Source organism: Mycobacteroides chelonae, assembly GCF_016767715.1.
Taxonomy (GTDB): domain Bacteria; phylum Actinomycetota; class Actinomycetes; order Mycobacteriales; family Mycobacteriaceae; genus Mycobacterium; species Mycobacterium gwanakae.
This window is the reverse complement of sequence record NZ_CP050145.1, coordinates 4,963,313-5,020,807: the sequence shown is the minus strand read 5'-3', so window position 1 is coordinate 5,020,807 and position 57,495 is coordinate 4,963,313. Positions and strand designations below refer to the sequence as shown.

General features: G+C 62.9%; 56 protein-coding genes (2 of these 56 only partly in view). 33 read left to right on the top strand and 23 right to left on the bottom strand.

The window, feature by feature from the left end; genetic code table 11:
• The 8 genes from HBA99_RS24490 to HBA99_RS24455 all read left to right on the top strand — a co-directional run.
• A protein-coding gene (locus HBA99_RS24490; RefSeq protein ID WP_198541588.1) for an alpha-ketoacid dehydrogenase subunit beta crosses the window boundary here: on the top strand, positions 1-738 show its 3' portion. 225 nt of this gene lie to the left of the window's left edge; 738 of the gene's 963 nt are visible here — the last part of the coding sequence; the start codon falls outside the window, past its left edge; its stop codon occupies positions 736-738.
• A gap of 16 nt (positions 739-754) precedes the next feature.
• On the top strand, positions 755-1,999 hold the full coding sequence (locus tag HBA99_RS24485; protein WP_070951773.1) for a dihydrolipoamide acetyltransferase family protein: 1,245 nt from the start codon (positions 755-757) through the stop codon (positions 1,997-1,999).
• A 51-nt stretch (positions 2,000-2,050) separates the two neighbouring features.
• Entirely contained in the window at positions 2,051-2,737 is a 687-nt protein-coding gene (locus HBA99_RS24480; protein WP_070951774.1) for a sensor domain-containing protein, read from the top strand.
• Entirely contained in the window at positions 2,737-3,417 is a 681-nt protein-coding gene (locus tag HBA99_RS24475; RefSeq protein ID WP_070951775.1) for a sensor domain-containing protein, read from the top strand. The genes HBA99_RS24480 and HBA99_RS24475 overlap by 1 nt, the downstream gene beginning before the upstream one ends.
• 77 nt (positions 3,418-3,494) lie before the next feature.
• A complete protein-coding gene (locus tag HBA99_RS24470; RefSeq protein WP_070951776.1) occupies positions 3,495-4,232 on the top strand; it encodes an SDR family NAD(P)-dependent oxidoreductase in 738 nt (245 codons plus the stop codon).
• Positions 4,229-4,894, top strand: coding sequence for a TetR/AcrR family transcriptional regulator (locus HBA99_RS24465; protein WP_070951777.1), 666 nt, complete (start codon positions 4,229-4,231; stop codon positions 4,892-4,894). The genes HBA99_RS24470 and HBA99_RS24465 overlap by 4 nt, the downstream gene beginning before the upstream one ends.
• A gap of 1 nt (position 4,895) precedes the next feature.
• A complete protein-coding gene (locus tag HBA99_RS24460; protein ID WP_046255361.1) occupies positions 4,896-6,185 on the top strand; it encodes an acyl-CoA dehydrogenase family protein in 1,290 nt (429 codons plus the stop codon).
• Complete coding sequence (locus tag HBA99_RS24455; RefSeq protein WP_070951778.1) at positions 6,185-7,234, top strand: phosphotransferase family protein; 1,050 nt, start codon at positions 6,185-6,187, stop codon at positions 7,232-7,234. The genes HBA99_RS24460 and HBA99_RS24455 overlap by 1 nt, the downstream gene beginning before the upstream one ends.
• On the opposite strand, the gene HBA99_RS24450 is transcribed toward HBA99_RS24455, so the two are convergent.
• Positions 7,224-8,609 (bottom strand): amino acid permease, encoded by a 1,386-nt coding sequence (locus HBA99_RS24450; RefSeq protein ID WP_081347659.1) that lies wholly within the window; start codon positions 8,607-8,609, stop codon positions 7,224-7,226. The two genes, HBA99_RS24455 and HBA99_RS24450, sit on opposite strands and share 11 nt — an antisense overlap.
• A 102-nt stretch (positions 8,610-8,711) precedes the next feature.
• Between HBA99_RS24450 and HBA99_RS24445 the strand changes: the two genes are divergently transcribed.
• Positions 8,712-9,542 carry an LLM class F420-dependent oxidoreductase gene (locus tag HBA99_RS24445; protein WP_070951779.1) on the top strand — a complete coding sequence of 277 codons (831 nt, stop codon included), beginning with the start codon at positions 8,712-8,714 and terminating at the stop codon, positions 9,540-9,542.
• A 54-nt stretch (positions 9,543-9,596) separates the two neighbouring features.
• On the opposite strand, the gene HBA99_RS24440 is transcribed toward HBA99_RS24445, so the two are convergent.
• The 5 genes from HBA99_RS24440 to HBA99_RS24420 all read right to left on the bottom strand — a co-directional run bounded on the left by HBA99_RS24440 (position 9,597) and on the right by HBA99_RS24420 (position 13,453).
• The gene (locus tag HBA99_RS24440) at positions 9,597-10,688 is read right to left on the bottom strand and encodes an inositol-3-phosphate synthase (protein WP_030097648.1); all 1,092 of its coding nucleotides are present in this window, start codon (positions 10,686-10,688) and stop codon (positions 9,597-9,599) included.
• 41 nt (positions 10,689-10,729) lie between these two features.
• The gene (locus tag HBA99_RS24435) at positions 10,730-11,275 is read right to left on the bottom strand and encodes a PadR family transcriptional regulator (RefSeq protein WP_030097647.1); all 546 of its coding nucleotides are present in this window, start codon (positions 11,273-11,275) and stop codon (positions 10,730-10,732) included.
• A 102-nt stretch (positions 11,276-11,377) separates the two neighbouring features.
• Positions 11,378-12,223, bottom strand: a complete 846-nt coding sequence (locus tag HBA99_RS24430) for a DUF1707 SHOCT-like domain-containing protein (protein WP_057963612.1) — start codon at positions 12,221-12,223, stop codon at positions 11,378-11,380.
• Between the two features lie 28 nt (positions 12,224-12,251).
• Entirely contained in the window at positions 12,252-13,037 is a 786-nt protein-coding gene (locus HBA99_RS24425; protein ID WP_070951780.1) for a DUF1707 SHOCT-like domain-containing protein, read from the bottom strand.
• A gap of 44 nt (positions 13,038-13,081) precedes the next feature.
• Positions 13,082-13,453 carry a hypothetical protein gene (locus HBA99_RS24420; protein WP_070915922.1) on the bottom strand — a complete coding sequence of 124 codons (372 nt, stop codon included), beginning with the start codon at positions 13,451-13,453 and terminating at the stop codon, positions 13,082-13,084.
• Positions 13,454-13,583: 130 nt separating this feature from the next.
• On the opposite strand from HBA99_RS24420, the gene HBA99_RS24415 reads away from it, so the two are divergent.
• From HBA99_RS24415 to dnaB, 8 genes are all read left to right on the top strand, one after another.
• Positions 13,584-14,006, top strand: a complete 423-nt coding sequence (locus tag HBA99_RS24415; protein ID WP_070952385.1) for a DUF5318 family protein — start codon at positions 13,584-13,586, stop codon at positions 14,004-14,006.
• Positions 14,007-14,025: 19 nt separating this feature from the next.
• Positions 14,026-16,395 (top strand): transglycosylase domain-containing protein, encoded by a 2,370-nt coding sequence (locus HBA99_RS24410; RefSeq protein ID WP_046255357.1) that lies wholly within the window; start codon positions 14,026-14,028, stop codon positions 16,393-16,395.
• Positions 16,396-16,423: 28 nt separating this feature from the next.
• Positions 16,424-18,016 carry a glycosyltransferase family 87 protein gene (locus HBA99_RS24405; RefSeq protein WP_070952386.1) on the top strand — a complete coding sequence of 531 codons (1,593 nt, stop codon included), beginning with the start codon at positions 16,424-16,426 and terminating at the stop codon, positions 18,014-18,016.
• A gap of 112 nt (positions 18,017-18,128) precedes the next feature.
• Positions 18,129-18,419 carry a 30S ribosomal protein S6 gene (gene rpsF / locus HBA99_RS24400; RefSeq protein ID WP_030097640.1) on the top strand — a complete coding sequence of 97 codons (291 nt, stop codon included), beginning with the start codon at positions 18,129-18,131 and terminating at the stop codon, positions 18,417-18,419.
• A gap of 72 nt (positions 18,420-18,491) precedes the next feature.
• Entirely contained in the window at positions 18,492-18,989 is a 498-nt protein-coding gene (locus HBA99_RS24395) for a single-stranded DNA-binding protein (protein ID WP_070951781.1), read from the top strand.
• A 44-nt stretch (positions 18,990-19,033) separates the two neighbouring features.
• Positions 19,034-19,288 (top strand): 30S ribosomal protein S18, encoded by a 255-nt coding sequence (gene rpsR / locus HBA99_RS24390; RefSeq protein ID WP_005064619.1) that lies wholly within the window; start codon positions 19,034-19,036, stop codon positions 19,286-19,288.
• 17 nt (positions 19,289-19,305) lie between these two features.
• A complete protein-coding gene (gene rplI, locus HBA99_RS24385) occupies positions 19,306-19,761 on the top strand; it encodes a 50S ribosomal protein L9 (protein WP_030097638.1) in 456 nt (151 codons plus the stop codon).
• Positions 19,762-20,212: 451 nt separating this feature from the next.
• Positions 20,213-21,589, top strand: a complete 1,377-nt coding sequence (gene dnaB / locus HBA99_RS24380) for a replicative DNA helicase (protein ID WP_030097637.1) — start codon at positions 20,213-20,215, stop codon at positions 21,587-21,589.
• A gap of 61 nt (positions 21,590-21,650) precedes the next feature.
• Here dnaB and HBA99_RS24375 read toward each other — a convergent pair whose 3' ends face one another.
• Positions 21,651-22,793 (bottom strand): serine/threonine-protein kinase, encoded by a 1,143-nt coding sequence (locus HBA99_RS24375; RefSeq protein WP_070951782.1) that lies wholly within the window; start codon positions 22,791-22,793, stop codon positions 21,651-21,653.
• A gap of 499 nt (positions 22,794-23,292) precedes the next feature.
• The gene (locus HBA99_RS24370; protein WP_165615238.1) at positions 23,293-23,445 is read right to left on the bottom strand and encodes a hypothetical protein; all 153 of its coding nucleotides are present in this window, start codon (positions 23,443-23,445) and stop codon (positions 23,293-23,295) included.
• Positions 23,446-23,525: 80 nt separating this feature from the next.
• On the opposite strand from HBA99_RS24370, the gene HBA99_RS24365 reads away from it, so the two are divergent.
• The gene (locus tag HBA99_RS24365) at positions 23,526-25,979 is read left to right on the top strand and encodes a helix-turn-helix domain-containing protein (protein ID WP_131822820.1); all 2,454 of its coding nucleotides are present in this window, start codon (positions 23,526-23,528) and stop codon (positions 25,977-25,979) included.
• Between the two features lie 452 nt (positions 25,980-26,431).
• Here HBA99_RS24365 and HBA99_RS24910 read toward each other — a convergent pair whose 3' ends face one another.
• Positions 26,432-26,689 (bottom strand): hypothetical protein, encoded by a 258-nt coding sequence (locus HBA99_RS24910; protein WP_234798064.1) that lies wholly within the window; start codon positions 26,687-26,689, stop codon positions 26,432-26,434.
• On the opposite strand from HBA99_RS24910, the gene HBA99_RS24905 reads away from it, so the two are divergent.
• From HBA99_RS24905 to HBA99_RS24350, 3 genes are all read left to right on the top strand, one after another.
• Positions 26,666-27,076, top strand: coding sequence for a hypothetical protein (locus HBA99_RS24905; RefSeq protein ID WP_234798065.1), 411 nt, complete (start codon positions 26,666-26,668; stop codon positions 27,074-27,076). The two genes, HBA99_RS24910 and HBA99_RS24905, sit on opposite strands and share 24 nt — an antisense overlap.
• Positions 27,077-27,307: 231 nt before the next feature.
• Positions 27,308-27,541: a DUF2188 domain-containing protein gene (locus HBA99_RS24355; protein ID WP_070951786.1), complete on the top strand. Its 234-nt coding sequence runs from the start codon at positions 27,308-27,310 to the stop codon at positions 27,539-27,541.
• Positions 27,542-27,905: 364 nt separating this feature from the next.
• Complete coding sequence (locus tag HBA99_RS24350; protein ID WP_070951788.1) at positions 27,906-30,374, top strand: tetratricopeptide repeat protein; 2,469 nt, start codon at positions 27,906-27,908, stop codon at positions 30,372-30,374.
• A 217-nt stretch (positions 30,375-30,591) separates the two neighbouring features.
• Here HBA99_RS24350 and HBA99_RS24345 read toward each other — a convergent pair whose 3' ends face one another.
• From HBA99_RS24345 to HBA99_RS24330, 4 genes are all read right to left on the bottom strand, one after another.
• On the bottom strand, positions 30,592-32,895 hold the full coding sequence (locus tag HBA99_RS24345; RefSeq protein WP_070951789.1) for a HEAT repeat domain-containing protein: 2,304 nt from the start codon (positions 32,893-32,895) through the stop codon (positions 30,592-30,594).
• The gene (locus tag HBA99_RS24340; RefSeq protein ID WP_131822821.1) at positions 32,892-34,331 is read right to left on the bottom strand and encodes an alpha/beta fold hydrolase; all 1,440 of its coding nucleotides are present in this window, start codon (positions 34,329-34,331) and stop codon (positions 32,892-32,894) included. The genes HBA99_RS24345 and HBA99_RS24340 overlap by 4 nt, the downstream gene beginning before the upstream one ends.
• A gap of 550 nt (positions 34,332-34,881) precedes the next feature.
• On the bottom strand, positions 34,882-36,024 hold the full coding sequence (locus tag HBA99_RS24335; protein ID WP_070951791.1) for a glycoside hydrolase 5 family protein: 1,143 nt from the start codon (positions 36,022-36,024) through the stop codon (positions 34,882-34,884).
• 235 nt (positions 36,025-36,259) lie between these two features.
• Complete coding sequence (locus HBA99_RS24330) at positions 36,260-36,688, bottom strand: hypothetical protein (RefSeq protein ID WP_131822822.1); 429 nt, start codon at positions 36,686-36,688, stop codon at positions 36,260-36,262.
• Positions 36,689-36,840: 152 nt separating this feature from the next.
• On the opposite strand from HBA99_RS24330, the gene HBA99_RS24325 reads away from it, so the two are divergent.
• Positions 36,841-37,395 (top strand): LGFP repeat-containing protein, encoded by a 555-nt coding sequence (locus tag HBA99_RS24325; protein WP_078353854.1) that lies wholly within the window; start codon positions 36,841-36,843, stop codon positions 37,393-37,395.
• Positions 37,396-37,545: 150 nt separating this feature from the next.
• Positions 37,546-37,758, top strand: coding sequence for a CsbD family protein (locus HBA99_RS24320; RefSeq protein ID WP_030097629.1), 213 nt, complete (start codon positions 37,546-37,548; stop codon positions 37,756-37,758).
• 259 nt (positions 37,759-38,017) lie between these two features.
• On the opposite strand, the gene HBA99_RS24315 is transcribed toward HBA99_RS24320, so the two are convergent.
• Positions 38,018-38,629 (bottom strand): carbonic anhydrase, encoded by a 612-nt coding sequence (locus HBA99_RS24315; RefSeq protein WP_070951793.1) that lies wholly within the window; start codon positions 38,627-38,629, stop codon positions 38,018-38,020.
• A gap of 681 nt (positions 38,630-39,310) precedes the next feature.
• On the opposite strand from HBA99_RS24315, the gene HBA99_RS24310 reads away from it, so the two are divergent.
• Both HBA99_RS24310 and mug read left to right on the top strand, forming a co-directional pair.
• Positions 39,311-40,399: an MlaD family protein gene (locus HBA99_RS24310; RefSeq protein WP_070951794.1), complete on the top strand. Its 1,089-nt coding sequence runs from the start codon at positions 39,311-39,313 to the stop codon at positions 40,397-40,399.
• A gap of 20 nt (positions 40,400-40,419) precedes the next feature.
• Positions 40,420-40,968, top strand: coding sequence for a G/U mismatch-specific DNA glycosylase (mug, locus tag HBA99_RS24305; protein ID WP_070952387.1), 549 nt, complete (start codon positions 40,420-40,422; stop codon positions 40,966-40,968).
• Here the strand turns inward: mug and HBA99_RS24300 are convergent.
• Complete coding sequence (locus HBA99_RS24300; protein WP_030097625.1) at positions 40,919-41,731, bottom strand: DUF1906 domain-containing protein; 813 nt, start codon at positions 41,729-41,731, stop codon at positions 40,919-40,921. The two genes, mug and HBA99_RS24300, sit on opposite strands and share 50 nt — an antisense overlap.
• A 128-nt stretch (positions 41,732-41,859) precedes the next feature.
• The gene (locus HBA99_RS24295; RefSeq protein WP_109494205.1) at positions 41,860-43,323 is read right to left on the bottom strand and encodes a serine hydrolase domain-containing protein; all 1,464 of its coding nucleotides are present in this window, start codon (positions 43,321-43,323) and stop codon (positions 41,860-41,862) included.
• Positions 43,324-43,453: 130 nt separating this feature from the next.
• Here HBA99_RS24295 and HBA99_RS24290 point away from each other — a divergent pair, with 130 nt between their 5' ends.
• Both HBA99_RS24290 and HBA99_RS24285 read left to right on the top strand, forming a co-directional pair.
• Complete coding sequence (locus HBA99_RS24290; protein ID WP_070915962.1) at positions 43,454-44,116, top strand: TetR/AcrR family transcriptional regulator; 663 nt, start codon at positions 43,454-43,456, stop codon at positions 44,114-44,116.
• A gap of 42 nt (positions 44,117-44,158) precedes the next feature.
• A complete protein-coding gene (locus HBA99_RS24285; protein WP_070915963.1) occupies positions 44,159-45,154 on the top strand; it encodes an oxygenase MpaB family protein in 996 nt (331 codons plus the stop codon).
• Positions 45,155-45,179: 25 nt separating this feature from the next.
• Here the strand turns inward: HBA99_RS24285 and HBA99_RS24280 are convergent, their stop codons facing one another.
• Complete coding sequence (locus tag HBA99_RS24280; RefSeq protein WP_064410039.1) at positions 45,180-46,208, bottom strand: amidohydrolase family protein; 1,029 nt, start codon at positions 46,206-46,208, stop codon at positions 45,180-45,182.
• 120 nt (positions 46,209-46,328) lie between these two features.
• Here HBA99_RS24280 and HBA99_RS24275 point away from each other — a divergent pair, with 120 nt between their 5' ends.
• Positions 46,329-47,588: an MFS transporter gene (locus HBA99_RS24275; protein WP_064410038.1), complete on the top strand. Its 1,260-nt coding sequence runs from the start codon at positions 46,329-46,331 to the stop codon at positions 47,586-47,588.
• A gap of 6 nt (positions 47,589-47,594) precedes the next feature.
• On the opposite strand, the gene HBA99_RS24270 is transcribed toward HBA99_RS24275, so the two are convergent.
• Positions 47,595-48,428: an SDR family NAD(P)-dependent oxidoreductase gene (locus HBA99_RS24270; protein ID WP_070951795.1), complete on the bottom strand. Its 834-nt coding sequence runs from the start codon at positions 48,426-48,428 to the stop codon at positions 47,595-47,597.
• Positions 48,429-48,592: 164 nt separating this feature from the next.
• Between HBA99_RS24270 and HBA99_RS24265 the strand changes: the two genes are divergently transcribed.
• The 3 genes from HBA99_RS24265 to HBA99_RS24255 are packed head-to-tail and all read left to right on the top strand — an operon-like array spanning position 48,593 to position 50,853.
• Positions 48,593-49,438, top strand: coding sequence for an alkylmercury lyase family protein (locus tag HBA99_RS24265; protein WP_070950941.1), 846 nt, complete (start codon positions 48,593-48,595; stop codon positions 49,436-49,438).
• 36 nt (positions 49,439-49,474) lie between these two features.
• A complete protein-coding gene (locus HBA99_RS24260) occupies positions 49,475-50,098 on the top strand; it encodes a maleylpyruvate isomerase family mycothiol-dependent enzyme (RefSeq protein ID WP_070951796.1) in 624 nt (207 codons plus the stop codon).
• Positions 50,099-50,124: 26 nt separating this feature from the next.
• Positions 50,125-50,853, top strand: a complete 729-nt coding sequence (locus tag HBA99_RS24255; protein ID WP_070951797.1) for a TetR/AcrR family transcriptional regulator — start codon at positions 50,125-50,127, stop codon at positions 50,851-50,853.
• On the opposite strand, the gene HBA99_RS24250 is transcribed toward HBA99_RS24255, so the two are convergent.
• The 4 genes from HBA99_RS24250 to HBA99_RS24235 all read right to left on the bottom strand — a co-directional run bounded on the left by HBA99_RS24250 (position 50,850) and on the right by HBA99_RS24235 (position 54,436).
• Positions 50,850-51,641 (bottom strand): DoxX family membrane protein, encoded by a 792-nt coding sequence (locus HBA99_RS24250; protein ID WP_057964589.1) that lies wholly within the window; start codon positions 51,639-51,641, stop codon positions 50,850-50,852. The two genes, HBA99_RS24255 and HBA99_RS24250, sit on opposite strands and share 4 nt — an antisense overlap.
• Positions 51,642-51,797: a hypothetical protein gene (locus tag HBA99_RS24245; RefSeq protein WP_044105576.1), complete on the bottom strand. Its 156-nt coding sequence runs from the start codon at positions 51,795-51,797 to the stop codon at positions 51,642-51,644.
• Positions 51,798-51,935: 138 nt separating this feature from the next.
• On the bottom strand, positions 51,936-53,447 hold the full coding sequence (locus HBA99_RS24240) for a PPE family protein (protein WP_070951798.1): 1,512 nt from the start codon (positions 53,445-53,447) through the stop codon (positions 51,936-51,938).
• A 224-nt stretch (positions 53,448-53,671) separates the two neighbouring features.
• Positions 53,672-54,436, bottom strand: coding sequence for a DUF1906 domain-containing protein (locus tag HBA99_RS24235; protein WP_070951799.1), 765 nt, complete (start codon positions 54,434-54,436; stop codon positions 53,672-53,674).
• A gap of 69 nt (positions 54,437-54,505) precedes the next feature.
• On the opposite strand from HBA99_RS24235, the gene HBA99_RS24230 reads away from it, so the two are divergent.
• Complete coding sequence (locus HBA99_RS24230) at positions 54,506-56,170, top strand: ABC-F family ATP-binding cassette domain-containing protein (protein ID WP_070951800.1); 1,665 nt, start codon at positions 54,506-54,508, stop codon at positions 56,168-56,170.
• Positions 56,171-56,180: 10 nt separating this feature from the next.
• Here HBA99_RS24230 and HBA99_RS24225 read toward each other — a convergent pair whose 3' ends face one another.
• Positions 56,181-57,206 carry a fused (3R)-hydroxyacyl-ACP dehydratase subunits HadA/HadB gene (locus HBA99_RS24225; RefSeq protein WP_070951801.1) on the bottom strand — a complete coding sequence of 342 codons (1,026 nt, stop codon included), beginning with the start codon at positions 57,204-57,206 and terminating at the stop codon, positions 56,181-56,183.
• A 213-nt stretch (positions 57,207-57,419) separates the two neighbouring features.
• On the opposite strand from HBA99_RS24225, the gene HBA99_RS24220 reads away from it, so the two are divergent.
• Positions 57,420-57,495, top strand: the start of a protein-coding gene (locus HBA99_RS24220; protein ID WP_227457801.1) for a hypothetical protein. It continues 182 nt past the right edge of the window; only the first 76 of its 258 coding nucleotides appear in the window; its start codon is at positions 57,420-57,422; its stop codon lies off the right edge, out of view.

Genomic DNA, 57,495 nt, shown 5'->3' with positions numbered 1-57,495 from the left:
ATCCAATTCGACGGCTTCGTGTATCCGGCTTTCGATCAGATCGTGAGTCAGGTGGCCAAGCTGCACTACCGCACTAAGGGTGCGGTGGGCATGCCGCTGACCATCCGCATCCCGTTCGGCGGTGGAATCGGTGCGGTGGAACACCATTCGGAATCGCCGGAGGCCTACTTCGCCCACACCGCGGGCCTACGGGTGGTGGCGTGTGGATCGCCGCAAGATGCCTACGACATGATCCGCCAGTCCGTGGCGTGCGACGACCCGGTCATCTTCTTCGAGCCCAAGCGGCGCTACTGGGAGAAGGGCGAGGTCAACACCGAAGCACGAGACCTGCTGCCGCTGTCGTCCGCCCGCATCGTCCGGTCTGGTACCGCGGCCACGGTGGCCGCATATGGCCCGATGGTCGCCGTCGCCACTGCGGCGGCGGAAATGGCCGCGGCCGAGGGGATGTCGATCGAGGTCGTCGATCTGCGCTCCCTTTCGCCGGTCGACTTCGAGACGCTGGAGGCCTCGGTACGCAAGACGGGCCGGCTGGTGGTGGTCCACGAAGCATCGGTGTTCATGGGATTGGGCGCCGAGATCGCGGCACGCATTACCGAGCGGTGCTTCTACCACCTGGAGGCGCCGGTGCTACGGGTCGGTGGTTTCGCCCTCCCGTACCCCGCCAACAAGGTGGAGCACCACTTCCTGCCCGATGCGGAGCGGGTGATGGACGCCGTCGACCGCGCTATCGCCGCATAGGAGAGGTGCGAAATCCATGGCAGTCAAACAGTTTCTGCTTCCGGACCTCGGTGAGGGACTCACCGAAGCCGACCTGATCGCCTGGAAGGTGAAGGTCGGCGATGAGGTGAAGCTCAACCAGGTGCTCGCCGATGTGGAGACCGCGAAGGCGATGGTCGAGCTGCCGTCGCCGTACGAGGGAACGGTGGTGGCCCTGGAGGCGGCGGAGAACTCGACCCTCGCGGTCGGGTCGCCGCTGATCTCGATCGAGGTCGCCGGTGCCGAACCCGACGAGCCCGCCAACCTGGTCGGCTACGGCCCGTCGGAGTCGACGGGCCAGACCCGCCGTCGGCGTCGCGCGGGCTCGGCCGCCCTCGCCCTCGTCGAACCCGAAGTGCCGGTTGCCCCACCGGAATCGGTGCGAGCCGCCGCGAAACCGTCGGTGCGCAAACTGGCCGCCGAACTGGGCGTGGCCCTCGACCTGATCAGCGGCACGGGGATCGGGGGCAGCATCACCCGGCAGGATGTGGAGGCCTACACGCGCAGTCTCACCGCGCGCGCTCCGCAGGCTGAGTCTGTGGCTCCGGTGGGCGGGGAGACGCGGATTCCCATCGCGGGCGTCCGCAAGCACACGGCGGCCGCCATGGTGCGCAGCGCCTTCACGGCGCCCCACGTCACCGAGTTCCTCACGGTCGATATGACCGCGACGATGGAGCTACTGGCCGAGTTGAAGGCGAAGTTCCCCGACCTCAAACTCACGCCCATGACGCTGGTCGCGCGGATGGTGCTGTTGACTCTGCGGTCGCACCCCTCGCTGAATTCCACCTGGGATGAGCAAGCCGGCGAGATCGTCATCAAGCATTACGTGAATCTCGGTGTGGCGGCAGCGACCGAGCGCGGACTGGTGGTCCCGAACGTGAAGAACGCCAGCGGGATGTCGCTGCGTGAACTGGCGATCGCATTCGCGCAGTTGGTGACTACCGCACGCGAGGGAAAGACAGCGCCCGCCGATATGTCCGGCGGAACGTTCACGTTGACCAATATCGGAGTGTTCGGCGTCGATGCGGGTACCCCGATCATCAATCCGGGCGAAGCGGCCATCCTGGCACTGGGCTCGATTGCCAAACGCCCCTGGGTGGTGCACGGCGAACTCGCCGTCCGCGACGTCACCACGCTCGCGCTGTCCTTCGACCACCGACTGGTGGACGGTGAGCAGGGGTCCAAGTTCCTCGCGGATCTGGGTGCGCTGCTTACCGACCCTCGCATGGCACTGGTGGTGTAGCTTCGCTTCTAGCAAACCTCGAGTGGGGATGCTGGGATAGGGGGTGCGGTAATGCGGGTGGCGGCGGTGTTGTTCTGCGTGATGGTTGCCTGTGGCGGCTGCTCCCGCGTAGCCGACGGACTCGCGACCCCGCCGCCCGAGCGTGCTGGCCTTTATCCAGAACTGCACGCCATCGGCGGCAAGCTTCCCGGCGGCACGCTGCTTACGGGGCCGCAGATTCGCGAGATATCGGAGTTGCCACGGCTAGAGCCGGGGCAGGCAGTGGACGCGATGTTCCGCTCGACTACCGACGCCACCGTATGCGCGGCTGGCTACTCACTGGCCGAGATCGCTTCCTATGAGAAGCACGAGGCGGCGCGCATCGAGTTGTATGTGGAGGAGAGCGATGTCGCGCGGCTGCATACGGTGGGAAATGCGGTGGTGACCTTCTCCGACGATGCCACGGCTCGACAACAGTTCCAGCGGTTCAACGGTCTGATGGCCAGGTGCGATGCGATCACGAGCGCCACGCATACACAGCGCGATCCCTCCTCATGGAAACTGAGCATCACCAGTGCCGACACCGCCGATGAGGTGGCGTGGACGCGCAGCGTGGTCGACTCGAGCTGGACCTGTTACATGGCTGCACGACAGCGGGCCAACTTTGTGGCATCGTCGATGTTCTGCACCCACGGTTCGGATAACAAGGCGGGCAATGTGCTGGACCGATTGACGCTGAAACTCTCGGGGGCACGGTAATGCGCTGGGCACCAGTCGTTTTACTGACGGCCGCCGCGCTGTTGGCCTCCTGTACGCACGCGGTTGAGGGCGACGCGGCGGCCCCCGCCAGGCCGGAGAAGTTGTATCCGGTGCTGCCGCCCAGGCAGGCCGACCTTGAAGACCGGCTTCTGTCGGCCTCGGATATCCGTGCGGCAGTGGGCCTTCCGGATATCAAGACCATTCCCGCCGTCGAAACTGTGCTCTCGACGGCCAACACGGTCTCCGACTGTGCATACGGATACTCGTTGGCCACGCGGCAGCAGTACCTGAGCTTCGGTGCGGCGCGCATCCAGGCGTATTCCGAGACGGTCGGAAGGGTTCGCCAGCACACCATAGGGTCAGCGCTGATTGTCTTCGAGACCGCTACCTCGGCAAGTCAGCAGTTCGAGCAATTCGCCCAGCGCATGTCCAGATGCGATGGAGTACATGGGGTTACCTCGGTGAACGGCATCGCGGAGAATTGGACGCTCAGCATCGGGCACAGCGGTCAAGACGAGGTGAACTGGACGCGAACCACTGACCGTTCACCGTGGTCCTGCCGTCTGGTGGCGCGCCAGCGCGCGAACTACGTCGCTTCGGTGATGTTCTGCCGACTCGACCCCCACGATGACAAGACCGAGGCGATGTTCACGCTGCTGCTGGACAAGCTCGCCCGCTGATCCACGGCTGCCGCCTCTTGCGCTATCGGCATCGCTTCTTTAATGTATCGATCGCCACATTAGTCAAGGAGGACTGGATGCTGCAGGACAAGGTCGTCGTCGTCACCGGTGGTAGCCGCGGGTTGGGCCGGGCGATGGTGCAGGCGTTCGCCGCGCATGGCGCCGATGTGGTGATTGCGAGCCGCAAGATCGACTCCTGTAACGAGCTGGCCGCCCAGGTGCAGGCCGAACACGGTCGCCGTGCGCTCCCGGTGGCCTGCAATGTCAGCTCCTGGGAGCAATGCGATGAGCTGGTCGACACCGTGTACCGGGAGTTCGGGCGGGTGGACGTGTTGGTCAACAACGCCGGACTGTCCCCGCTGTACCCCAGCCTGGACCAGGTCTCGGAAGCATTGTTCGACAAGGTCATGGGGGTCAATCTGAAGGGACCGTTCCGATTGTCGGCCCTGATCGCCACCAAGATGGCGGCAGGAGCCGGCGGTTCGATCATCAACATCAGCTCGATCGAAGCGGTGCGGCCCGACGCCACCGCGTTGCCGTACGCAGCGGCGAAGGCCGGTTTGAATGCCCTGACCCTTGGCCTCTCGCACAGCTTTGGGCCGACCGTGCGCACCAACACCATTCAATGCGGACTTTTCAACACAGATATCGCGGCGGCCTGGCCGGAAGGATTCGCCGAGGCGCTCATTCCCAGCATTCCGTTGCGCCGCGTGGGCGAACCGGAAGACATCGTCGGCGCGGCACTGTATCTCGCAAGTGATGCATCGGCCTACTGCACGGGAACGACGATTCGACTGGATGGCGGCATCCTGTGACCGAGGCCGGCGCCAAGCCGCGTCGAGGCCGTCCGCCCGCGGCCGATGGCGATGCCGCGGCGACCCGTCGGCGGATCATGGATGTGGCAACAGAACTCTTCGCCGAGAAGGGATTTCACGCGACCGGTGTTGCTGAGATCGGCGCTGCGGCCGGTGTACGGGGTGGCGCGCTGTACTACCACATCGGGTCCAAAGAGGAACTCCTCTGGGAGATCCTGCGCAGCTACATCGACGAAATGCTCACCGAGGCTGCGCACATCGCAGGCATGAACACCCCGCCCGCCAAGCGTCTGCGCACTCTCATCGGCTCCTACGTCATCCTTATTGTCAAGTACCGCAAGCAGGTTGCCATCCAGGTCCGCGATGGATCCGCGCTGACCGGCGGGCGGGCCGCGGAGTTGCAGGGAATGCGTGACGAGTTACAGCGCTGCTGGCAACGCGTTCTCGACGAGGGTTACGAAGCCGGGGTGTTTCGCACCAGCGATCACCTGATCACCAACGCGATTCTCGGGATGCTGAACATGGTGGCGGTCTGGTACCGCGCCGATGGCAAGAGCCCGGCGCAGATCGCCAAGCGCATCGCCGACATGGTGGTGGACGGCGTGCATACGGATCGTCCGCATGAACTTCCCATTGAACCCGAACCGACAGGAAGTAACTGACATGGCATGGGATTTCGAGACCGACCCCGAATACCAGGAGCTGCTGGACTGGGCCGAGGAATTCGTCCGCACCGAGGTGGAACCGCTCGATTACGTGTTCCCCAACCCGTACGACAAGTCCGATACCGAGGCCATGGACTACGTGCGACCGCTCAAGGAGGAGGTCAAGCGCCGTGGGCTGTGGGCCTGTCATCTCGGCCCCGAGCTGGGCGGTCCGGGCTTCGGGCAGCTCAAGCTCGCGTTGCTCAATGAGATTCTGGGCCGTTCGGTGTGGGCCCCCTCGATCTTCGGATGCCAGGCTCCCGACACCGGCAATGCCGAGATCCTCGCGCACTACGGCACCGAGGCGCAGAAGGCGAAGTATCTGCAGCCGCTGATGGACGGCGACATCGGGTCCTGTTACGTCATGACGGAGCCGCAGGGCGGGTCCGATCCGACGCTGTTCAAGACAACTGCCGTGCGTGACGGTGATGAGTGGATCCTCAACGGGGAGAAGTGGTTCAACTCCGAGGCGCGGCACGCCGCCTTCTGGATCGTCATGGCCGTCACCAACCCGGATGTCAGCCCGTATCAGGGAATGTCGATGTTCATCGTCGACCCGAACGCGCCGGGGGTGGAGATCGTCAGAAACATCACCGTGCATGGGTTCAGCGAGGACGAGGCCTACACCCGCTTCACCAATGCCCGGATTCCCGCCGAGAACATGCTGGGTGCCGAGGGTGCCGCGTTCGTGATCGCGCAAACCCGCCTCGGCGGGGGTCGCGTGCATCATGCGATGCGGACGGTGGCTCAGGTGCGTAAGGCATTCGACATGATGTGCGAGCGTGTCATCAGCCGGGAAGCACGCGGCGGCACCATCGCCAAGTTGCAGATGACGCAGGAGCGCATCGCCGACAGCTGGATCGAGATGGAGTCATTCCGTCTGCTGGTGCTTCGGACTGCCTGGCTGATCGACAAGCACCAGGACTACCTCAAGGTGCGCAAGGACATCGCGGCCATCAAGGCCGCCATGCCAAAGGTGATGCATGACGTCGCCCAGCGTGCGCTGCACCTGCACGGCTCGCTCGGCGTCTCCGAAGAGATGCCGTTGGCCAAGATGTTCCTGTACTCGGAGGTGATGGGTCTGGTCGACGGCCCCACCGAGGTGCACAAAGTCACCATCGCCAAGGAAGTCCTCAAGGACTACACCCCGTATGAGGGTCTGTTCCCGCCGAGTCACATCCCGGCGTTGACGGAGAAGGCCAGGGCACATGTGGCGGCCCGCCTCGAGCACCGGGTGGGCAACCTGTAATGGCGGCTCCGCAGCATGTCGACCCGAAAAGCGTTGATTTCGGTGTTGTTTCGCGCTGGATGGATGAGCAGGGACTTCCGGCGGGTGAGGTGGCGGACGTCTCGGCGATCACGGGCGGCACGCAGAACATCATGGTGCGCTTCACCCGGGGCGGCCGCGAGTATGTGTTGCGCCGGCCCCCGAAGCATCTACGTGAGGCCAGTAACAATGTGATCCGCCGGGAGTCGCGATTGCTGGGAGCGTTACGCGGACAGGGAGTTCCCGCTCCCGAGCTCATCGCGGCGTGCACCGACGAGACGGTGCTGGGCGGCGCGGTCTTCTATCTGATGGAGCCGGTCGACGGATTCAATGCCTCGGTCACCCTGCCGGAGCTGCATGCGAGCAGTCCGCAGATTCGGCACCAGATGGGGCTGGAGGCGGTCAGCGGTATCGCCGCCCTGGGGGCACTGGACTATCAGGCGCTGGGACTGGACGGGTACGGCAATCCCGACGGCTTCCTGGAGCGTCAGGTACCGCGTTGGCTCAAAGAGCTCGACTCGTTCAGCAAGCACGAGGGGTACCCGGGCCCGGACATCCCGGGTCTGCAATCCGTCGCCGATTGGCTTGAGCAGCATCGGCCGTCGCAGTGGAAGCCGGGGATCATGCATGGTGATTTCCACCTGGCGAACATGATGTTCCGCAATGACGGTCCTGAGCTCGCCGCCATCGTGGACTGGGAGATGTCGACGATCGGTGACCCGCTGCTGGACTTGGGCTGGCTGTTGGCGACGTGGCCTTCGGATGGCGACGATGCTTCACTGGGTGGAGCACTCGTGCAGGCCGGAGGTCTGCCCACGCCCGAGGAGCTCGTCGCGCACTACGCGGAACGCACGGACCGTGATCTCAGCGCGATCCACTGGTACACCGTGCTCGCCTGTTTCAAGTTGGGCATCATCTTGGAGGGCACGCACGCCCGCGCCTTCGCCGGGAAAGCGCCTGTGGCGGTGGGTGATTACCTGCACGGTCTCACGCTGCAGCTGTTCCGGCGGGCCGGGGCGATTACCGGGTAACCGGTTCGTCGGGCACCGGTGCGCGGAGCCGGGTCAGCCGGAGTGCCACGAAGGCGAGCAGGATCACCGCCCAGGACAGCAGGCTGGTCCACAGCTGCGAGCGGGTGCCGTCCTGAAAGCCCATCGCGACCAGAATCGCGACGATCGCACCGGCGGTGAGGATCGTCAACACCGGATAACCCCACATCTTGACGATCAGCTTCTCTGGGGGTGTGCGGGGCCTGAGTACCAGCTGCGATATCGCAATCATGAAGTACACAAACAGGATTACCGCGCCGGAGGAGTTGAGCAGGAATAGAAAGACGGTGTCTTCGGCGACGTATGCCAGCACCACGCAGACGAATCCGATGAATGAGGACGCCAAGATGGCGTGCACCGGAACACCGCGCGAGTTGACGCGCAGCCAGCTGCGCGGTGCCTCGCCCCGGCCTGCCAACACGAACAGCATGCGGGAGGCGGTGTACATCGCCGAGTTGAGACAGGACAACACGGCGGTGAGCACGACTATCCGCATGATGTTGTCGGCGTGCGGAATTCCCAAGGTCTTGAATGCGGTGACGAAGGGTGAGGTGCCCAAAGTCGGGCTATCCCACGGCACGATCACCGCGATCAGGAAGATGGAGCCCACGAAGAAGAGCCCGATTCGGTAGATGACCGAGTTGGTGGCCCTGCTGATGGCCCGCGCGGGGTCCTTGGATTCGGCGGCCGCGATGGTCGCGATTTCCGGGCCGACCATCGAAAACACCACGACCACGATGGCGGAGAAGATCGCACCGGTGCCATTGGGAGCGAACCCGCTCTTGGTGAGGTTGGAGAAGTCCATGTGCTTACCCGGCCACCAGCCCAGTACGAACATCGTGCCGAGGACGAGAAATGCAATGATGGCAAGTACTTTCACACTGGCGAACCAGTATTCGAACTCGCCGTAGGACCGCACCGAGAAGAGGTTGGTGGCGGTCATGGCCACCATGAGGACAAGAGCGATCAGCCACAACGGAAAGTGCGGCCACCAATCTTGGACGATCTTGCCGCCGGCGACTGCCTCGAACCCCACGACGATTACCCAGAAGTACCAGTAGAGCCAGCCGACAGAGAATCCTGCCCAGTCGCCGAGGGCGCGGCGGCTGTAGTCGGCGAAGGAGCCGGTCGACGGATTCGCCACGGCCATCTCGCCGAGCATGCGCATCACCAGCACGATGAGCACACCGGTGATGGCATAGGTGAGGAAGGCAGCCGGGCCAGCCGCCTTGATCGTCGCACCGGACCCCACGAACAGGCCGGCGCCGATGACGCCACCGATCGCGATCATCGTCAGGTGGCGCTTCTGCAACGAATGCTGCAGGCCGCCCTCGCTGGACGATTCCGTGGTCGCCATGGATTCTCCTTACAGCCGGGTAGGTCGATGTTGCACCCCGCAATCAGATCGTGCAGCGCGTTGCCAGGAATTTCGGTGGCATGCGGGTGGTTCCTGGAGGTCATGACCGGCTTCGGTATCTCTACCTCATCGGCCGACGGATACGTGGCCCCCGACGTGCTCGCCCGCGCTGTCGAGGAACGCGGCTTCGACTGGCTGCTCTTCGACGACCATTCCTACTTCCCGGTCGACACACCCGATGACATCGATCCGGAGTTCCGGGCGCGGCTTCCGTTGATACGAGACCTTCCGGTGGTGCTCGCCTATGCCGCGGCGGCCACCGAGCATTTGGTGATTGGGTCCGGGGTCGCACTGTTACCCCAGCGCGATGTGTTGCACACCGCCAAGGCCTGGGCGACGCTGTCCACACTGTCGGGCGGCCGAGCCGTGCTGGGAGTCGGCGTCGGGTGGAATCTGGGCGAGCTACGCAACCACGGCGCCGACCCGACGCTGCGCGGTGCGAAACTCGACGAACAGCTGGTCGCCCTCAAACAGCTGTGGACCGAGGACGTAGCGGAATTCCATGGCGAGCACCTCGATTTCGGGCCCGTCGCCGCGAGCCCGCGTCCACCGACGCCCATTCCGGTGTACGTGGGTGGTCCGAGCCGGGCCGCTCAGTCACGCGCGGTGCGGTTAGGTGATGGGTGGTTGCCATACGCGGCGACGTCTACCCCCGAGGATGTGCGGGTGGCGCGCCGCCGGTTCGCCGAGCAGGGACGCGCGGATCTGCCGGTCGGTGTGAGCGGCGTGTCCGGGGAGCGGGCTGCCGCTGCGTATCTGGATGCCGGCGTGGAGCAGGTGCTCCTTCATCTGGATCCGTTGCGCGAGGACGAGACCCTTGCCGTGCTTGACCAGCTAGCCGCAGTCGCGAATCGGTTGCGGGCCAACAAATAGCACCGAGGGCACACCTGACGGTGTGCCCTCGGTGGGTAGAACGAAGAAACAGGCTCAGCCTTCGATGAACTGCTCCAGCTGGGTGCGCGCGATGTCGTCGGCGAGTTGCTTCGGCGGGCTCTTCATCAGGTAGGCCGAGGCCGGAAGAATCGGGCCACCGAGCCCGCGGTCGAGTGCGATCTTCGCCGCACGTACCGCGTCGATGATGATGCCGGCCGAGTTGGGGGAGTCCCAGACCTCGAGCTTGTATTCGAGGTTCAGCGGCACATCGCCGAAGGCGCGGCCTTCCAGGCGCACATAAGCCCATTTGCGGTCATCGAGCCACGCGACGTAGTCGGACGGGCCGATGTGCACGTTCTTGTCGTACACCTTGTCGGCCAGTGATCCGTTGAGGTTCGACGTGACGGCCTGAGTCTTGGAGACCTTCTTGGACTCCAGACGCTCACGCTCGAGCATGTTCTTGAAGTCCATGTTGCCGCCGACGTTGAGCTGGTAGGTGCGGTCCAGGGTGACACCGCGGTCCTCGAACAGCTTGGCCATCACCCTGTGGGTGATGGTGGCGCCCACCTGGCTCTTGATGTCGTCGCCCACGATCGGCACACCGGCATCTTCGAACTTCTTGGCCCACACCGGATCCGAGGCGATGAACACCGGTAGCGCGTTGACGAACGCCACCTTGGCGTCGATGGCGCACTGGGCGTAGAACTTGTCGGCCTCTTCAGAACCCACCGGAAGGTAGGACACGAGGACGTCAACGTTGTTGTCTTTCAGCACCTTCACGACGTCGACCGGATCGGTGTCGGACACCTCGATGGTGTCGGCGTAGTACTTGCCGATGCCGTCCAGGGTCGGTCCGCGCTGCACGATGACATCGGTGGGCGGCACGTCGGCGATCTTGATGGTGTTGTTCTCCGACGCCGAGATCGCCTCGGAGAGGTCGAAGCCGACCTTCTTGGCGTCCACGTCGAACGCGGCGACGAACTTCACGTCGCGCACGTGGTACGGGCCGAACTTGACGTGCATCAGGCCCGGAACAGTGGAGTTCTCGTCCGCATCCTGGTAGTACTGCACGCCCTGAACCAGCGAGGATGCGCAGTTGCCGACGCCGACGATGGCGACTCGCACCTCAGATGATGTGTTGGACATGGACGGTTCTCCTTTACCGATGGTCGTGCGCTGTGTCACGTCTAACGCTCCTCGACTCGTGCCTGCGCGGTGCGCTCGGCGGCGATCAAATCGTTGAGCCACTTCACTTCTCGTTCACTGGATTCCAGGCCAAGCTGGTGCAGCTGCTTGGTGTACCGGTCGAACGAACTGCTTGCCCGGGTGATGGCCTCGCGCAGGCCCTCCCGGCGCTCTTCTACCTGACGGCGGCGGCCTTCGAGGATTCGCATCCGGGCCTCGGCCGGGGTGCGGTTGAAGAACGCCAGGTGCACACCGAAGCCGTCGTCGGTGTAATTCTGCGGACCGGTGTCCGCGACCAGCTCGCTGAAGCGTGCACGGCCGGCGGCGGTCATCTGATAGACCCGCTTGCCGCGAAGCAGCACTGTGGTGCCCGCGGGCGCGGAGTCTTCGGCGATCAGCCCATCGGCCTGCATGCGCCGCAGGGCCGGGTACAGCGAGCCGTAAGAGAACGCCCGGAATGCTCCGAGCAATCCGGTCAGGCGCTTGCGCAGCTCGTAGCCGTGCATGGGTGACTCAAGCAGCAAGCCGAGGATGGCCAGTTCCAACATGAAGTCACCTCCTCACACCGTGTATGACGCCGGAGCATCTCTCGTGCACCGATCGGGACATAGTATCGCCGCGATATATGCGGGCGCCACACGGGGGAAGATCTAACTGCCGGAGGGGTACGTGGTCCGGATGGGGGTGCCGTCCGGATTGACGTAGATCGACCCGTTCTGGAATTCACCGCTGATCGAGATGTCGATCTGAACGGTGTCCGGTGGTGCGGTCTTGTCCTCGCTCGGTTTGATGAACAGGTACGTGTTCTTGACCTCGCTCTGTTTGATGCCGAGGGTCTCGGGTGCGCCGCGCATGATGCCGATGATGGTTTTGACGTCGAACTTGGCGAGGTCAACCGTGCGGTCGGCGTGACTGCCCGACGAGTCGTCGGGATGGTCCCATCCGCCCTGATACGTGTAGCGCAGCGTGCGGCGAGGTTCGCGGGGATCGGGGCGCGTCAGAATCGCGTAGTCCCCGTAGATGTTCAGCTCGTACCCGGTGGTGTCACCGAATTTTTGGCGCATCTGCTCAAAGAGACCCGTCAGGCCGCCGAGCGACATCAGCTGGCGTGGGGGCGTCATCACAATAGGCGCCACACCGTCGGGCTTGGCACCGGGATCGGTGGTGAAGTCCATCGGCGAGCTGGTGTTTCCGTAGGCGCCCCAACCGATGAGCACACCGACCAGGACCAGGGCGGCGGCCACACCGGCGGGCGCGTACCACCGTCGCCACCAGGGGCGCTGCGGACCCTTCAGCACGGGCATGTGGGCGGCCGCTTTGGCGTTCTGCAGATCCGAGACCAGCGAGCTGAGCTGTCCCAGCGTCGAGGCGGTGGTGGCCGAGGCAACGCGTTCGCGGTGCTCTTCCATGGACAGCTGTCCGTCGCTCAGTGCGTCATCGAGCAGCTTGCAGGTGTCGTTGCGGTCGCTGTCCTTGGCCCGGGTGCCTGTCGCCATGCGAGGAATCGTAGAGCGATCTTGATGGTCAGGATGCGGGCACGACCTCTTTGGGCTCGCCGTTACCCGCGACGACCATTCGGCCGGTGCGGTCCCGCTCCGAGACGGTGATGGTGATGTCGACGCCCTCGTCGTTGGGCTTGATCACCATGACGGTTCCGCTCTCGCCGGCGGCGGGCACGTTCAGGGTTTCGGGTGCTCCGCGCAGGACCCCGATGATCTTGGCCGGATCGAATCGGCTCAGGTCTCCGATCCGAACGTTGCGCCAGGTACCGGGCATCGCTCCGCCGTCACGGAACCCGCCCTGATACGGGTAGGTGATGGGCAGGTTCGGATCGGTGGATTCGATGCGGACCAGCGCCGCGTTGTTGGAGCGGACGGTCAGTTCGATGCCGACGGTGTCGCCGAATTTTGCGCGCATCTGGTCCAGCAGGCCGGAAAGGCCCGGCACGGAGAACAACTTCGTCGGGGCGATCACGACGGGAGCGATGCCGTCGGCGGCCGCCCCCGGGTCCGGTGGCACCGGCCGTGTGACATAGGCACTCATCCCGGCTCCGAGGGCGGCAGCGACGACGGCGGTGACGACGATCGCCGGCCAGCGGCGCCGCGGCGGCCGGGGGATGGGTACCTGGGCCGGGAGGGCGGCGATCTGCAGATCGGAGACCACGCCGTTGAGCTCGCCGAGAGTCTGCGCACTGGTGGCGATGGCGATCCGCTGACGGTGCTCCTCCGAGGAGAGCTGGCCGTCGCCGAAGGCGGCGTCGAGCGCCGTGCACGTGACGTCTCGGTCGGAATCCTTGGCACGGGTCGCCATGCGAGGAATCGTAGAGCGGCGCGGTCCCTCAGGGCCCGGGCGCGTCAGCCCCAGTACGCGAACTCGCAGACTGGATTGGGCTCACTCTTGAACGACACCAGCATGTCGCCCATGGTGATCGTGCAGCCGGTGGCGCCGGCCCCGCTGGCCCGGACTTCGGAGTTCGCCTCTTCGACGACGTCGATGGTGTGCTCCCAGGGCAGCGCGACATCCTTCTCGATGTGGGCCGCGCCGTCGTTCTCTTTCCAGGTGACGGTCGCCGTCCCGCCGCCGATCACCTTTAGTACCGCCGTTCCTACGACCTTTCCGGTGCCAACCGGTGGGGACGCGGTCGCCGCGGGATTGATGGCCGCGGAGGCGATGACGGTCAAGGCCGCAAAGCCGCCGAGCACCGGTGATAGTCGACGGAATGTCATATGTCCCCCTCTTCCTGACAGTCGCCTCATCGTAACGAGCGGAACGCGGACGGAGATCGGCTTCGCAAAGTACGTGCTGTCTGTGTGGCCCGGGCTCGGCCAGCGCGTAATCGGACGTACTCTGGTTACCGTGCGATTGCAGAGACAGGTGGTGGATTACGCGCTCAAGCGGCGATCCCTGCTGGCTGAGGTCTATTCCGGGCGTACCGGCGTGGCCGAAGTCTGCGACGCGAACCCGTATCTGCTCCGTGCGGCCAAGTTCCACGGCAAATCGAGTGCGGTGGTGTGCCCGATCTGCCGCAAGGAGCAACTGACGCTGGTGTCGTGGGTTTTCGGCGAGCATCTGGGCGCGGTATCCGGTTCGGCCCGTACGGCAGAGGAACTGGTGTTGCTGGGCACTCGGTACTCGGAGTTCGCCGTGCACGTTGTCGAGGTATGCCGGACCTGCAGTTGGAATCATTTGGTGAAGTCGTATGTCATGGGCGCCCTCCCGGCGCCGAAGGGGACCACCCCACGTCAGCGAACAACTCGTGCCCGGACGGCCAGTGAATAGGCCACAGGGTGAGGGCGGCGTGGTTGGCGGACAGAATCCGGTAGCTTCCGGCGGCTCGGATTCACCGCGCACCCCCAGCATGGACGATCGGCCGACGTCGATCCTCGACCCTGTCGAGGATCTGCCGCTGTACCGGCGCGATGAGGATGCCGTGGCCGCGGCTCGCGCGGCGCTGGAACGTGATGACGAGGGCAACGGACATGAGCCGCCGCCCCCCTCCAGCCGGCCGGGTGGTTCGTCGCGTCCGCCGCAGCGTCGCCGCAGGCGAAAGAGCAACGGCTGGAAAATCTTCCGTCGCGTGATGATCGCCCTGGTGCTGTTGGCCATCGTCATCCCGCTGGCGACGTTCGCACTGGCGTATTCGGTGGTCGACATCCCGAAGCCGGGCGATATCCGTACCAGCCAGGTGTCCACCATCTTGGCCAGCGACGGCACCACCGAACTCGCCAAAGTCGTTCCACCGGACGGAAACCGGGTCGACATCAAGATCGACCAGGTGCCCCAGCATGTGCGCGCGGCCGTGATGGCCGCCGAGGACCGCGATTTCTACGGCAACCCGGGCTTCTCCTTCTCGGGTCTGCTGCGCGCGGTCAAGAACAACATGTTCGGCGGCGATACCCAGGGTGGTTCCACGATCACCCAGCAGTACGTGAAGAACGCGATGGTGGGTGCGCAGCGCGCCGGCCTCGGCGGTCTGACCCGTAAGGCCAAGGAGATCGTCATCTCCACGAAGATGTCGCAGTCCTGGTCCAAGGATCAGGTGCTGGAGGCCTACCTCAACATCATCTATTTCGGACGTGGCGCGTACGGCATCTCGGCGGCGTCGAAGGCCTACTTCGACAAGCCCGTGGAACAGCTCACGGTGTCCGAGGGCGCGTTGTTGGCCGCACTGATCCAGCGGCCGTCGCGCCTGGATCCCGCCGTTGATCTGCCCGAGTCGACGAACCGGTGGAACTGGGTGCTCGACGGCATGGTCACCATCGGTGCACTGTCCGCGCAGGATCGTGCCGGGCAGGTGTACCCGGCAACGGTGCCGCCTGAGCAGGCTGCTGCCCAGAACGCGACCACCGGTCCCAACGGGCTTATCAAGCGTCAGGTGATGGCCGAGCTCACCGATCTGTTCAACATCGACGAGCAGACGTTGAATACCGAGGGCCTGCAGATCACGACGACCATCGACACCAAGGCGCAGCAGGCCGCCGAGAACGCGGTCAACAGCACCTTGCAGGGCGAGAACGCAGACCTGCGAACGGCGGTGGTGTCCGTGGATCCGCGCACGGGTGCGGTCAAGGCGTACTACGGCGGCTCCAACGCCCAGGGTCTGGACTACGCGCAACAGGGTCTGCAGACCGGTTCGTCGTTCAAGGTGTTCGCCTTGGTGGCGGCGCTGCAGCAGGGAATCGGACTGGGCTACCAGCTGGATAGCTCGGAGCTGACCTATCAGGGCATCACCATCAAGAACAGCGAGGACGCTTCGTGCGGAACGTGTTCGGTGGCCGAGGCGCTGAAGCGCTCGCTGAACACCAGCTTCTACCGGCTCATGCTGAAGCTGAAGAACGGGCCCGACGATGTGGCTACCGCCGCGCATGCCGCCGGTATCGCCGAGAACTTCCCCGGTGTCTCGCACACGTTGTCCGAGGACGGTCAGGGCGGTCCGCCGAATAACGGTGTGGTGCTGGGCCAGTACCAGACCCGGGTGATCGACATGGCCTCGGCGTACGCGACCTTGGCGGCGTCCGGGACCTACCGCAAGCCACATTTCATCCAGAAGGTGGTGAACGCGGACGGCCAGGTGCTTTTCGACGCGGGTTCTTCCGACAACACGGGCGAGAAGCGTTTCTCTGATGATGTTGCGAACAACGCGATCTCGGCGATGAAACCGATCGCGGCCTACTCCCGCGGGCATGGCCTGGCGGGCGGACGAGAGTCGGCCGCCAAGACCGGTACCGCGCAGCTGGGCGACACCAAGGACAACAAGGACGCCTGGATGGTCGGTTTCACCCCGTCGCTCTCGACCGCGGTGTGGATAGGGACCGACGACGGCAAGCCGATCAGAAACAGTTGGGGTGGACCGATTTACGGTTCCGGTCTGCCGTCGGATATCTGGCAGAAGACCATGAATGGCGCGTTGGACGGCTCCACCAAGGAGACCTTCCCCAAGCCGGGCGCCATCGGCGGATACGCCGGTGTGCCGGTCTACGTGCCTCCGCCGCCGGCTCCGAACGGTCCTCCGGCGCCCGCGCCGGGCGGTGGCGGCGAGGTGACGGTCATCCAGCCGACCATCGAGATCGCACCGGGTATCACCATTCCGGTGGGACCCCCGACGACGATTCCGGTGGGCCCGGCGGCGCCACCGGCGGGTGACGCGCCGCCGCCTCCGGGGCAGTAGGCAGGTGCCGGCCGAATCCCGTGCGACGGTGTCTCCCGAGAAGCTCGCCGATGACCTGCGCAGTGCCGACGATCGCGACTTCCCCAGTCGCACCGATGCGATGGGTGCCGAGCTATCCGAGGTGATCGGTGGGTCGTTGGGCGGGCACGCCCTGGTCGGGCGCCAGCCGTTCTGGACACCATTGCGGGTGGTGTTCACCATCGCGCTGGGATTCCTCATCCTGGGGTGGACCAGTAAGGCCCCTTGCTTGCAGCAGAGTGGTTCCGGCAATGGTGCTCAGCGCGTGGCCAATTGGGACAACAACCGGGCCTACTACCAGTTGTGCTACTCAGACACCGTGCCGCTCTATGGCGCGGAGCTGTTGAATCAGGGGCGCTTCCCCTACAAGTCCAGCTGGCTGGAGACGGACTCGGGCGGTCATCAGAAGATTCAGTACGACGGCACTCCGGCGGTCCGGTACATGGAGTATCCGGTGGTGACTGGGGTGTATCAGTACACCGCGATGGCCCTGGCCAAGACGTACACCCAGGCCAGCGATCTACTGGGGCTGCCCATCGTCGCCGAAGTGGTGATGTTCTTCAACATCGTGGCTTTCGGATTGGCGCTCGCGTGGCTGGTAACCATCTGGGCCAGCGCGGGATTGAGCCCGCGCACCCGCCCGTGGGATGTGGTGATGATCGCGGCGTCCCCGATCGTGATCTTCCAGATCTTCACGAATTTCGATGCTCTTGCAACGGCTTTCAGCATGACGGCACTGTGGGCGTGGGCTCGCAGGAAACCGTGGCTGGCGGGTGTGCTGATAGGGCTGGGCGTGGCCGCCAAGCTCTATCCGGTGCTGCTGCTGTTTCCACTGCTGTTGGTGAGTCTGCGCAGCGGCAAGATGCATGAGTTCTCCAAGACCGCCGCGGCCGCACTGGCCAGTTGGGTTGTGGTGAATGCTCCGGTGGCGATGCTCTTCCCCCGCGGATGGGGGGAGTTCTTCCGGCTCAACACCCGCCGCGGCGACGACATGGACTCGCTGTACAACGTCTTCAAATCCTTCACCGGATGGCAGGGCTTCGACGGCCCGCTGGGTTTCTGGGAGCCCCCGGTCGTGCTCAACGCGATATCGGCCGTTCTGTTCGGGATCTGCTGTCTGGGCATCGGATACGTAGCGCTGACGGCTCCGCGGCGCCCGCGTGTGGCGCAGTTGGCCTTCCTGGTGGTGGCGGTATTCCTGCTCACCAACAAGGTGTGGAGCCCGCAGTTCTCGCTGTGGCTGGTGCCACTTGCCGTGGTGGCGTTGCCGCATCGCCGAATCCTGCTGGCGTGGATGACCGTCGACGCGTTGGTCTGGGTTCCGCGGATGTACTACCTGCTGGGTTTGGAGAACAAGGGGTTGCCCGAGCAATGGTTCACCGGCACGGTGCTGGTGCGCGATATCGCGGTGATCGGGTTGTGCGCCTTGGTGCTGCGCCAGGTCTATCACCCCAGCGAGGACCTGGTGCGCGGACACAGTGATGACGCGGACGATCCGGCGGGCGGGCCGTGCGATGGGGTTGCCGACAATCCTCCGGCCTGGCTGCCGTCGTGGCTGCGCGCGCGTAAGCCCACACCGCATATCGCCCGCGCGTCTGTCTGATTTCGCCGGTCAGGGGGCTGTGCGGTAGCCTTGGCCGGTTGCCGACGCAGGCGACTCTCCTGCCACGGATACGCCGTGGCCGCACTAGACCACAGGAGGTGATGAGTTTCTCATGCGTCAGTACGAAATCATGGTCATTCTCGACCCCACTCTTGACGAGCGCACCGTAGCTCCATCGCTGGATACGTTTCTGAACGTGATCCGCGGTGACGGTGGAACCGTCTCGAAGGTGGAGGTTTGGGGTAAGCGCCGTCTTGCCTACGAGATCGCCAAGCATGCCGAGGGCATCTACGCGGTGATCGACGTGGTCGCGGAGCCCGCCACCGTCTCGGAGCTGGATCGCCAGCTGGGCCTTAACGAGTCCGTGTTGCGGACCAAGGTCCTGCGTACCGGAGCCCGCTGAGGTCCTACGGAAGTCAGTTGACTTCCGTAGGCTGCCGTTAACCACGCCAGCTGACAGACACGAGGAGGAACCGTGGCAGGTGACACCACCATCACGGTCGTCGGAAACTTGACCGCCGATCCAGAACTGCGCTTCACACCGTCCGGGGCTGCCGTCGCCAACTTCACTGTGGCGTCGACTCCCCGCATCTTCGACCGACAGAGTTCGGAGTGGAAGGACGGAGAGGCGCTGTTCCTGCGGTGCAATATCTGGCGTGAGGCCGCCGAGAACGTGGCCGAGAGCCTGACCCGTGGGTCCCGTGTCATTGTCACTGGCCGGCTCAAGCAGCGCTCCTTTGAAACCCGCGAGGGCGAGAAGCGCACCGTCATGGAGGTTGAGGTCGACGAGATCGGCCCGTCTCTGCGGTACGCGACCGCCAAGGTCAACAAGGCCTCGCGCGGTGGTGGTGGCGGTGGAGGTTTCGGCGGTGGCGGCGGCGGGGGTTCCCGCTCCAGCGAGCCGGCCGACGATCCGTGGGGCAGTGCCCCGGCCTCCGGTTCCACCGCGGCCGACGATGAACCGCCCTTCTGATCTGGGCGATACAACTTATCTAGCTAGAAAGAAAGAGATTCACCATGGCCAAGACGACTAAGCGCCGTCCTGCCCCGGAAAAGCCGGTCAAGACACGTAAGTGTGCGTTCTGCACCAAGAAGGCGCTGAATATCGATTACAAGGACACCAACCTGCTGCGCACGTACATCAGTGAGCGCGGCAAGATTCGTGCCCGCCGGGTCACCGGAAACTGCGTTCAGCACCAGCGCGACATCGCGATCGCGGTGAAGAACGCTCGCGAGGTAGCTCTGCTGCCGTTCAGCTCGGCGACGCGGTAGGACCGGAGGGACATCTGATGAAGCTGATTCTGACGACCGAGGTCGAGCACCTCGGCACTGCCGGTGACACCGTCGAGGTTCGGGATGGTTACGGACGTAACTACCTGCTGCCGCGCGGACTGGCGATTGTTGCCACCCGTGGTGCGGAGCGCCAGGCGACCGACATCCGTCGTGCCCGTGAGGCCAAGGAGATCCGTGGTGTCGAGCACGCCCACGAGATCAAGCAGGCTATCGAGGGCCTGGGTGCCGTTCAGCTGACGGTGAAGACCGCCGGTGAAGGCAAGCTGTTCGGCTCGGTGACCGCCGCTGACGTGGTGGGCGCCATCAAGGCCGCCGGTGGACCCAACCTGGACAAGCGCACCGTCACCCTGCCGAAGGCGCACATCAAGCAGATTGGTTCGTACGCACTGGATGTGCACCTGCACGCCGGTGTGGCGACCAAGATAACCGTGGATGTAGTCGCCGCAGGCTGACCGATCCTAAGTACTGCCGGGTCAACGGCGTCGCGGGTTTCCGCGGCGCCGTTGCCGTATCTGTTGGCGAACGTATTGTACGCGTGTGCCACTCCAGCGAAGCTACCTCTAGTTAACCTAGAGGGTTGAGAGGGGTAACAGAACACGCCCGAGCCCGCAACCTGATGCGACACGCCGGGCGGATTCCCATCCACAGTCCTGTCAATTAGTTCACCGGCTGCCAACTGGGAAAAGTGCAGGAATGTAGGTAGCTATCCCCAGGTTGTCCCCAACCCCCTAACACCGGGTTGGACAGTAGTCCACACCCCATGCCCAGGCTCATCCACAGGGGCGTTTGGCAGGGCCGCCAGCAACATCTAACGTCTACCGCGGCGCGCGGGCTGAACTGTACTTGTCAGACCTCGCCGCGATCATGTGTTCGACTTGATGTGATTAGGAGGACCAGCGCGCCGTGGCGATAGTCGACGATCTGGGCCAGTCCGGCCCAGTTGCCCCTCCCGAGGAGGAGTTCGGCCGTCAACCACCCCAGGATGTGGCTGCCGAGCAGTCCGTGCTGGGCGGGATGCTGCTGTCCAAGGACGCCATCGCCGATGTGCTGGAGAAGCTGCGGCCGCACGACTTCTATCGGCCCAACCACCAGAGCGTGTACGAGGCCATCCTCGACCTGTACGGCAGGGGAGAGCCCGCTGACGCCGTGACAGTGGCCGCGGAGCTGGACCGGCGCGGGCAGCTGCGCCGGGTGGGCGGTGCGCCGTATCTGCACACGCTGATCTCCACCGTGCCGACCGCCGCCAACGCCGGGTTCTATGCCGGGATCGTGGCCGAGAAGGCGCTGTTGCGCCGTCTCGTGGAGGCCGGGACCCGCGTGGTGCAGTACGGGTACGCCGGGGCCGAGGGTGCCGATGTCGCCGAGGTGGTGGACCGCGCACAGGCCGAGGTCTACGACGTCACCGACCGGCGGATGTCGGAAGACTACGTGCCCCTCGAAGAGCTGCTGCAGCCCACGATGGATGAGATCGATGCGATCGCGTCGGCCGGCGGCATGTCCAAGGGTGTGCCGACGGGCTTCACCGATCTGGACGAGATCACCAATGGGCTGCATCCGGGTCAGATGATCATCGTGGCGGCCCGGCCGGGTGTGGGTAAATCGACCCTCGGACTGGATTTCATGCGGTCGTGCTCGATCAAGCACCAGCTGCCCAGCGTGATTTTTTCACTGGAAATGAGCAAGACCGAGATCGTCATGCGACTGCTCTCGGCCGAAGCGAAGATCAAACTGGGCGATATGCGCTCGGGCCGGATGAGCGATGACGACTGGACCCGGCTGGCACGGCGGATGAGTGAAATCAGTGAGGCGCCGCTCTACATTGACGACTCCCCGAACCTGACCATGATGGAGATCCGCGCCAAGGCACGACGGCTCAACCAGAAGGCCGGGCTCAAGCTGGTGGTGGTCGACTACCTGCAGCTGATGACCTCCGGTAAGAAGCACGAATCCCGTCAGCAGGAAGTCTCGGAGTTCTCCCGAAACCTGAAGCTATTAGCCAAGGAGCTTGAGGTTCCGGTCATCGCGATCAGTCAGCTGAACCGTGGTCCCGAGCAGCGCACCGACAAGCGTCCACAGGTCTCGGATCTTCGTGAATCCGGGTCGCTGGAACAGGATGCCGACATGGTGATCCTGTTGCACCGCCCGGATGCGTTCGAGCGTGACGATCCGCGCGGTGGCGAGGCCGACCTGATTCTCGGCAAGCACCGTAACGGTCCGACGGCCACCATCACCGTGGCGCACCAGCTGCACCTGTCGCGCTTCACCAACATGGCGCGGTAACTACGTTCGGTTTTTAGGGTCGCACTTTCGGCTTCGTTCTCTCGTCCGGCAGGGGCAACGCTTAGGCGGGCAATGCGGCGACGTGGGCGATGAGCTCGCTGACATTGGCGTAGCGCTGTGGCCGGTCGGGGTCTAGGCACCGTCTCACGATCGGAATGACTGTTTCGGGTGCCTTGAACGGGTCGGTACGCCCCGAGAAGATGAACCCAAGTAGATGTCCAACGGGGTACATCTCATAAGAGATGTCGTAGTCGCGGAACGATTCCAAGCTCGGATCCACGATCGTGCCTTTTACTGCCGACCGGGTCCGTGTCAGCTCCGAGTCCCTGGCCTTGGCCAGGCCGAAGTCGGCGACTTTGATGGTTACGGCAAGGTCGGCGTACTCCTGCACGAGTATGTTCCTGGCACTGAGGTCACGGTGCAGAACGCCGTGCTGGTGAATGTGCTTGAGCCCATGGAGAAATTGCAGTGCGATGTCGCGCCGCTGCGCGAAGGTGAACCTGCTGTTGTTGCGGCTGATGAAGTCGTGCAGTGTGCCCGTGCAGTGCTCCATCGTGTATTCGTGGAGCTGGTCGTCGTAGCCGTAGACGCGCAGAACGTTCGGTGAGTCCATCTGGCGCATCAAATCGTATTCACGACGGAACCGTTGCACCTCGGTGTCTCGACCGGCCCTGACCCGTTTGAGAGCGAACTTGATGCCGTAGTTCGGGTCGATGTACTCCCAAACCATTCCGTACGAGCCGCTCCCGATCACGCGTAGCGCTTGCCGGTCGATGATCAGGCGGCGCCCGGGTCGGTCGACCAGTGTGAAGATCGGCCGATAACGGCTGATAGAGATCATGGGCAGGTCCGCGGGGATAGAGCTGCCTTGTGTCTCCTGAAGAAACTGTTTGCAGCGCTTGAACACATCCGTGTACGCGTGGGCGATCTCGAACGGATGTCCGCAATCCCTCATAACCTGGTAGGCATCGAGCAGCTCGCGCATAAGTTGTAGTAAGTCGCGACTCTCGGTGGCGTTGTAGTGGCGCGCCGCGGTTCTGCTTTTTCGGTCAAGAAATTCGAGCAGCGAGTCCGCCTGGAAGTGGAATCGCGCGAACATCCGTCCGGTCGCATCGGCGGTATACATCGCGAAGTACGAGTCAGGAATCCCGCCATCCGGATAGCGCTCATCGAGTGCGGTCTGCATGATCTCAATCGGATTCACGGCAGCACCTGACTGGCGCACAGCCGTATTAGCTTGCGGCGGCGGGTCGGCGGTAGAGCCTTCAACTCGAAGGTGACGGCTAGCTTCCGTCTCGACCGCCGCCAGTATCGCCTCAGCCCCTTTGCCACGGCAGCATCGATCATTGAGCCGGCGCCGATGCGATTGATTCGTTCAGTCGGCGCCAGCGCCTGGTTGAGTAACGCGCCAGCGCCATGGCGTCTAGGTTCAATGGTTATGCTCACCACAGCACGGCCATCGAAATATGCACCATCCCAACGGATTCTGAAGTCATCAGCAGGATGCTTTGGCCGGTGCACACCCGAAAATCGGGCAGGTAGGAATGCCAAGAGCCGCCCGCGGCGCGGGCTGCCGACCTGATCGTCAAGCACATGCTGGCGGGCCGCATAACCGCGTAGCACGGCATCAGGAATCGTCCCTTAACGTGACCGGGCCGTTGCGCCTGACAACAGTGATGACTAAACTCATCGTTGCGAGTTCCTTACCGGGAGTCGTACACGAAAACCTCGGCATGCAGGGCCGAGGTTTTCATCAAAATTGCGGCGATCGCAGCGCCGTCGGTGAGGATGAGCGCCGAATGCAGCAGCGCCGAATGTCTTTGATTCCTACCGTGTGCCTCCAAGTTGACCGTCACCGACCCGGACCTCAAAATAATAAGTTGGTCGGGGTGTGCGCGTCAACATCTTGTTGTCGGGCCGCCAGGAGGCAGGGGAGATGAGTAAACGGTTTAGTGCTCAGCGGCTGGCGCAAGCACGGCTGGCTCGGGGGTTGTCCGTTGCAGAACTTGCCCAGCGCATGGGGGTTGACGCCGAGACAGTGCGTCACTGGGAAGCGGGCCAGGTTGTCCCGGGGCCTCGCAATCGCCCACGACTTGCTGCCGAGCTAGAGGTACCGATCGAGAGCCTCGATGAAGAAGCGCAGACCCCGTTGACACTGGTGGACCTGCGTCGCCGGGCCGGGCTTATCCAGGCAGAGCTCGCCAAGAAGATTGGCATCAGCGCCACCATGGTGTCGAACTGGGAGCGCGGCAAGATGATGGTGCCCAACGAACAGTTCTATCCCTTGTCCGTGGCGCTGAACGTGACACCGTTCGCGCTCTCCCGGGCCGTACGCACCACTTACGACCATTTCAACCCCGGGCAACGGATCCCGGGCGTAATGATGCGCACTGAACCGATCACCTCGGATAGCTTCACCGTTGATCCCGTGGAGTCGATCCACGCCATCAGCGAGTACGACGGCCCCCGCCAGAACAACGTGTGGGAATTGACATCGCCGCAAGTCGACTGGGTGCGTTTCCGCAGTAAAAATATCCCGACCACCGCTGAAGTGCATGTACTCAATCAACAACTTGGCGCAGACTACGTCCACCGTTACAACCATATTCAACGCCGCGTTGCTGGTGCTGCGGATGGCCATCCGGTATATCGGGTCCGCTGGCAACAAAGTGCACATGACGGGCTCAACCGCTACGAGATGGCCGAAACGGTGGTAAGAACCACATTCAAATGGAGAGACAAAACTCTATCGCCCCCGGATAACCGCTACCTTAATGGCGATGTTTTAATAATCATCGTTCACCAAGACGACTCCCTGGTGTGGGTGGAAAATCAGTTATCTGACGAACGCAGGGTCTCGCTGTGGTTCCACAATGTGAATCCAGACGGTAGAACCAATGTGATTACTCTCCACCGAGATGACGACGATCCCCGTCGCTTGGCGGAGTACTTACGCGATACTTATACGGCGTATGGGCTTACGGCAACAAACACCTGCGGCGAGCTGTATTCCGTCGCCAGTCAAAACAACTCCCCACTGACTGGGTCCGATATACAGGTCATTCGCAACGGCGACACGGATATCGAGTCAGTGAAAGATCTGGATCGTAAATTCACGTTGGCCCTGATGGGCGTTCAACAGCCGGAAATTCTGATAGCCAAGTCTGTCAATGAGCGACTTGACGACTCGATAGGACGTCTTTCCTGGCCTGCGAAATCTGACTCAAATACTTTCAAACGCGACATGCTCCAATGGATGAACACCCAAATCCTCAACGGCACCGTCATCCGGCTCATCCAGCAATTCTCGGAAGTTTTGGGCTCAATCGAGGCTGAGGATACGCCTATTGGAGTGCGCCGTTACCTGCTCAACTCCGTCACCATGGTCCGTGCGCTGATACGAGACAAGATCGAGTCATCACCCACCCTCATGGACGATATACGCGAGAACCTCGACTCATTGGAGAAGCGCTGGCAGTCGGCAGTCGAAAGTATCGCGCAACCCGATGTGCAAAGTTCTGAAAGTATCGAGCAGCAAGTACGTCAATGGGAAAATTTTCTCAAGAACGACGCTCATCGTCGCGCCATAGAGGACGCCCAGACTAACAGCCTCCTATCAACGTTTGTGGTAGATCCCCAGAGCTCGCTGCATTCCGTCAGCATTTTCGCTGATTTCGAGAACCCAATTTCCAGACTTATCGCGCCGGAGGTACCTGATTTCTCTTTCCAGTTCAGTGATACCTACAACCCTAGCGACGCCCTTGTCATAGATTACGTGCTCAAGGCCGATATGTCCCATCGCTATAACCATAACCAAAAACAGACAGTTATAGATGCTGAGGGAGTAAGTCGTATCTATAACATCAGATGGCAGAACTATTCTCATGACCATATCTATCGGTACGCCGATGCGCGACTTGTCAACGACACTTTCTTGCCGATATTTCATCAAGCACTAAATAAGAAGCAGGATGCTCGTACTGAGCTTTTGATAATTATTGTTGATGGTAATGATCGGCTGTCATGGATTGACAACCAACTTCACAAGAACGAATCGGCGATTCTCTGGCCGAACTTCCTACGCGACGGCATCCGTCCGATAATGAGCACACGGCAGAGAGAAGGTGACTCCCCGGTGCCGGGTTATGTATCGTACGAAACGCTTGGATTGACGGAGCGTAGTAGCTTTGGGGAATTTGTAGAGGCATACTATGCGTACTTCGTGGACCCGGTCAATGAAGTCCTCGGCGATGCGCTAATTGAAGAGATACGTCAAGTTACATCCGGTATCCACCCTGATAGGACGCTAGCGACTGCCGCACCAGTCGATGACAAGCTCACGGCAGATCTGACCATCGACTTCCGCAGATCAACAGTCCAAGGTCGCTAAGCAAGACATCAGGACATAAGTAAGAGCGAGCGCCTCGCTTCCGGCGGCACCGGGATTGGGCTATACGGCCGGTCTCGTCCACTGCGCCTGATTTCAGCAGGTCCAGCCCTGGCTATCTTAAAGACACCTGTGCTGCAATGCGCTCACTCAGGGTGGAATGCGGTACTCATCGATGTCCGGCACCCCGGTTGTGCAGCATCAGGGTCTTATCCGCGCTGGTCGCGTCCGCTGGCACTATCACGGTCTGGCCGCCGCCGCGCCGTGAGTTCTTCAGTGCCGGCCGCCGAGCGCCTCGCCGCCCCCGGATATGACCTGGAAAAGCTCCCCCTCTGGGCAGGTCAGCCCTACGATATCGACTCCATGTCCGGCAACCTCGCAGTCCGCGCGGCCCTGGTCAAACGGACCATCGACAAGCACCCTGAGCTGAGCACACACATCACCGCGCCGCACTTCTACGTGGCCGACGAGCGCACGGCGCGCCTCAACGTCGACCCCTTGCCGAACGAACCCGGATCGCCGTCGGTGAGGACAAGCCCACCCGTGCGGTCATCACCCTGGCGACCACCGCCATCAACCGCCTCGGCATTGATCTGGCCGCCGAATACGCAGGCGCAGACATCGAGATCCGGTTTTCCCCGCTCGGCGGCGACGATGAAGGTATCCGCAAGATCCGTACCGTCTTCGGGGTGCTCGAGCAGTTCCGCGAACACGGCATGACCGTCACCTTGGGCTTGTCGGGGAACATCGGCCGCGCCGCACTGGCCATGGGCCACGCCGATGCCTACTCGGTCGGCCTGGCGATGCTCGAAAAGGTCAACCACTCCCAGGCGATGTCTCGCTACCGCAAGGTCCCCGACCCTGAGAAAGACCAAGGCGGCGGCGCCGCTGCCGGGATCTATCTACCCGCACTCGGAGCCACCGTGTCAGCCAAGGCCGCCCGACAGTTGTTGAGCCACACCGATATCCGTACCCGCGTGGGATGCCGAATCGGATCATGCCGCAACAGCGTGACAGGACCCCTCGATAACCGTCGAGCGCACTACCTGCACTCCCGGTCCAACGAGGTAGCCGAGACGCTTCGCCGTCCCGCGCCCTAGCGCGGGGCCTTGGAAATCGACCGGCTCACCGAGGCCATCGGGCTTCGTGAACGTGTCAACGAGCACTACCTCAGTGAGGACGTACGCAAACTGAGCACACACGCCCTACGCAGTCTCATCGACTAGATCGAACATGAAAAGCAGCAAGCCTCGTGAGAAGACCGTCGATGTCGTACTGCGGGAGTAACTTGCTCAACGAAAGCAGTCGAGCGGATAAGGAGTAGTAGCAACGTGGCTGACTATGACGTGCAATACGACAGAGACTCAGGTGACTGGAGCGCAAAACGCGCAGGCGCAGAACGCGCTGCCGGCCGCTACGACACCCAAGCCGAAGCCCACGACGCCGCACGCGGTTTCGCCGAACGAAGCGGCGGCGGCGAGGTCCGCGACCACCGCAAAGACAACAACCAGATCCGCAACACCGACACAGTGGGGAAGAGGGACCCCTACCCCCCTAAAGGATAAGGAATCCACGGCTAGCGAAGGATCGAACGATGTGGGTGTCGGCTTCGGCGACGCTGGGTGTGATCTCGGCGGTGGCTCTGACTTTTGCGGGTACTTTCCTGACGAGCGGCGGCGCAGTCTGGTGGGAGTGGCTTCTCCTCGGGGTGGCAATTGTGGCGGGGATGGCGAGCGGCGTCCAGTTCAAGCGAGAGCGGGACTCGCGAGCTGCCAGACAGGCGGTACAGGGTGGCGTCGTGGGGCAACAGACAGCGTCCAATGCGGGGGCGAACATAACGATTAACGCCGACCACAGTTCGGCGGCCGCTTATCACATGGGTGAAGTGCATGTCGGGCAGACGCGCAGGCGCAGGAAGCGTAAAGAGTCTTGACCGAGGAGGCGGAGGGCCGTCGGGTCGACGACGGTGCTGCCCGGAACATCTATATCAACGCGACCGACGGTGGGGTGGCCGCCTATCGCATTGATCAGGTGATCATCGACGGCTTGGCCGAACTGCGCGCCGCCACAACTGTTCTCCCACTCGAGGCGTTGGTCGTCGAACCTACGCCGTTCGTCGGCCGCGAAGCCGAACTGACGCGGATCGCTGATCTGTTGTCTGGCTTAGGCGACAGTCTCAGCAGCGGTATCGTCCTGGTGAGCGGACCCCCAGGGGTGGGGAAGACGGCGCTCGTGCGGCAGGCCGCGACCGCGGCTGCGGCGGCCGGACGGTTCGACCACGTTCTCTTCGTCGATCTCCGCGGTTACGCGGATAGCCCCAACGCTCGAGTGCAGCCCGCGGTGGTGCTGTCGAAACTATCGATCCTGCTCGGTGTCGAGGACACCGAGATCGCTGCCGATCCCGCAGAGCAGGCAATCCAGTACCAGCAGCGACTCAACGAGCTCGCAGCAAAAGGAAAATCGGTATTGCTTTGGCTAGACAACGCCAGCGATCCATCACAGTTCGAACCACTACGGCCCGCCAGTCCCATTCATCGCGTCGCCGTTACGACGCGGGAAACCTTCGGCCACATACCGAAGCCACAAGTCGTCGACGTCGACGTGATGGGCCCCGACGAAGCGGTCGAACTGCTGACCAGCGCGATCCGTGCCCGCAATCCGGACGAGGGCCGACTGAGTCAGGCCCCGCAGGTCACCGAGCGGTTAGCCGAACTCTGTGATCGCTTGCCGCTTGCGCTGCAGATCGTGGCCGCACTCCTGGCCGATGAACCAGACAGGCCGATCGCCGAGCTGGTCGAGGAGCTAGCCAGCGAGGAGGACAGGCTCAACAGCCTCGACTACGGCACAGACCTCTCCGTGCGAGCCGCGTTTGCGTTGTCCTACAAGAGATTGCCCGCCACCCTGAAACGCCTGTTCCGTCTGCTGTCCGTCGTCCCCGGAGGCGACGTAGGCCTGGTAGCGGCCGGCTGGCTGATCTCCGCATCACACAATGCGATACGGCCGCAACTGATGGCTTTGGTCCGTAGCCACCTCATCCAGCAGCACGTCCGCAACCGCTGGAGCATGCACGACCTGATCCGCTTGTACTCGGCCGAATTGTCAGCGGAGCAACCCGAGGACGCCGAGCGGGCATTGAAGGTAATCGTCGTGAAATACCTCTTGGGCGTCGGAGCTGCGGTCGACTGGCTCACCGGAGTGCCGAACGACAACAACAGGAAATTCTTTCCCACAGCACAACACGCGGCTGCCTGGTTCGAGGAGGAGCGCACCACGGCGATTGCCATCGTTCTGGCGGTCGCGAAGCGCCCCGAGCACGAGTACCGGGAGTTGATGCTGGCATTAGCCGTGGGGCTCGGTGAGATCCTGGGATCGCAGCGGCACTGGCTCAAGGAATTCCACGACGTCGCCGTCGTTGGCGGCTCGCTTGTCGCTGAGGCGCAGAATCGACACTATGCGGCGTGCGTACTGAACCACTACGGTTCCGCTCTTCGGAAGATGCGCCAGTTCGATGACGCGCTCGAAGCGTTTCGGCGGGCTGCCGAGGTCGCCGAGGACGCCGGGGTTGACGGTGTAGCAGTCGCGGCGCGCACCAACATGGGAAACGTCTACGTCGATCAAGGCCGAGACGTCGACGAAGTCCTCGAAATCTACTGGGACGATGTACGAGCCTGTCGGGAGTCTGATCCGCCGGACCGTCGTGGCGAGGCGATTGCTTTGAGCAACATTGGCGGAGCGTTGGCGAAAGCGGAGCGGTACGCCGAGGCGGTTCCACCTATCCGGGAAGCCGTTTCCATCTGCCGCGATCTAGACGACAAACCCGGAATCGCCACCGCAGGCAAGAACCTCGGAGCCGTTCTCGGTCGCCTGGCGCGGATCGACAACAATCAGACCTACCTGCACGAAGCGATCGAACTGCTTGAAGAGGCGGCCGCGATCTATAAGGAGCGCGGCAACGTTTCGGGCTGGGCGGAAACTGTCAACAACCTCGGGCAGACACAGTGCCAGACCCGGCGATTCGCCGAAGGCATCCCAAACCTTGAGGCGGCCCTCGACTACTTCGAGCGATCTGGCCAAACCGAGCTGGGCGGTCAAGTTCGTGACGACCTGCAGTCCTACCGGCTGGACGCTGAAGCCGGGCGACCTTGGTCAGCAATCCCACTGGGTGCGAATCGGTATCGCTTCACCAATGCTTCGGGAGGGCGCCTCGCAATGATCGCACTGGTGCCATTCGGTGCCACCCACGTGGAGGTCGAGGACAGCCCCGAACCCCACACAGTTCCTGCGCCGGTTGATGCTGGCGCAAGTTTCGTTGCGGTGGTACGCGGGCAGGGCGTGCGCATCACCGCCACTGCGGTGCCGTCGATGGCGCACACCTACTCGGACTTCGTGCCGGCCTGACTCGCCCACTATCTTGACTCGCTCACTATCGTCGGCTGTAACGACAGGGATCGTCGCCTCCTCCGAGACCGTAGGTTGGGCACTTCCGGCCTATTCAGGTATCTGATGCGATTGTTTGAAGAGCTAGCCGATATGGGGCGGAAGCTCGCGCAGCTCGGAAATAAGCCTGACATGCTTGGCCTGATTGCTGCGTGGCGCAGAGCGGCGCCCTCCCCGGTCAGCGACCGTCAAGCAGCTGCGCAGCTCGTCGGCGAACACGCCAGGATTGGCTGTCGTTCCGCAACGCCCTGACCACGCGATCGATCTGCGGCGCGGTCAATGCTGCAGTCGTCAGTTGGTTGAGGGTTTGCAGCGGGACGAAAACACCTCCACTCCGAAGTAACTCAGTCAAGCGTTCGATCGCCATGCTGCCCACGACATCTCGGCGTCGGCAAATCTCGCCCAACGCGTGAGCGACTGCGACACGCACGGTCGGATCCGAATCCCCGCTGAGGGCGTACACCTTGGGCAACATCCAGTCACCTACTGAATTCATGGCGAGCAGCGACAGGGATCGTCCAGCATCGCGGCGAGTCTGCACGTCTGGACTGGACGCAAGCCTACCGAGACGGTCAGCTACTACCTCATCGGAGAGCATGCCATACGCGAAGACGAAGTTCAGTGCCGCGACAAACACCGGCGCACGGTGGGAATCGTCGAAAGCCCACGGGTCGGGTTGATCGATGAGTGCAGTTAGGGGATTGGCGTAGTGGGCTTTCAGTAGCGAATTCAGGTTCGGTCTTTCGCGCGTAAGGATTTCGAACGCACGCGACTTCTCGCTGCGTGCTACGCGAGGGTTGATAAGAAATTCGAGCAATCCGGCCCAGATGTCGTCGTCCGCGGACTGAGTAAGCAGAACCGCGGCAACCTCGGCGGACCTTATGCCCCTTTGCACGAACGTGCCGCCGGAAGCCTCCTTAGCCGTCTTCGCAAGGCTTGCAAGTACGACTCGCTTGGTCTCCGAGTACACGGGGTCGGGAATAGACTCGCTGTTCCGCAGGCAGTGGTTGATGCTCTCCGCGAGGTCGGTCAGAGAGGCCTGTTCACCTTCCGTGGGTTTATCCGGTCCTAGTTTCAGTACGTTCTGCAAAGCGGCTGCGGTGGGGCTTTGCGGGTGCTCGCGAACTTGCGTCGACAACAGGCTTTGCCAGCGTGCTCGCAGATCGTCGGCGATATCTAGCCAGTCAATGGTGTGGACAATCCGTGCGATGACGGTGTCGTAACTGATGTCGGCGAGGCGGTCTGGTGTTGCGTAGTCCAGGAGTTCTTGCGCAAGGATCCCCGCGGTTCCGGCTGCGCCAGCCAAGGCGCCGGCCGCGACCCACGCTTCTTCGTCCTTCGAGGACTCGGCGTGCCAGTGCAGCGGAGCGGTCGTCGGGCCTCCACGACGAATAACCGAAAGCACACGCGTCAGCGCCTGGAAGGCCTGCTTTGGTGGCATCGCCTCCGCGGCGGCGGCAAGGACAATCATCTCACCCGTCCGAAGTGACCGCTCGGAGGTGCGATGAGTTCCGATGCCCAAACCCTCGGCCAACAGGGGACCTACGGGGCCGGCGAAGGTCAGCTCGTCGACGAGCTGTCGGAGTTCGGAGTCTGCGCCAGCGAGACGAAAAAGCCGCAGGGCGTCTGCGGCGACTGGACTGGGCAAAGTCGGCATAAACCCGACGGTGCGCATCATCGCCAGTTCCTTGCGTGAACGGTAGACGTCGCGGTGACCGAGAACTTCGAGACGCAAATTTTCGAAGTAAAGGTCTTGCCCGTAGTCAGTACGCGCGTTGCGGGTCAGCGCGGACCTGTAGAGACCGTCCAACCAGCGTCGATACTGACCAAGCTGGTCGTCTTCAAGATCAGCCTCCACGTACCCCATGGCGGGGGCTCGGGCGAAAAGATCGAAACCGGCCGCCGACGATCTCAGCGCGTCGAGAATATTCTCGAGCGCAGCGGAAGAGGACGTTTCGGCGTTCTGCCAGAGAGCGAGCTCGGGAGGGGGGGCAAAAGCGATGTTATCTAGCAACCGCCGCACTTCATCTAAATCGGCCTCAGTTGGTTCGCCAATATCGTTGCTGCGCAGGGCGCGCTGCTGCAGAACCAGTGCCCTGCACAAATCTGCGGACGGGGACGCTGTGGTTAACAACGCCAGCGCGTCGCTGATGAGGCGTTGACAGGTGGCGACGTCGTCACGGTCGGCTAGAAGCGCGCAGGCCACCAGCGTGAGTGCAGTCATTTTGGCCAGGTCCTGACGGACTTGTTCTGTAGCTAGGCTTTCGACGAGCAGGTCCACGGCGTGCTCATCACCCATCAGCGTGTCGTGGACGGCGCGCACCGATGGGTCCGCAATCTCCTCGTCGAATGCTGAACGCAGGACGCGGCGTTGCATGGCCTTGGCCAATTCGACCGTCGGGCGTGCTGACTGTTCGCTAGAATTACCCCGTTCGCTGATGAGGTCGGGTTCGATTATTGCAACGAGCCACTCGATGTTCACGTGAGCTCCTCTCGGTCGATGAGGATTTGAACTGGTTGGCCAGCAACTGGATAGGCCTCCCGTTGTGACACGACCAGTTGTTGTCTGTTCACAATTTCGGCTATGACTGCACTCAGTCGCCGTTGGAACTGTTCGTCTTCAGCGAAGCAAAACTTCAACATGAACTGCTGGTTGTCCTGGTGCAGCATGTTGGTCATGTCGGTCAGCGCCTGAGATGATGGTTCGTGTTCTTTGAGAGGCCCGACCGAAATCGCTCTGGCATGGGCGCCGCCTTCGTCGTAGCGTCGTCGTAGTTCCCCCAGTTTCAGCCTGGTCATCTCGCGGCGGGCGATGAGGTCGTCGGATCGGTGCACCGAGATCAGCAGATTCGCCGGGTAGTCGGCGCTTGAGGTCAGCCGATCATGCACTTGCACGCGCGGGGAGCTCGAGGATCGCACCACCGACTCGTAAGTTGGTTGCCAGTCATCATTAGGATCGGCTTCCAGGAGGATTTCGACCAGCACAAGATCCTCGGGTGCCCGGAGTCGCCTCGCGTTGCGCGTAGTCTCCTCCGCTTCGCGAATTCGAACACGAAGCAAGGTGATCCCGTCAATTATGTTCCTCGCTTGGGTGACCACTTGGCTGTTGAGCCGGCGCGGCTTCGCAATTTTGCGGTGGCCCTTGTCGACCGTCCGGACCTGGCCTTCGTCGATGCCCAGAGTCGCACTTGTGCGCTCGACTATTCGGTCGCGGCTGCCCACAAACGCCCAAATCGGTAGCTTGTGAACATCTTTCGCGACTTTTTTTGTGTTGGCCGGATCGACCTTCGTGCGGAGGTAACTACGTATGTTCCGTTGATATGCGCTGTCTTCTTCAAGTAGTTCCCACTCATTAACCAACAGGCGGATCCGTGCTCTTGCGAATTTAGAGCCATTCCAGGGAGTTGAGATGTCGATCATTCCGGCCAGTACACGTAGAAGCCCGGGTTCTTCATCACGCTGCGTGACGTAGTTCCTCAGCGCGTCGGCGGAGATCAGTCCACCCATGCTGTGGGCAATAATGAAAATTTCGTCGTAGTCGCTCGACAAGTCCTGAAGGCGTTCGGTCAATATCAGCGCGACCTCGGGCACTGGTGGTCGTTTGCCGATTCGTCGCCTCAGTCCGCTGCAGTAGTCAAAAAGAGCAACGTCGACGGGGTCCTGAGTCGGGTCGTCAAACACGAAGCGAGGAAAGTTTCCCCAAGTGCGGTAACCACCGCCGTTTAGGCCATGGACGAAGACGACCAGGCGCATTGCATCTTGGTCGCGATGGCGGTGAAGATTCAGCCTCGATTCGTCGAACCGGAACCGTTTAAAACGCGGTTGATCACGCGTATTCACAGCGGCACTAGGGCGCGGCCGCGACGTACTGCCGGTGATAGCCGAGACGGATTCATCACCGAGCGTTTCGGGAATCACGATGATCACATGATAAGCAAGGACGTCTCTAAAGCGGGTCTTTCCCCGCGATGCCGCAACAGCGGACCCGCAAAGGCTGGCTTTACTGCTGCGCTGTCCTCGACGTATTCAGCCGCAGGATCGTGAGCTGGTCGGTGGAAGACGTTGATCGTCTTCGGGATCGACGAGAACAGATGTCCGTTCACGCCTCCCTGCGGGAAGCCTCTCTCCTTAATCTGTCACCGTGACGAAACCCGCGCGGTCTCAGCCCGTTGGTCGCTTTTCCGCGCCAACCTCTCGACAATCGACTTGAATGGCATTGTAGGAAATGCAACGGTTCGTGAGACAGATTGCCCGTGCGGGCGCTGTGAGACAAACCGTAAAGGCCACGTCAACAACATCGGCTAGTGCAGCCGAGCACGAGAACCTACATCGGTTTTTAGTGCCGCACTTTCGGCTTCATCCGGCCCGGCATTTCTCGATGCTCGAGCGTCGACTGGCCGCCACTGCTGATGGCGGGGCACCCCGATAGGTTGCCTACCGCCTCATGAACAAAGTTGGTCGGCGTGCTTTACACGCGCGTTGTCAGTTTTCGCAGCGTCTGATACTCGGCGTCGCGATACGGCCGCCCGTCTGGCTGTAGTAGATCGCTGAACCACACGTCCGGGATCTTGGTGTAAGGCTTGTCCCAGGAATCCCACGGGAAGTAGGTCTGGGTCTTGCCTGCCACCAACCCCCAGCTGTACGCACCGACGTTGTGCCGCTTCGCAACTGGGAGCACGCCCTCGACGGTGCTGCCCTGGTCGCGGGCCAGGTACTCGGTGCACAGGATCGGTCGGCCCAGCGGGGCGAGCTCGTTGATGCGGGCCTCGAACTCGGTGGGGCCCGCATACGAGTGGAACGAGATAACGTCGGAGTTGTCGAGTTGGAAACCGGCCATCTCACTACGGCTTCCGCGATCCCAGCTGCCTTGCCACACACCACTGGTCAACGGCTGCACTGGATTGACCGAACGTGCCCAGCTGAATACCTGCGGAAGCAGCCCACTGACGGCGTCGATCTTGTCTCTGCGCTCCACCTTGCGGTACTGCTTGGCCGGGTTGTCTGGCTCATTCCACATGTCCCAGCCCAGGATCCGGTTGTCATTGCGGAACTGGCTCATGACGCCCACCACGTAATCTTTCAGCGCCCCGCGGTAGCTCGGGTCGTCGATGCGGTGCGCCCCCGGGCTCTGTACCCAGCCCGAGTTGTGCACGCCCGGAGTCGGCGCCCGCTGGGCTCCTAGCTGAGGATTTGGATCCCAGCACGAGTCGAAGAAGACGAACAGTGGCTTAATGCTCTGGCGCGCGGCGATCCCGACGAATTGCGAGAGCCGATTTTGGAATCCGGCGCGGTCCTGGGCCCACAGCAGATCGTGCAAGAACACCCGTACGGTGTTGAACCCCAGTAGCCGGCATGCCCCCAGCTCGCTGTCGATGCGCCGCGCGTCGTAGGTGCCCGGTGCGAACATCTCGAGCTGGTTGATCGCGTTCGAGGTGATGAAGTTGGTGCCGACCAGCCAACCCTGGGCCTGGTACCACGCGTTGGCGCGTTCAACCGGCCATTGGCCTGGCGCGGCCGTCGCCCGCGGGATCACCGAAAGAGGAGCCAGTATCTGGGGGAGAGTCGCTGCTGCCAGCACCAGCGGAATCTTCAGGGCCGTTCGACGGTGCACCCAGTGAACATAGTGGCGCCCAGCAGGTACTCAGGGCTCACGTATCGCATTGCAACCACTGAGGTTTCATATCGTTATCAACTTGAAGCGCCCGGGTTTGGTGGCTACTGCATGAGTCAGTACCGACGCTGGCCATCATGAAGCAGCGCGATAGATATTGCGTCGCGTTTAGCTGGCTGATTGTGGTCGCCTTTGCACTGTCGTCACCGGGGGTGCGACAACCCTGACGAAATCACTAGGTGCCGGGACCGCCGCCGACGGTGCCGTTCATGTCGGCGGGGCCGATGGGGACCCCACCCGCGGCACCGTTCACGCCCGCGGGACCGTTGGAGGAACCGCCTGCGGAACCGCCGCCGGGACCACCGATGGGGGGGACGTTCGAGTTGGCGGAATTGCCAGCGGGACCGCTAGGTGAACCACCGATCGGGCCCGTCACGTCGGAACGGTCAGAGTTTCCGATGGGACCGGTCACGTCCGAACCCCCGGAAGAATCGCTGTCGGGATCGGCCACCTCGGAATTGCCGGGGAGTGCCATCACCGTGGAAAGGACGCCAGCGTGGCTGTCGTGATTGGTGGCGACGGCGCCGCCGAACAAAGCCACGACCCCGCACACCACCAGCGCTCGTCCCAACATCCGGTGGCGATTTGAAGGCTTACCCGTCATAGCCATAACCCTAGTTTATTCTGTAAACAATTGCTAGCATCGTCGGACATCCGAGGTTGGTTCATAGATGTCTCTTGTCGGCGCACGATCGGCAGGGGTGCAGTACGCGTTTTTTCGCGGAAGATCGATCACACACCAAGGGAGAGAAGTAGATGCGCATCAAGAATCTGCATGTCACCGCGTTGCCCGTCGCAGTAGGCGTCATTGCCTCAGTTGCGGTGGGCTGCTCACACAAGACTGGTGACGCGCCTTCGCTCAGTTCGGCTAGCTCGGCCGCTTCGTCGGCGATCTCGTCCATCACCGCTTCGCCCTCCGAAAAACCCAGCACCACACAGATTCCGGGTAAAAACGGCACGCCTTACACCGTGGAGGGGCCGATCCTGGCCAAGTGGAACACCCTGAACGATGTTCAGAAGAAGGACCTGGGCGCACCGTATGACAATCAGAAGGAGACCCTGGACCGCAGCGGCGTCTATCAGCAGTTTGACGGCGGCGTGCTGATCTATCGCAATGGAGAGCCGGTCTATTTCGTGTGGGGCAAGATCCGAGACACCTGGAACGAAAACCAAGCCTCACAAGGCAAACTCGGCTATCCCACGGCCGATGAGGTGACCGAGTCCGACGGCTCGTTCAAGTCCACCTTCGAGCACGGAACGATCACTTTCAAAGTCGGCGATGCCGATGCGAAAGTCTCACTGACAAACTGAGCAACCAGTAGAAACGTCAGCACGGGCACGGGTCGTCGGTGGCCCTCAAAACGCCGCAGACGACCCGTGCTGCTGACAACAGCGGAGTTGGCCATTCTAAAAACGAGACGCTTGTCTCGCTGCACGACATCATGAGAAAGGATGGGAAACATGGGAATTACTGATGACGCCCAGAACAAGTTCGATGATCTTAAGGGCCGCGCTAAGGAAGCCGCCGGGTCCGTCACCAACGACGACGATCTGAAAGCTGAAGGACAGGCCGAGCAGGGGATCGCCTCTGCCAAGCAGAAGATCGCTGACGCTGCCGATAAGGTCAAAGAGGGTGTTGAGGCCGTCAAGGATAAGCTAACCGGAAACGACTAGCCAAGCCGCGCTCAACAACCGGCGCCCGACGTGGGTCAGTACCGCCTGCGCCACAGAGCGGTCACCGACCGACGGACTGTACCAACGCTTTAATCCGTTGTGCAGCTGACGATTTGACTTCCATCGAGGACAGTAGTGCTGTCGTACTGGAATGCCGGATCGTAGGGGTAACGGGCGGTCGATGACGTGCATTTCATCGACCGCCCCGTTGGCATCGAGATGCGCCCCGTTGCTCGGATAGGCAGCGCCAGGCTGCTGCCTACTCGATGTCGCCGACGTGGCCGTGCAGGACGATGCGTCCGTCAGCGAGTTTGTAGGTCAGGTACACGATGGCGAGCTTGTTGGCCTCAACGGCATCGGCGACCACCTGGGAGCGCTGCAATAACTTGGTGCCGGTCTCTTCGACGTGGCGGGCCTCGAACTCATCGATGCGCGACAGCCCATCCTTACGGCCACCCAGGATCGAGGGCATCACCCGCACCACCAAGTCGCGGATGTACCCGCCGGGCACCTCTCCGGTGTCCAGGGCGGCCACCGTGGCCCCGACCGCGCCACACGAGTCGTGGCCCAGGATCGCGATCAACGGCACACCCAGCACCGCCACCGCGTACTCGATCGAGCCCAGGACGGCGGAGTCGATCACCTGACCGGCGGTACGCACGATGAACATGTCGCCAAGGCCCTGATCGAAAATGATCTCCGCGGCCACCCGGCTGTCCGAGCAGCCGAACAGCAGCACATTGGGGTTCTGACCATTGGCCAGCTCGGCCCGACGCGTAATGCTCTGGCTCGGGTGCTGCGGAAAACCACCCACAAAACGCTGGTTGCCCTCTTTGAGTGCCTTCCAGGCGGACCTCGGATCAGCTGTCATATGCGCATTGTGCATTACGGGGGTATCGTATGCAGCGCATGTGAGCGTGGACACATTCTTCACGAACAATCGGTCGCCCTAGCGGCGCTTATGTGTTGCCCCGCACATCGATTCACGGCCGGGACCGGGCGGCCAAACTCTCCTGGATCCACCTTCGGTTCACGGTGTCGATCCAGCTTGCCGAAGGCGCACTAATCACCACCCACGGACCTTCTCTAAGCGATGGCAAATTCATTGCCCAAACAATCAGCATTGCTTGGGTGGGATGCACGAAACCGGGCGATCAATGTGGTGAAGAGAGTTTGGTGCCTCACGGAACCGGTGAATGCATCTATGTAGCAAACTCCTGACCGCTCTTCGCGGCCTGTACGCCCGCGCGCCCCTGCCCTCAGCGACCGCCCGGTCTCGATTCGTTCGTTGAACGCGTCGAGTCGAAATCCGTCACCCGACGCAGGCCCGTGACGAGGCTCATCTGAGGCACCGTCATGTAGTGGAAATCACTGGCTTTCACGAGATAGCGAGGGTGTTTGACCCAATTCCGCTTGATACGGTTGCGCGATGGCATGGGACGCGCATTCCCAGGTAAATTCTGGTACGGTTGTGCCCATCCGCTCAACGGCAGCAGGGGTGTCGCGTCGCGCTCGTCCGGTCGTTCAAGCCGCCGCAGCAGCTCTATTGGCAATGACAGTATCCGCCTGTGATCCGCCGACATTGGAGAGTCTTGACCTGCCGGCGCCGAGCATCGGTTCCGACGCCTATGCGGTGACCGCAAAATTTGCTAATGCCCTGAATCTGCCGGATATGGCAAAGGTACGCCTCAAGGGTGCCGATATCGGCGAGGTCGAATCCATCGAGGCGATCGACGATGTGGCCGTCGTCAAACTTCGGATACTCAGGGGTGTGCGCCTGCCGGTCGGATCCACCGCCCAGCTGCGCAGTGCGACTCCGTTGGGTGACGTGTTCGTAGCCCTCGAACCCCCCATTCAGCCATCTGCGGAACTCCTCAAAGACGGCGACGTTCTCGATTTACAAACCACGTCATCGGCTGCCTCCGTGGAAGGTGTGCTCAGTTCAGCCGCGGTATTGGTCAACGGTGGTGTGGTCCGCAACTTAACCCACCTGGTCAACGGGCTCGGCAAGGCTTCGGCTGACCATGGTCAAACCCTGGGCGACATTGTGGGGCAATCGAATCAGCTGCTGGACACCCTCAATAAGCGTTCGGCACAGATTCAAAACTCATTGGACAAGACGTCCCAACTGGCCGCCTCGATTTCGTCGCGGGAGAAGACGATCAATGATCTGATCGCGGCATCGGGTCCGGGCGTGCAAGCTATCGATGCTAACCAGATCGGCGACCTGGCCAACAAGAGCGGGCAGATCAGCGACCAACTTGCGAAATTCCCGTCGATTCAGGGCACTGACGGCCGCAGCACACTCGCCGATCTCAACTCGATCTCGCGCGGCTTCAACGACATCGCGGTGAGTCCCGACACCAGCCTGGTCGCACTCAACCGGCTGATACCAATGCTCATTAAGGCGAACGCCGGTAGTGCGCAAGCGCATGACGTCAACATCGCCAAGCTGGCATTGGGCAACATCGACGACGCGGGCTACAAGGGGTCCAGCGATTACCACGGACCCAAGCAGGCGGACTGGGCCTACTTTGTCGGTAGCTTCAAGTACACCTTGTATCGGCTTCAGGAGCGCATCGTTGGGCAAGGCCCGAACCCTCCAGCCCCCCAAGATAGTTTGGTACCGCCAGGCCGGTGAGCCATGAGAACCTACATGTTGTGGGTCAGTACTCTCCCGATATTCTCGCGCATGGGCTCGATGTAATTTTCTGTGGAATCAATCCTGCCGCCACGGCAGTGGCCGATGGACACAACTTCTCCAACCGGAGCAACCGTTTCTGGGAAGTGCTCTACCGGGCCGGCTTCACCGACATTCGCCTGCGCCCAGAGGACGAGCGTCAACTGCTGACGTACGGGTGCGGCATCACTGCTGCTGTCCGCCGCGCAACACCGCGGGCCGACGACATCACGGCTAGCGAATTCCGTGCGGCGCGACCAGATTTCGAGGAGAAGATGCGTCGCTTGAACCCCGGGGCGCTGGCATTTCTCGGAAAGCGTGCAGTGGTGTCCATGCTCGAATCCCCGCGCATCGCATTCGGACTACAGCCATTCCGCTTCGCGGAGGTGACGACGTGGGTGCTGCCGAATCCCAGCGGTCTCAACCGGCGATTCGCGCTCGATGCACTCGTCGACGCCTACGCCGAGCTTCGGGTGTCTCTCACTGGTGGAAGTTCCACTGGCCCACATCCTGGGCCAGGGCATCGCTGACGTCGACCTCGAGCCCACCGACCACCGGGCCAGGATTCGATGCGGTGCTCACAATGCGCTGGTAGAGGACCGCACCGGGGAAGACCTGGCCGCGTGACCATGACCGGGTCTGCCAGGCCCACACGTGGCCGGGTGAGCGCGAATTGCCGATCACGCCATCGGCGGCGGCCCACTGACACGGATTGACTCCGCCGTAGATGCCGGTGCGCTGTACGCCGAGCACCGAGTTGATGCCCTTAAACCATTGCAGTGCAACGTTGTTCCAGGTATCGCGGTTGATGTCGTCGTCGACGGAGAAGAAGACCGGCGCGCTCTGGCCGCCGCCGGCGGCGGTGTGCAGCTGCCAGGCGGTGCGAGCGTCCTCGACGCCACCGGCGAATCCTCGTGTGAAGTCCGATGGCGCTGTCCCGCCGGGCTTTCCGTATTGGAAATTGCTGACGATCACCAGGCCGGCCGCGGTGAGCGCCTGGGCATACGGCCGGGTGATCGGCTTGGCGCCCATGGACGAACCGGGGCGTGAGGTGGAGACGTAGTTGATCACTCCCGAGTGTCCCGCGGCCTTGATGTCCTCTGCCGGAATCTGGCGCATGGCGAAGTCGATCAACGTGGGCGCGGCGGCGGACGCCGTCGGTGCGCCGGCAGCGGCCGATGCCGCACCGAGCCCGGCCAATGCGGACAGGGCTGTGGCGTAGCGCAGTGCGTCACGTCGCGTCACCGATCGTGAAGAGCGCAGAGGGTCGTTGGTCCCCGACGAATCGTGCATCGCAGGAAGTTAACAATGTGACTGTTGTTAAAGAAGTTGCCTCGCCGAGACGTCCGATAACGTTCTCGCATCAGGGTGAAGAATCTCGTGATCGGCAGGGGCGCAGTGGTTCTCGGCCGCCGGGTCGGTTAATTGCTGTAGAGATGCAGAACCCGGGCTGCCGTGGTGGCGATATCGCCGCTCAGCCCCACAATGGGTGGACCGCCGCGCTGATGGATAACGTTCGCCAGGACCACTACATACGTGTCCGACGCTGCGTCGATCCACACCGTCACCCCGGTGAAGCCTGAGTGGCCGACGCTGCCGATGGGAAAGAACATTCCACGCGGCTTGGATAGTTCCGTATCGATATCCCAGCCGAAACCGCGCAGGCTCTGTCCCGCTATCGCCGGATAGTGCGGTGCAAGTAGGGGATCGGTGGTGTTCGGACTCTTCTGGATCGCCCGGCGGCTGGCGTTGTTGGCCGCTTGGAGTTGTGCGGTGGTGTGGCCTGGCTGCTGCGGTGTCGTCATCAGTTCCAGGGTGGATCGCTTCAGCGGGAACAGGCTCGGCCGTCCGGCAAGCCGATCGAGAAGTGCCTGGGAGTACCGACCGACGTCATCGGCCGTCGAGAACACACCCGCACTCCCCACCGCGCCGCCCATCCGGCGCGCGGTGGGGTCGTGCACGGTCCCGCGAAGCAGATTGCCGTAGTTGGGATTGATAGCCGGGGCGTCCTCGTCGCGTGCCGTCGGTGCGATGCGTGTCAACAGATCGGTGTTCCAGGTGCCCACCGGACAGGGAACGTTCGCGGTCGGCAGTTTGTCGAAAGAAACTGCTGTACCGATGATTTGGTGCGGTCCACATGCCTTGGCCGGGGGTAGGTAACGCGTGTCGGACATGCCCAGCGGCGCAAAAACGTTGTCCTGCACGTAGACATCCAGAGACTCGCCGGTGATCTTCTCGATGAGCACGCCGAGGATGATGAAGTTGATGTCGGAGTAGTGGAATGTCTTACCGGGGTCCAATGCCAACGGGGCGGTGAGTGCCCGATGTACACCGTCTGCCTTGTCCGCCTCCGTCACTCCCCAAGGCCCCTGATGACTCAGGTCGCCTCCGATGCCCGAGGTATGCGTCAACAGCATGCGAAGTGTCACCTGTGCGCGTCGCGGGTCGTTGTCGGGGTTGAAATCCGGCAGATATGTCTGCACGGGTTCGTCGATCCGAACCAGGCTCTTTTCGTACAGCTGAAGAAGGGCCACACTCGTCGCGAGCGGTTTGGTCAGCGACGCCAGGTCGAAAATCGTGTCGTCGGTCATCGGTTCGGCCGGTGCGGGCGACCCGTCCAGTCCCGGTTCATCGGGGAGTTTGCGCCACCCGAAGGCCTGCCGGAACACGACCGTGCCTGCGTGCCCGATCTGCACCACCGCGCCCGGTAGCCGAGGCTCCGCAACCGCATCGTTCATGAGGCGGATGACGGGCGCGAAAGGACCTTGGGGCTCCACGCTTGGCGCGGGGGCGGTCGGGTTTGTCGCGTGCCGGCAAGAAGGCACGCCCGCGAGGGCAAGGAGTACTGCGGCGACGGCACAGACCCGAGCACCCGGCAGCTTCACCGGATCAACGGTAGAGGCTCGGATATGGGTTGGTGCATCCCGTGGGCTGCGCCGCTTGGCTTCCTGGCCCGCAGTGGGTATGGTGACCATCGGTCGTTCAGCGACCGACGGTCGCTGAACGGAGGGGCTCATGGCAGTCGAGTTGGCACCGAAGCTGTCGCGCCGACAGGTCAGCGCCGAGGGAACGCGGCGTGCGCTGCTGGACAGCGCCAAAGAGTGCTTCGCGACGGTCGGATACGACGCGACCAGTGTCGCGACGTTGACCGCGCATGCTGGAGTGAGTAAGGGCGGCTTCTATCGGCATTTCCCGGACAAGAAGGCCGTGTTTGAGGCGGTGTTCAGCGAACGGCTGGTCGTCGCGGCAGCAGGAATCGAAGCAGCGAATACCCGGATGCGGGATCGGCCAGTGGGAGCCGGATTGCCTATCGCGGGCCGCGCTGCGACGGAGTTCGTGGGCCTCTCACTCAGCGATCCGATACATCGCGAGCTGCTGCGTCAGGCACCCCAGGCGCTGGGCCCGGACCGTTACCAGCAGATCGATGACCAGTACGTGTTGCCGCCGCTCGTCGCGCTGTTGACGCACATGGTCCAGCGGGGCGAGCTGATCTCCGCCATGCCCGTGGTCACGACCGCGCAATTGCTTTTACGGGTGCTGTGTTCGGGCAACACGCTGATCTGCCAAGCGGAGGACCCTCACGACGTGTTCGGCGAGGTCCTCACGGTGCTTGGCGTCTTTTTCAACGGGATGACAACACCGGGCCTGCCGGTACCCCAACCTCGCACATCGCGCTGAAATCGCTCTGCCCGTAAGGGAATACAGGAAAGAGGCCCAGGGATGGATCTTCTCGTCGACGCATTAGGCAAATCGGGCCGCCGTGCCTTGCAGATCGCCAACGGGCCGCGTCGCAACGCGGGCTACTTTGGCCCGGAATCGGTGAGCTGGAAAGTGTGGGGACATCCCGTCATCTCGCTCGCGGGCATCCGGGGCTCCATCGTTGCCGTGTTCGATCCGGCCGGCGCCGCCGGAGTCGATCAACACTCCACCTATGCCGCGGATCCTCTTGGCCGAGTCCGGCGCTCCAACATGTTCTTCACCCAAGCGGTCTTCGGCGACACCGAGGCCGCGGAGAAGATTGGCCAGTGGCTGTTCAAACGGCACAGTGCGGTCAATGGTGTGGTGCCCGATACCCAACAGCCCTATGTCGCGAATGTCCCTGAGACGCTGCTGTTCGTCTATGTGACCGGTTGGCATGGGCTGCTCGAGTGCTACCAGCGCTTCTGCCCGCCCGGGCAACAGCTGACCGACGAGGAGATCCGCCGGTTCTACCGAGAAAGCCTCATCACCGCCGACCTGCTGGGCATCCCGCCGCGCTACGTGCCCGCCACCCCGGAAGACGTCGCCGACTACCTCGCCGTCGACGCCAAGAAGATCATCAGGCCCACCGCTGAAATGCACAAGCTCGTTTCGTTCTTCCTGAAACCCCCAGCCGCACCAGCATTTCCGCTGCTACCCATCAACCCGTTCCTGCGGATGGCCGCCCACGCGGCGGTTTCGACCCTGCCGGACGAATGGTTGGAACTTATTGGGGTGCAACGTCATCAGCGTTTATGGGCTGCCAACAATGCGGTCGTGCACCGGGCACTCACCATGGCCCATCGGCACCAGGTCATCGATGACTTCCTCCCGATAGCCGGACCAGAAGCATGGGGCTACCGGCATAACGCCCGCAGACACCCTTCCTTGACGCGACCCGTGGCCTATCCCTTCAAGCAAGGTGACAGCATGCAGATGCGCAGCACACCGGCGATGTCGCAGACAACGTCCGGATGACCTCGTTGGTGCTACACGGCCAAGTTCACCGCGAAGCCATCAAATGCGCGACGCCACGCATCACGGTGCGACGCGCCAAGTTCCGTGCGTTGTCCGCGAGCGACCGCGTCGGGGGAGTGGGTGCCGTGCCGAGACGGGGAAAGAGCCTCAGGGCATTGGCATGGTCGATCGCGGCGCGAGCCGAATTGTCCAGAGGGTAGTTCTCCAGACCGGCGGCGAACAGCTGTGAGGCTGCGAGCGGCGCGAACGGCCAGTCCGATCCGAACAGGACGTGACCGGGTTCGGCGAATGCCAGCAACGAGGGCAGTGCGGCGGGGCTGGAGGACAGTGCGGTATCGAAGTAGAAGCTTGCGAAGTCATCCAGATTGTCCGCGGGGCTGGCCCCCGTGTCGCTGGTGATGGCGACGGCCATGCGGTGGCTGGCGTACGGCACGAAGCCACCCGCGTGGCTGAGGATGAACTTGATGTTCGGGTATTTGCGGCGGATTCCGTTGCGGACCAAAAGGTATGCAGCACGGGTGGTATCGAGAAGGAAGTCGGCGGCAAAGGGCAACACCCCGGTTACGGCCGGTCCGGGCAGATCGGCGGGATGGATGAAAACCACCGCTGAGCGGGCGTCCAGAGCGGCGAACAGATCGTCCTGTCCGTCCTGGCCGAGGTAGACGCCGTCGTTGTTGGCCAGCAGGACCACGCCATCTGCGCGTAAGACATCCAGTGCACGAACGGTTTCGGCGATAGACGCATCGATATGGGGCATCGGGACGGTGGCGAAGAAGCCGAACCGCTTCGGATGTCCGTCGACGACGGACGCGGTGTAGTCGTTCAGGTCGCGGGCCAGCGCCGCGGCATCAGAGGCGGAGGACAAGAAGGTAGTGCCCGGTGTCGACACCGACAGGATTGCGGTGGCGATGTCCAGGGCATCCATGGTTTCCAGCGATGCCTCGGGGCTCCAGTCCGGTAGCGCCCGCCCGCCGGCCTCATCGATTCCGGCGGTTTGTAGGACCTTGCGATACAGGGCCGGGATGCAGTGATGGTGGGTGTCGATGCGTGCCATGAGTATCCGCCTCAGTTGTCGGTTTCAGGGTGCCGCAATGATTGTGCCCCGATCTCGTGCCCAGCGGCCCTAGCGCGTGAGCACCTACAGTGGTTGTTCGAAGAAAATCGAGAGGACCGTATGTCTACGGAAACGCCTGCTACACGCCTTGAGGCGGATGTCCGGGTTGTGCAGCCGCGCGCCTTCCTGCCGGTCTTTCTGCTGGCGTACTTCGCCTCCGCGGTCGCGCTGCTCGCCGCCGGTGCGGTGAGCATCCCGCTGCGGCTGGCCGAGCTTGACCCGGCGCACAAGACGCAGGTGCTGTCGCTGACGATGGCTCTCGGTGGCATTGCGATCATCCTGGTGACGCCTCCCTTGGGCCATCTGAGTGACACCTCGATCTCGCGGTTCGGTATTCGCAGGCCGTTTCTGGTGGGCGGCACCCTTGTCGGCGCGGTGGGTCTGACGACATTGGCCACGGCACCGACGGTCGGTGGAGTAGTCGCGGGTTGGTGCATCACCCAGATTGGTTTCGCCGCAACTCTGGTGGTCTTCAACGCGCTGTTGGCAGATCAGATATCGGTCGCGATCCGGGCACGTGTGGCGGCGGTGTTTGGCATCTCGACCAGCCTTGCGCCTGTGGTCGGCAGCGTGTTCATCAACGTCCTACCGAACGATCCGCGATGGTGGTTCGGCCTCCCGGCGGTACTGGCGCTGATGTTCAATGGCGCCGCCGCACTTATTCTGCGTGACACCGTCCGCACGCAGCGCGTCCCTCGAAGTTGGCAAGCGATCCTCGCGAGCTATTGGATAAATCCAAGGAAACACCAGGATTTCGCGTGGGCATGGATCTGCCGCCTCTTCGTCACGATGTCGGTGCTGTTGGTGACGGTCTACATGCTGTACATCGTGGCGGGCACCTTGGGATTGTCGGAGCATGAGGCAGCCGCCAAGTACGGCATCATCATCGGTGCCTTCCTGATCACCAATACGATCACCGCAGCGATATCGGCGTGGTGGTCAGATCGCACCGGGCGGCGCAAGGGCATCGTCTGGACCTCATGCCTGATCACTGCGGTCGGCCTGGTGATCTTGCTGCTGTTCAAAGACTTTCATTCGCTGTTGCTCGGCGCGGCTGTGATCGGAGCAGGGCAGGGCGCCTACGCCGCCGTGGATCTGGCACTGATGACGGAGGTGCTCCCCGAGACGGAGTCGTCGGGGAAAGACCTTGGCGTGGTGGCTATGGCGTACCTGTTGCCGCAGTTGCTTGTGCCCATGTTGGCAACAGCGCTATTCGGGCTACATCACACTCAAGGGGACTTCAGCATCCTGTATCTGGCGTCCATGGTGCTGTCGGTCCTCGGCGCGCTGGCAGTGCTTCCGATCAAATCCGTACGGTAACCGGACCTATGTGATCGACGCGATGGTGGTGTCCGCTGCTGCCGGTGAGAACAAGTCGATCGCCGGTAGCAATGCGCGCAGCACGGCGGCGTTGACCTCCACCGGCTGGTGAGTCACGGCGCGCATGATCCAGCGACCGGCTTCCGGTGCGGATAGCGCTACGGCGGCCTCGTATTCGGCTGTGGGTGCGATCATTTCGGTGCGCACCAGTGGGAAGTACACATTGGTCGCGCGGACACCGGGGTGTGGCTGTTCGGCGTTCAGGGTGCGGCCGAAGATCGCCAGTGCGCTCTTGGACGCCGCATAGGCGGAGAAGCGCGGAAAAGTATTGGCGTGCAGCGCCCACGTGCAGACATTGACGATTTGGCCGCGGCCCCGCTCGATCATTCCGGGCAGTAAACCCAGGGTCAGCTGCACGGGCGCGAAGTAGTTCAGCGCCATGGTCCGCTGGTAGTCGTGCAGCCGGTCGGTCGCGTCGATGATGCGACGGCGGATGGAGCGACCGGCGTTGTTCACCAACACATCCACGCGCTGATCGTAGAGGTCCTCCAGCAGCCGGGCGATCTCCGCCTCGCCGTTCAGATCGCAGGTGCGCCACTCGCAACCGGTTTCCTCCGCGAGGGCCTTCAGCTCATCGGCCCGCCGGGCCACACCGATCACGCGAGCTCCCCGGGCGCGTAGTTGGATGACGGCCTGTCGGCCGATTCCGGCCGACGCACCCGTAACGACCACCGTCAGCTGGCTGACGTCACGTCCCGGGCCTGCCAGCAGTGAATCGATCGGCGCAGGCAGCAGGGTGCGGCGCTGAGCAAGGTTTTGGACGGTGCGGCGTACGGACACGGAATCCCCTTCACATCGGTGGTGGCCATTACTGATATGACCACACGGTCATATTACTGAGCCCCGCACGTGCCGCCTGGACGGGGGTCGTTGCGCATTGAGGACGCCCAACGGTATGTGTACAGTGATCGAAAAGTGAGCAGTGATCACTAAAGGAGGCGTCGATGGCGATACTGACCAATGAGGCGCGTGCGCTCCGAGGGCGCATCATGGCGCAGGTGCTGACCGACGGAACCGCGCCGACGGTTGCGCAACTACGCAGCGAATTCGCGCTGTCGGACGGGGAGGTCGCTCTGCTCCTGCGTGCCCTGGAGGGCGCGATCTGTGTTGCCCGTCAGGACCAGGAGCATGCGGACAGCGAGACTTTCCAGGACGAAGTGCTCAGTGCCCCGCAGCCTTCGCTGGGCGAGCTGGTCTACGCGCGCCCGTTTGCGACCTTCACAAACCACTACGCGATTACCGTTGATGGTCAGCAGAAGTGGTTCGCGGAATGTGCTGTCGAGGCGTGCGCGATATCCGGGCAGTTCCCCGGTGCGGAGGTGATCGTGGACTCTGTGTGCCGGCAGACCAAGCAGCCGGTGCGCCTCGTCGGGCGGGACGGCCTGCTGGTCGACTACTCACCCAAGACACTGCGGGTACACCTCGGATATCCGGTTCGTGAGATGCCCCATCGGGTCGTCGGCTGGTGCGATTACAACAGCTTCTTTGCATCGGAAGACGCCGTGAACCAGTGGAGAGCAGAGCATCCCGGGGTCGCCGGAGTTACTCGATCGCCCGCCGAGATGGCGCGCCTGATTTCGGGTTCGATCGCGCGAGGGCGACACGACTACTCCTACCAACCCAGTCTGCCGCTGCTGACGATGGCACGACAAATGCGGCAGATGGGCCTCACCCGGGCCACGCGGCTCGGATTCCATGTGCCCGATCCATTTTGGCTGCCGACGCCAAAGATGCTGTCGAGCTGGCGAAGGAACGGCCTGGGCAACTTCATCCGGCTGCGATTTCACTGAATGCGCCGAGGGAACACCGAGCCAAGGGAGCTAAAGATGTCTCGAGCCGATGTGTACGCGATGGTTCAACAGGAGAAGCGCGACCTCGCCGCACTGCTGCACGCGCTCACTCCGCAGGAATGGGGCGCGCCGTCACTGTGTGCGGGGTGGAGGGTGCGTGATGTGGTGGCCCACGTGCTGTATGACGGAACTTCGTTCCCCAGGTACCTCTACGAGGTCGTCCGGGTGCGCGGATCGGCCGATAAATTGAACCAGCTCTATATCGACCGAGCAGAAGGATGGTCGACCGACGAGCTGCTCGCGGCCTTCGAATCCACCATCGACAGAAGCTATTCGGCGAAGATCCAGCCGAAGCTGGTTCTCGCTGATCTGCTCATTCATCACCAGGACATCCGGCGCCCGCTAAAGCGGCTCCGGAAGGTGCCCGCTGACACGCTGCGAACCGTACTGGAGAATCCTGACCCTTTTATTCACTCGAAACGCAGACTCAAGGGGTTGCGTTGGACGGCAACCGATGTGGACTGGACCTACGGTGACGGCCCGGAGATTCGAGGCCCAGGAGAGGCAATCGTGATGGCGGTCGGTGCCCGTCCCAGCGCGCTGTCCGAGCTCACCGGCCCGGGTGTGGATCTACTTCGGCCCAGGCTCGGCAACAGCTGAGCACACGGCATTCATAGACTGGCCACGTGCCCACCCCGACGAATGCCGCGGATGTCCCCGCCACGAGGCGGGCAAGACAGCGTGCGCAGACAACGGATGAGATCAAGTCCCACGCCAGAAGGCAGCTCGCCGACGGCGGTACCGGTGCCCTGTCTCTACGAGCGATCTCCCGAGAAATGGGTATGGCACCTGCGGCACTGTTCCGCTACTTCGATACGCAGGCAGCGCTGATTACCGCATTGTGCGTTGACGCCAATGTCGCCCTTGCCGAAGCGATGAGCGAGGGGCAAGAAGCCGCGGAGCAGGGCAGTGCGAGGGGGCGGGTACGCGCCGCGTTCGTCGCCGCCCGTCGCTGGGCGCTCGCGAATCCGGGAGATTTCGCCTTGCTTAGCGGTACGCCCATCCCGGGATATCGTGCGCAGCCCTCCGAGACCGGTCCTGCTGCAGTGCAAGTCATCGTCTCCTTCATGGGCGCGTATCTCAGCGCCGTCGCGGCGGGTGAGGCGGTGCCGCAACGCACTGCATTCCGCCCGTTGGCTCCGGGGCCACTACTTGCTGCGCTGCTGGGAACGACTACGGACGCACCGGCTGACACCGCGATCATCGGGATCGGTATCTCGGCGTGGACATCCATCACCGGGTATCTCGCCGGCGAGATCTTCGGGAGTCTTCGGGATCTCGTGACAGACAGCGATGCGCTCTACGACGATCACGTGGACACCGTCATGCGTGGAATGGGCTTCGCCGTATCTTAGTGGCGGCCGAAGGTGCGGGCGAACCTGCGGAGTCTCGGTGGCGGATCGGCGGCAAGTGCCTCGATCTGTTTCCGGCCTTTATCTGCCGCGCTGGCCAGTTCGGCGCTGTGCTCTGAGATGCGTTCTGCGAGTTCACTTCCCCGCCGTGACGCGATATCCGCCAGCTGGCCGCCCCGGCGTTGCGCGGCCTCGGCGATCTCCGCACCCCGTTCGCGGGCGTGTTCGGCGATCACGGGAACCTTCTCGCGCGCCGCTTCTCCCAGCTCTACCGTCTTAGCGCGGAGCGACTGCGAAGTGTCCTCGGCCCCGGGGAGTGCCGAGGTAACTACGGCGACAGCGTCGCTAGCTGCCCTGCGCGCACGCCACGATAAGCCGGGCCGTCCCTCAGTGTCGATGCCGGCGATGATCAGACCGCCCAAGATGGAGACGTTCTTCCAGAAGTCGGTCTTCTGCTGCAATTTGAGGGCTGGATCGGCCTCGCGCCAGAATGCCTTGCTGCCCAGGGTCACCGGGACCAGGGTGCCTGCCAGTACCCAGGCCGATATCCGGGGGAGCCGTCCACTGGCCAAGGCCAATCCAGCGGCAAGCTGTGCGGCCCCGTGTATTTGGACGTAGGTCGTCGGGTCTCGTGGCAGGTATCGGGTGGCTGAGCTGGGTGCGTTCTCCAAAAGATCGTTGACCAGGGGTTCGGCGACGGCGGCCGATGCCTCCGGATGGCGGAGGCCATCGGTGCCCGCAGCGATGAATATGGACCCGAGCATGGGACGGGCAATGCGGCGCACCAACACTCAGAACCACACCTTGCGACCCGCGACGGGCCTACCCACCGCCCCTAAGATCCACAGGACCGCACCGGCTACTACCAGGATTATCCCCACCGTCTGGAGAATCGGGACGGCCAAGACGTACCCCAGGACTGCTAGCAGAACACCCAAGATAATCATGATGCGGCTCTCCTTGCTCAAGGTTCGTAGCGGCCACTTCGGCCTCACGACCGGGATATACCCGCTCGATGCGATTCCCAAACACGAACAATGGCAAATGTTTCGAACGGCACGTATGTGCGGCAGCTGGTGCCCAGATCAGCGAGTTTCGCCGCCGTCTTCCGCGGTGTTCCACGTTCCCGGGAGCATGGGGGTAACCCGGCTTTCGGGGGAGTCGCCGGCGAGGGTGGTGAGTCCGGCGGCCTCGGTGGGTGCCGATGTGGTGCGCACACCGGCGAAGCCGAGCTTCCCCGCGCCGGTACGTGAGGCACTCACCGTCAGCGGATCGTCGGCGGCGGTGTCGGCAGAGATGTCGTTGTCCAGGGTGGCGTATTCGTGACGGTACGCGCGGTCCTCGGCGGTTCCGCGACGGCGCCTGCGGCTCTTAGACTTTCCAGGGTTGCAGGCCAGTGCGGCCGCGGCCGCACTGGCACTGCTTGGGGCATGAGCCGCGGCGCCAGTGCTCTGGCCCATGGTTGGCCCGAACCCGAATCCGGGCCCGTCCCCCCGAACGGCGTATCCGAGTCCTTCTGCGCCCGCGGGTGGCGGGGTGGTGGGAGCCGGGGCAGAGGTAGGGGTCACCGTGGAGGTAGACGGTGGGGGAGGTGCGACCGAGCTCGCCGTGGTCACCGTGCCACCGCTCATCGCGACCGCATTCGGCTGGTCGGCACGAGGATGGACAACCTCCGTGGCGACGTCGGCAGGTGGCGCCGCGGGCATCTGAGAGAGGCTGCCCAAGGTGATGGCGAGCGGCAGTGAGATACCCGCCGCGGGGCCCAAGATTGCGGCGTAGATCGGCGTTCCCATCACACCAAACGTTGCGGCATAGGCGAATACGAAGAACAGCGGCTGCCAGGTAACCAGGGCTGCGGCCGGATTGGTGGAGAAGTCGATGATGATCTGGATGATGGTGCCGACCGGGTCGGTAATCAGTCCCTTCAGCGCGCGATACATACCCAGGAAGTGTTGAGAGTTCGCCAGCAACATCTCGATGGGATCGTTCGGATCAGGCACGATGGGGGGTGGCTTGGTGGCGTCTTGAGCCGCGGCCCGCGCGGTGCGACCACTTTCTGGCGACAGCACCACCGGTGACGGTAGGGTCGGCGGTGCTGTGGCCACCGAAGTTTCGGAGACAGCCTGGTAGGTGCTCATCACGGTCGCGGCCTGTATCCACATCCGGATGTAGTCGGCCTCATTGAGGGCGATCGGAATGGTGTTGATACCAAAGAAATTAGTGGCGGTCAGCGCCCCATGCGCCGCATGATTCGCGGCGAGCTCGGCGAGCGTCGGCATGGTGGCCAGCGCCTCGGAATAGGCCGTGGCTGCCGTCTCGGTCTGGGCAGCCACTCCGGCGCTGACAGTACTGGTCTGCTGCAACCAGCTGAGGTAGGGCACATGTGCCGCCTGGTACTGATCGGCGCTGGGCCCGTTCCAGGGACCGCTTTGTACCGTGCCCAACGTCGTGGTGAGTTCGGTTGCCGCCTCAGAATATTCAGTGCTCAACGAGCGCCAGGCATATGCCGCGGCGAGTAGAGACCCCGGGCCGGGGCCGCTGCTGAGTAGGGCCGAATGCACTTCGGGAGGTGCCGCCATCCATACCGGAGCCGTCATGACCTGTTGCCTGCGCCGTCGACCGGACCGACTGTGGGGGAATCAGTTTCACAACGCATCATCTGACCGATTTCCAGGGCCACACGCGGGCAGCCTGGCGTCTCCTCTCCAGTGCTGCTGACCGCCTGCGAGATCGGGCCAGCCAATGAAGGTTAGCGTAACCTTCCTTCGATGTGGGGGGCTTCCCTCCGCGGCAAATCTGGTTCGGCCGCGGTGCGAGATCGCTAGCGGCTCAAGTCCCACTGGCCGAAATCGGTTGCCAGTACATCGTCGACATCCACGTGGACGTCACCGATCAGTGGGCCGGGGTTCGACGCCGTGTTCACTGCGCTCTGGTACAGCACGGCGGCTGGCTCACGTGCCCCGCCTGACCACGCTCGTGTCTGCCAGGCCCAGCGGTAACCGCCGGTCGTGGAATGCCCGATGACGCCGTCGCCGATCGCCCACCCGCACGCCCGGGCGTGACCATAGATGCCGGTACGGCGAACTCCGAGTACCGAATTGATGCCCCGGAACCATTGGACTGCAAGCGTTTTCCAGGTGTTCTGGTCGATGTCCTCGTCGACGCTGAAGAAGATCGGCGCGGTATCGGGCCCATCCGCGGCCCCGTGTAGTCGCAAGGCGGTCTGGGCGTCGGCAACGCCGCCGTCGTAGCCGCGGGTGAAGTCGGACGGAGTGGGCCAGCCGGGCTTGCCGTACTGGTAGCAGCTGACGATGTGCAGTCCGGCGGCGCGTAACCCGGCGGTGTAGTCACGCGTGACGGGTTTGAAGTCAAAGGTAGCTCCCGGCCGCAACTCGGATACATAGACGAGGGCACCCGCGTAGCCGGCGGATTTGATCGGTTCGGGGGTCACCAGCCGCTCGGTGAAGTCGATCAGCTTTAGCCCGTCCGCGGAGGCACTCGGTGCAAGGACCATCGGAAGACCCGCGAGGATCGGTGCGGCCAAGGTGTATCGAAGGGCATCGCGTCTCGAAACCGGCCGGTGCATGGCGCGATGGTATCGGTCCGGTACGGGCGCGGGGGTTCTCTTGCGCCGTGATGATGCGACGATGAAGCCATGACGGCAACGCTTGTCGCGAAAAATGTGGCCGGCGGATTCGCTCACCGCACCCTCTTCGAGGGGCTCGATGTAACCGTTGCGCCGGGGGACGTGATCGGAGTCGTGGGCGCCAACGGCGCCGGCAAGAGCACCCTTCTGCGAATCCTCGCCGGGGATCTGGAACCACTCGAGGGTGTGGTCAGTGTTGCCCCGGCCGACGCATTCATCGGCTGGTTACCGCAGGAGCATGAGCGCCTCCCCGGGGAAACCGTCGCGGCCTACATTGCCCGCCGCACGGGGTGTACCGATGCCACCCAGGCCATGGAGGCTGCGGCCACGGCGCTGGCCGACCCGGGGCAGGGGCTAGCGGAGGCCGATCTGGCCGAGGCCTACTCTGCGGCGTTTGATCGTTGGCTCGCCTCCGGGGCGGCGGACCTTGACGAGCGGCTGCCGGCGGCGCTGGCTGATCTGGGCCTCGGTCTGGATGCGGTGCGACCGGAGTCGACCTTGATGACGTCCTTGTCGGGTGGGCAGGCGGCACGTGTTGGACTGGCGGCCCTGGTGCTATCTCGGTTCGACATCGTCTTGCTCGATGAGCCGACAAACGATCTTGACCTGGACGGACTGGCCCGGCTCGAGGACTTCGTCCGCGATCTTCGTGGTGGCGTGGTGTTGGTGAGTCACGACCGCGAGTTTCTGGCCCGCAGCGTCACCCACGTCCTCGAACTGGACCTGGCCCAGAACACCACCACCGTGTTCGGTGGTGGTTACGAAAGCTATCTGGAAGAGCGTGAGGTTGGCAGGCGCCACCGGCGCGAACAATACGAAGAGTTCGCCGAAAAGAAGGCAGACCTGGTGGCGCGCGCTCGCACTCAGCGGGAATGGTCGAGCCAGGGTGTGCGTAACGCCATGCGCAAGGCTCCCGACAACGACAAGATCCGGCGCCGCGCGGCCTCCGAATCCAGCGAGAAGCAGGCGCAGAAGGTTCGCCAGATGGAGAGCCGGATCGCGCGCCTGGAAGAGGTGGCCGAGCCCCGCAAGGAATGGGTGCTCGAGTTCACCATCGGCGCCGCACCGCGTTCGAGTTCGGTTGTTGCGACTCTGGCCAATGCTGTTGTGCGGCAAGGCGACTTTGTTCTTGGGCCGGTCTCCTTGCAGGTTGATGCCGGTGAACGCATTGGGATTACGGGGCCTAACGGGGCCGGAAAGTCCACACTGCTGCGGGTGCTGTTGGGGCGTCTGCAACCCGATGAGGGACGTGCGAGCCTGGGAGTAAATGTCTCGATCGGCGAAATCGACCAGGCGCGTGGCGATTTCACCGGCCCGGACCGGCTCGTGGACCGCTTCGAGCAGCGGTTACCGTCATGGTCGACAGCCGATATACGCACCCTGCTCGCCAAGTTCGGGCTGCGCGCCGACCACGTCGAGCGCCCGGTTGACGAGCTCTCACCTGGTGAGCGCACCCGTGCGGGTCTGGCATTGCTGCAGGCATGCGGCACCAATGTGTTGGTTCTGGACGAGCCGACCAATCACCTCGACCTCGCCGCCATCGAGCAGCTCGAGCAGGCGCTCGAGGCCTATGACGGTGCGCTGCTGCTCGTGACACATGATCGCCGGATGCTGCAGAACGTTCGGCTGGATCGATCCTGGAGGGTCGACAACGGACGCGTGACAGAGCTCTAGCGCTGTCAGATCAGCTGAAGCGGACGTTCAGCGTCGCCAGGCCAAAGATCTTCTTACCGCTGGACTTCGCGGTGACGACGATGACGCCGGTGCGCGTCTCCGGATCCAGCGATTTGATCTTGCCACCGAACTCGATGTCCGCGCCTTCGGCGGACGACACGATGGCCGGTGCGGACAGTCGCACCGCGTAACGCGTCACCGCACCCGGGTCGCCCGACCAGAGCGAGAAGAATCCGGCACCCAATCCCATGGTCAACATGCCGTGCGCGATCACATCGGGCAGTCCGGCCAGTTTGGCGATGTCTTCGTCCCAGTGAATCGGGTTGGCATCGCCGGCCACACCGGCGTAGTTGACCAGATCGCCTCGGGATAGTCGGGTGTGGTGCACCGGTAGCTCGTCGCCTGCCCGCACATCGTCGAAGGACGGCGTGCCCGGTGCGCGGCTGTCCGCGGCGATCCGAACCTCGCCCTCGGGCCGGACGGTCTTCTCGTAGGCGTCGGCGGCTGTGCCGATGCCAGAGAAGTCGACGTCGTGCATCATCGCCCTCTGCACGGCCGCCATCGTCCCTGGACTGATTTCATCTGCGGTGATCCCGACGACGGTGGTGTGCAGCGTGTGCACGCGGGCGCCGGCTGTGTCGGTGAAGGTGTTGGTCACGGTGATCAGGTCTCTGCCCGCAACCCGGCGCACCGAGGTCAGTTCCACATCGATGTGCAGCTCGTCACCGGCCATGATCGGGCGGTGCTGTTCAAAGACCTCTTCGGTCTGCAGGTAGGTGTCGTACCCGACGACCACGGATTCGAACATGCGCCGGTTACAGGCCATGGCCGGGGTCGACGTGAACGTCAACGGCGCCACCAGACCGGAATAGCCGAGCCCTGCGGCGGCGGCCTCGTCCCAGTGCGCGGGGTGGTAGTCCTGCACCGCGCGGGCGTACTCGCGCACCTTTTCGCGGCCCACCAGGTAGGGGCCGTCCATCTGGTAGTAATGGCCGACGCGTGCTTCGAGTGCCGACGCTTCTGCGGGTGCAGTCATGAGGTGTCCAACTTTTCTACCGGCCTGTTCGCTGAGGCCGACGGAAGCACCCTAGCGCGCAGGTTCTGGGTAGTTGGTCGCCGATCCATATCCGAAACCCTCGTTGCAGTGATCATTAGTTTGTAAAATGGGTGGTCACCGCCCGTATTCACCGTTGTTCTCGCTCTGAAACGGTGATCGGGGGTTGTGCCCGTACAAAGAAGGGAGGGCACTGTGGCAGCCATCATGAGAGGTGTCGTGACCGCGGCCTTTGCCGCGATGATCGCGGGTGCTTTTCAGGTCTCGGCCC

Bases quoted from the DNA above. Each gene is read 5' to 3' on its own strand.
- HBA99_RS24485 (WP_070951773.1), top strand. From the start codon at position 755: ATGGCAGTCAAACAGTTTCTGCTTCCGGACCTCGGTGAGGGACTCACC.
- HBA99_RS24480 (WP_070951774.1), top strand. From the start codon at position 2,051: ATGCGGGTGGCGGCGGTGTTGTTCTGCGTGATGGTTGCCTGTGGCGGC.
- HBA99_RS24475 (WP_070951775.1), top strand. From the start codon at position 2,737: ATGCGCTGGGCACCAGTCGTTTTACTGACGGCCGCCGCGCTGTTGGCC.
- HBA99_RS24470 (WP_070951776.1), top strand. From the start codon at position 3,495: ATGCTGCAGGACAAGGTCGTCGTCGTCACCGGTGGTAGCCGCGGGTTG.
- HBA99_RS24460 (WP_046255361.1), top strand. From the start codon at position 4,896: ATGGCATGGGATTTCGAGACCGACCCCGAATACCAGGAGCTGCTGGAC.
- HBA99_RS24455 (WP_070951778.1), top strand. From the start codon at position 6,185: ATGGCGGCTCCGCAGCATGTCGACCCGAAAAGCGTTGATTTCGGTGTT.
- HBA99_RS24450 (WP_081347659.1), bottom strand. From the start codon at position 8,609: ATGGCGACCACGGAATCGTCCAGCGAGGGCGGCCTGCAGCATTCGTTG.
- HBA99_RS24445 (WP_070951779.1), top strand. From the start codon at position 8,712: ATGACCGGCTTCGGTATCTCTACCTCATCGGCCGACGGATACGTGGCC.
- HBA99_RS24440 (WP_030097648.1), bottom strand. From the start codon at position 10,688: ATGTCCAACACATCATCTGAGGTGCGAGTCGCCATCGTCGGCGTCGGC.
- HBA99_RS24435 (WP_030097647.1), bottom strand. From the start codon at position 11,275: ATGTTGGAACTGGCCATCCTCGGCTTGCTGCTTGAGTCACCCATGCAC.
- HBA99_RS24430 (WP_057963612.1), bottom strand. From the start codon at position 12,223: ATGGCGACAGGCACCCGGGCCAAGGACAGCGACCGCAACGACACCTGC.
- HBA99_RS24425 (WP_070951780.1), bottom strand. From the start codon at position 13,037: ATGGCGACCCGTGCCAAGGATTCCGACCGAGACGTCACGTGCACGGCG.
- HBA99_RS24420 (WP_070915922.1), bottom strand. From the start codon at position 13,453: ATGACATTCCGTCGACTATCACCGGTGCTCGGCGGCTTTGCGGCCTTG.
- rpsF (WP_030097640.1), top strand. From the start codon at position 18,129: ATGCGTCAGTACGAAATCATGGTCATTCTCGACCCCACTCTTGACGAG.
- rpsR (WP_005064619.1), top strand. From the start codon at position 19,034: ATGGCCAAGACGACTAAGCGCCGTCCTGCCCCGGAAAAGCCGGTCAAG.
- rplI (WP_030097638.1), top strand. From the start codon at position 19,306: ATGAAGCTGATTCTGACGACCGAGGTCGAGCACCTCGGCACTGCCGGT.
- HBA99_RS24365 (WP_131822820.1), top strand. From the start codon at position 23,526: ATGAGTAAACGGTTTAGTGCTCAGCGGCTGGCGCAAGCACGGCTGGCT.
- HBA99_RS24330 (WP_131822822.1), bottom strand. From the start codon at position 36,688: ATGACGGGTAAGCCTTCAAATCGCCACCGGATGTTGGGACGAGCGCTG.
- HBA99_RS24325 (WP_078353854.1), top strand. From the start codon at position 36,841: ATGCGCATCAAGAATCTGCATGTCACCGCGTTGCCCGTCGCAGTAGGC.
- HBA99_RS24320 (WP_030097629.1), top strand. From the start codon at position 37,546: ATGGGAATTACTGATGACGCCCAGAACAAGTTCGATGATCTTAAGGGC.
- HBA99_RS24315 (WP_070951793.1), bottom strand. From the start codon at position 38,629: ATGACAGCTGATCCGAGGTCCGCCTGGAAGGCACTCAAAGAGGGCAAC.
- HBA99_RS24310 (WP_070951794.1), top strand. From the start codon at position 39,311: ATGACAGTATCCGCCTGTGATCCGCCGACATTGGAGAGTCTTGACCTG.
- HBA99_RS24300 (WP_030097625.1), bottom strand. From the start codon at position 41,731: ATGCACGATTCGTCGGGGACCAACGACCCTCTGCGCTCTTCACGATCG.
- HBA99_RS24290 (WP_070915962.1), top strand. From the start codon at position 43,454: ATGGCAGTCGAGTTGGCACCGAAGCTGTCGCGCCGACAGGTCAGCGCC.
- HBA99_RS24285 (WP_070915963.1), top strand. From the start codon at position 44,159: ATGGATCTTCTCGTCGACGCATTAGGCAAATCGGGCCGCCGTGCCTTG.
- HBA99_RS24280 (WP_064410039.1), bottom strand. From the start codon at position 46,208: ATGGCACGCATCGACACCCACCATCACTGCATCCCGGCCCTGTATCGC.
- HBA99_RS24275 (WP_064410038.1), top strand. From the start codon at position 46,329: ATGTCTACGGAAACGCCTGCTACACGCCTTGAGGCGGATGTCCGGGTT.
- HBA99_RS24265 (WP_070950941.1), top strand. From the start codon at position 48,593: ATGGCGATACTGACCAATGAGGCGCGTGCGCTCCGAGGGCGCATCATG.
- HBA99_RS24260 (WP_070951796.1), top strand. From the start codon at position 49,475: ATGTCTCGAGCCGATGTGTACGCGATGGTTCAACAGGAGAAGCGCGAC.
- HBA99_RS24245 (WP_044105576.1), bottom strand. From the start codon at position 51,797: ATGATTATCTTGGGTGTTCTGCTAGCAGTCCTGGGGTACGTCTTGGCC.
- HBA99_RS24240 (WP_070951798.1), bottom strand. From the start codon at position 53,447: ATGACGGCTCCGGTATGGATGGCGGCACCTCCCGAAGTGCATTCGGCC.
- HBA99_RS24235 (WP_070951799.1), bottom strand. From the start codon at position 54,436: ATGCACCGGCCGGTTTCGAGACGCGATGCCCTTCGATACACCTTGGCC.
- HBA99_RS24230 (WP_070951800.1), top strand. From the start codon at position 54,506: ATGACGGCAACGCTTGTCGCGAAAAATGTGGCCGGCGGATTCGCTCAC.
- HBA99_RS24225 (WP_070951801.1), bottom strand. From the start codon at position 57,206: ATGACTGCACCCGCAGAAGCGTCGGCACTCGAAGCACGCGTCGGCCAT.